The 43,870-nt window shown below is 65.7% G+C and carries 40 protein-coding genes, 2 tRNA genes and 1 pseudogene; 14 read left to right on the top strand and 29 right to left on the bottom strand.

Annotation, left to right across the window (positions count from 1 at the left end):
* Positions 1-125: 125 nt before the first annotated feature.
* Positions 126-917 carry an enoyl-ACP reductase FabI gene (gene fabI / locus ZRA01_RS13045; RefSeq protein WP_141352875.1) on the bottom strand — a complete coding sequence of 264 codons (792 nt, stop codon included), beginning with the start codon at positions 915-917 and terminating at the stop codon, positions 126-128.
* 283 nt (positions 918-1,200) lie between these two features.
* On the opposite strand from fabI, the gene ZRA01_RS13040 reads away from it, so the two are divergent.
* Positions 1,201-1,647 carry a ProQ/FINO family protein gene (locus ZRA01_RS13040; RefSeq protein ID WP_141352873.1) on the top strand — a complete coding sequence of 149 codons (447 nt, stop codon included), beginning with the start codon at positions 1,201-1,203 and terminating at the stop codon, positions 1,645-1,647.
* A 48-nt stretch (positions 1,648-1,695) separates the two neighbouring features.
* Here the strand turns inward: ZRA01_RS13040 and ZRA01_RS13035 are convergent, their stop codons facing one another.
* Entirely contained in the window at positions 1,696-2,760 is a 1,065-nt protein-coding gene (locus ZRA01_RS13035; RefSeq protein ID WP_170182977.1) for a DNA-binding protein, read from the bottom strand.
* A 231-nt stretch (positions 2,761-2,991) separates the two neighbouring features.
* On the opposite strand from ZRA01_RS13035, the gene ZRA01_RS13030 reads away from it, so the two are divergent.
* A complete protein-coding gene (locus tag ZRA01_RS13030; protein ID WP_141352869.1) occupies positions 2,992-4,347 on the top strand; it encodes a tyrosine-type recombinase/integrase in 1,356 nt (451 codons plus the stop codon).
* A 310-nt stretch (positions 4,348-4,657) separates the two neighbouring features.
* Here the strand turns inward: ZRA01_RS13030 and ZRA01_RS13025 are convergent, their stop codons facing one another.
* A complete protein-coding gene (locus ZRA01_RS13025; RefSeq protein WP_141352867.1) occupies positions 4,658-5,971 on the bottom strand; it encodes an enoyl ACP reductase FabMG family protein in 1,314 nt (437 codons plus the stop codon).
* A 133-nt stretch (positions 5,972-6,104) separates the two neighbouring features.
* Positions 6,105-6,902 (bottom strand): MOSC domain-containing protein, encoded by a 798-nt coding sequence (locus ZRA01_RS13020; RefSeq protein ID WP_141352865.1) that lies wholly within the window; start codon positions 6,900-6,902, stop codon positions 6,105-6,107.
* 107 nt (positions 6,903-7,009) lie between these two features.
* On the opposite strand from ZRA01_RS13020, the gene ZRA01_RS13015 reads away from it, so the two are divergent.
* From ZRA01_RS13015 to ZRA01_RS12995, 5 genes are all read left to right on the top strand, one after another.
* A complete protein-coding gene (locus ZRA01_RS13015) occupies positions 7,010-7,258 on the top strand; it encodes a hypothetical protein (protein ID WP_141352863.1) in 249 nt (82 codons plus the stop codon).
* A gap of 22 nt (positions 7,259-7,280) precedes the next feature.
* Positions 7,281-7,607 (top strand): hypothetical protein, encoded by a 327-nt coding sequence (locus ZRA01_RS13010; RefSeq protein WP_141352861.1) that lies wholly within the window; start codon positions 7,281-7,283, stop codon positions 7,605-7,607.
* Entirely contained in the window at positions 7,604-9,448 is a 1,845-nt protein-coding gene (locus ZRA01_RS13005) for a S8 family peptidase (protein ID WP_141352859.1), read from the top strand. Before ZRA01_RS13010 ends, ZRA01_RS13005 begins: the two co-directional genes overlap by 4 nt.
* Before the next feature lie 111 nt (positions 9,449-9,559).
* Positions 9,560-12,712, top strand: coding sequence for an error-prone DNA polymerase (locus ZRA01_RS13000; RefSeq protein ID WP_141352857.1), 3,153 nt, complete (start codon positions 9,560-9,562; stop codon positions 12,710-12,712).
* Positions 12,713-12,859: 147 nt separating this feature from the next.
* Positions 12,860-13,501 (top strand): DUF4136 domain-containing protein, encoded by a 642-nt coding sequence (locus ZRA01_RS12995; RefSeq protein WP_141352855.1) that lies wholly within the window; start codon positions 12,860-12,862, stop codon positions 13,499-13,501.
* Positions 13,502-13,562: 61 nt separating this feature from the next.
* Here ZRA01_RS12995 and ZRA01_RS12990 read toward each other — a convergent pair whose 3' ends face one another.
* The 3 genes from ZRA01_RS12990 to ZRA01_RS12980 all read right to left on the bottom strand — a co-directional run bounded on the left by ZRA01_RS12990 (position 13,563) and on the right by ZRA01_RS12980 (position 18,314).
* Positions 13,563-15,749 carry an ABC transporter substrate-binding protein gene (locus ZRA01_RS12990; protein ID WP_141352853.1) on the bottom strand — a complete coding sequence of 729 codons (2,187 nt, stop codon included), beginning with the start codon at positions 15,747-15,749 and terminating at the stop codon, positions 13,563-13,565.
* Between the two features lie 110 nt (positions 15,750-15,859).
* The gene (locus tag ZRA01_RS12985; RefSeq protein WP_170182976.1) at positions 15,860-16,903 is read right to left on the bottom strand and encodes a DNA-binding protein; all 1,044 of its coding nucleotides are present in this window, start codon (positions 16,901-16,903) and stop codon (positions 15,860-15,862) included.
* Positions 16,904-17,066: 163 nt separating this feature from the next.
* Positions 17,067-18,314 carry a tyrosine-type recombinase/integrase gene (locus ZRA01_RS12980; protein ID WP_141352849.1) on the bottom strand — a complete coding sequence of 416 codons (1,248 nt, stop codon included), beginning with the start codon at positions 18,312-18,314 and terminating at the stop codon, positions 17,067-17,069.
* Between the two features lie 186 nt (positions 18,315-18,500).
* On the opposite strand from ZRA01_RS12980, the gene ZRA01_RS12975 reads away from it, so the two are divergent.
* On the top strand, positions 18,501-18,707 hold the full coding sequence (locus ZRA01_RS12975; RefSeq protein ID WP_141352847.1) for a hypothetical protein: 207 nt from the start codon (positions 18,501-18,503) through the stop codon (positions 18,705-18,707).
* Between the two features lie 213 nt (positions 18,708-18,920).
* Here the strand turns inward: ZRA01_RS12975 and ZRA01_RS12970 are convergent, their stop codons facing one another.
* From ZRA01_RS12970 to mltG, 6 genes are read right to left on the bottom strand one after another with little or no spacing between them, the layout of a single operon-like run.
* The gene (locus tag ZRA01_RS12970) at positions 18,921-19,601 is read right to left on the bottom strand and encodes an ankyrin repeat domain-containing protein (RefSeq protein ID WP_246093667.1); all 681 of its coding nucleotides are present in this window, start codon (positions 19,599-19,601) and stop codon (positions 18,921-18,923) included.
* The gene (locus ZRA01_RS12965; RefSeq protein WP_141352845.1) at positions 19,601-20,371 is read right to left on the bottom strand and encodes a TatD family hydrolase; all 771 of its coding nucleotides are present in this window, start codon (positions 20,369-20,371) and stop codon (positions 19,601-19,603) included. The genes ZRA01_RS12970 and ZRA01_RS12965 overlap by 1 nt, the downstream gene beginning before the upstream one ends.
* 29 nt (positions 20,372-20,400) lie before the next feature.
* Positions 20,401-20,769: a PilZ domain-containing protein gene (locus ZRA01_RS12960; protein ID WP_141352843.1), complete on the bottom strand. Its 369-nt coding sequence runs from the start codon at positions 20,767-20,769 to the stop codon at positions 20,401-20,403.
* Positions 20,766-21,827, bottom strand: a complete 1,062-nt coding sequence (gene holB / locus ZRA01_RS12955) for a DNA polymerase III subunit delta' (protein ID WP_141352841.1) — start codon at positions 21,825-21,827, stop codon at positions 20,766-20,768. The genes ZRA01_RS12960 and holB overlap by 4 nt, the downstream gene beginning before the upstream one ends.
* Positions 21,824-22,441, bottom strand: a complete 618-nt coding sequence (gene tmk, locus ZRA01_RS12950; protein WP_141352839.1) for a dTMP kinase — start codon at positions 22,439-22,441, stop codon at positions 21,824-21,826. Before tmk ends, holB begins: the two co-directional genes overlap by 4 nt.
* Positions 22,438-23,439, bottom strand: a complete 1,002-nt coding sequence (gene mltG / locus ZRA01_RS12945; RefSeq protein ID WP_141352837.1) for an endolytic transglycosylase MltG — start codon at positions 23,437-23,439, stop codon at positions 22,438-22,440. The genes tmk and mltG overlap by 4 nt, the downstream gene beginning before the upstream one ends.
* Before the next feature lie 175 nt (positions 23,440-23,614).
* Between mltG and ygfZ the strand changes: the two genes are divergently transcribed.
* From ygfZ to mfd, 4 genes are all read left to right on the top strand, one after another.
* Positions 23,615-24,649, top strand: coding sequence for a CAF17-like 4Fe-4S cluster assembly/insertion protein YgfZ (gene ygfZ / locus ZRA01_RS12940; RefSeq protein ID WP_141352835.1), 1,035 nt, complete (start codon positions 23,615-23,617; stop codon positions 24,647-24,649).
* A 9-nt stretch (positions 24,650-24,658) separates the two neighbouring features.
* Positions 24,659-24,949, top strand: a complete 291-nt coding sequence (locus ZRA01_RS12935) for a DUF4936 family protein (protein ID WP_141352833.1) — start codon at positions 24,659-24,661, stop codon at positions 24,947-24,949.
* Positions 24,940-25,707: an NRDE family protein gene (locus tag ZRA01_RS12930; RefSeq protein WP_141352830.1), complete on the top strand. Its 768-nt coding sequence runs from the start codon at positions 24,940-24,942 to the stop codon at positions 25,705-25,707. The genes ZRA01_RS12935 and ZRA01_RS12930 overlap by 10 nt, the downstream gene beginning before the upstream one ends.
* Before the next feature lie 73 nt (positions 25,708-25,780).
* Positions 25,781-29,236: a transcription-repair coupling factor gene (mfd, locus tag ZRA01_RS12925; protein WP_141352828.1), complete on the top strand. Its 3,456-nt coding sequence runs from the start codon at positions 25,781-25,783 to the stop codon at positions 29,234-29,236.
* A 15-nt stretch (positions 29,237-29,251) separates the two neighbouring features.
* On the opposite strand, the gene ZRA01_RS21265 is transcribed toward mfd, so the two are convergent.
* Both ZRA01_RS21265 and ZRA01_RS12915 read right to left on the bottom strand, forming a co-directional pair.
* The gene (locus tag ZRA01_RS21265; protein ID WP_141352826.1) at positions 29,252-30,055 is read right to left on the bottom strand and encodes a response regulator; all 804 of its coding nucleotides are present in this window, start codon (positions 30,053-30,055) and stop codon (positions 29,252-29,254) included.
* 154 nt (positions 30,056-30,209) lie between these two features.
* Positions 30,210-32,114, bottom strand: coding sequence for a SurA N-terminal domain-containing protein (locus ZRA01_RS12915; protein WP_141352824.1), 1,905 nt, complete (start codon positions 32,112-32,114; stop codon positions 30,210-30,212).
* Between ZRA01_RS12915 and ZRA01_RS12910 the strand changes: the two genes are divergently transcribed.
* A complete protein-coding gene (locus tag ZRA01_RS12910) occupies positions 32,113-32,361 on the top strand; it encodes a hypothetical protein (RefSeq protein WP_141352822.1) in 249 nt (82 codons plus the stop codon). The two genes, ZRA01_RS12915 and ZRA01_RS12910, sit on opposite strands and share 2 nt — an antisense overlap.
* A gap of 88 nt (positions 32,362-32,449) precedes the next feature.
* Here ZRA01_RS12910 and ZRA01_RS12905 read toward each other — a convergent pair.
* The 13 genes and pseudogenes from ZRA01_RS12905 to argF form a co-directional block, all read right to left on the bottom strand.
* Positions 32,450-32,526, bottom strand: a tRNA-Asp gene (locus ZRA01_RS12905).
* 29 nt (positions 32,527-32,555) lie between these two features.
* Positions 32,556-32,631: transfer RNA gene (locus ZRA01_RS12900), tRNA-Val, on the bottom strand.
* A gap of 41 nt (positions 32,632-32,672) precedes the next feature.
* Positions 32,673-32,945 carry an HU family DNA-binding protein gene (locus tag ZRA01_RS12895; protein ID WP_141352820.1) on the bottom strand — a complete coding sequence of 91 codons (273 nt, stop codon included), beginning with the start codon at positions 32,943-32,945 and terminating at the stop codon, positions 32,673-32,675.
* 587 nt (positions 32,946-33,532) lie between these two features.
* Positions 33,533-34,724, bottom strand: a pseudogene (locus tag ZRA01_RS12885) (acetyl-CoA C-acyltransferase family protein).
* A gap of 25 nt (positions 34,725-34,749) precedes the next feature.
* Positions 34,750-35,679, bottom strand: a complete 930-nt coding sequence (locus tag ZRA01_RS12880; protein ID WP_141352818.1) for a CobD/CbiB family protein — start codon at positions 35,677-35,679, stop codon at positions 34,750-34,752.
* Between the two features lie 90 nt (positions 35,680-35,769).
* The gene (locus ZRA01_RS12875) at positions 35,770-36,375 is read right to left on the bottom strand and encodes a CoA pyrophosphatase (protein WP_141352816.1); all 606 of its coding nucleotides are present in this window, start codon (positions 36,373-36,375) and stop codon (positions 35,770-35,772) included.
* A 12-nt stretch (positions 36,376-36,387) separates the two neighbouring features.
* Positions 36,388-37,074, bottom strand: coding sequence for a retropepsin-like aspartic protease family protein (locus ZRA01_RS12870; RefSeq protein ID WP_246093666.1), 687 nt, complete (start codon positions 37,072-37,074; stop codon positions 36,388-36,390).
* Positions 37,075-37,179: 105 nt separating this feature from the next.
* Positions 37,180-37,368 (bottom strand): YjfB family protein, encoded by a 189-nt coding sequence (locus ZRA01_RS12865; protein WP_141352814.1) that lies wholly within the window; start codon positions 37,366-37,368, stop codon positions 37,180-37,182.
* Between the two features lie 9 nt (positions 37,369-37,377).
* Positions 37,378-37,863 carry a YajQ family cyclic di-GMP-binding protein gene (locus tag ZRA01_RS12860; RefSeq protein WP_141352812.1) on the bottom strand — a complete coding sequence of 162 codons (486 nt, stop codon included), beginning with the start codon at positions 37,861-37,863 and terminating at the stop codon, positions 37,378-37,380.
* 13 nt (positions 37,864-37,876) lie between these two features.
* Entirely contained in the window at positions 37,877-38,200 is a 324-nt protein-coding gene (gene ppnP / locus ZRA01_RS12855; RefSeq protein ID WP_141352810.1) for a pyrimidine/purine nucleoside phosphorylase, read from the bottom strand.
* 21 nt (positions 38,201-38,221) lie between these two features.
* A complete protein-coding gene (locus tag ZRA01_RS12850) occupies positions 38,222-38,455 on the bottom strand; it encodes a DUF2788 domain-containing protein (RefSeq protein ID WP_141352808.1) in 234 nt (77 codons plus the stop codon).
* 9 nt (positions 38,456-38,464) lie between these two features.
* Complete coding sequence (locus ZRA01_RS12845) at positions 38,465-39,694, bottom strand: argininosuccinate synthase (RefSeq protein WP_141352806.1); 1,230 nt, start codon at positions 39,692-39,694, stop codon at positions 38,465-38,467.
* Between the two features lie 51 nt (positions 39,695-39,745).
* On the bottom strand, positions 39,746-40,678 hold the full coding sequence (argF, locus tag ZRA01_RS12840) for an ornithine carbamoyltransferase (protein ID WP_141352804.1): 933 nt from the start codon (positions 40,676-40,678) through the stop codon (positions 39,746-39,748).
* Positions 40,679-41,299: 621 nt separating this feature from the next.
* Between argF and ZRA01_RS12835 the strand changes: the two genes are divergently transcribed.
* On the top strand, positions 41,300-43,108 hold the full coding sequence (locus ZRA01_RS12835; protein ID WP_141352802.1) for an asparagine synthetase B family protein: 1,809 nt from the start codon (positions 41,300-41,302) through the stop codon (positions 43,106-43,108).
* 14 nt (positions 43,109-43,122) lie between these two features.
* Here the strand turns inward: ZRA01_RS12835 and ZRA01_RS12830 are convergent.
* On the bottom strand, positions 43,123-43,870 hold a 748-nt coding region (locus ZRA01_RS12830), incomplete at its 5' end, for a hypothetical protein (RefSeq protein ID WP_218028720.1).

The following is a 43,870-nucleotide window of genomic DNA, read 5'->3' as shown; positions in this document are numbered from 1 at the left end:
GGCCGACGGGTGGATCTGCGTTGCTCCACCCGCGCTTGCGTGGTGGCAGTCGAAGTGGGCCCAAACGCACCACGCGCAACAAAAAGCCCTTGTTTCCAAGGGCTTTTTGCGAGGCGCGGAAAACTTCAGGCCTGGTCCGGGTTGCCCAGCGCCGTGATGTTGAAACCCGCATCCACGTACATGATCTCGCCGGTCACGCCGCTGGCGAGGTCGGAGCACAGAAAGGCCGCCGTGTTGCCAACCTCGTCGATCGTGACGTTGCGGCGGAGCGGGGCGTTGTGCTCGTTGAAAGCCAGCAGCTTGCCGAAGCTGCCGATGCCAGACGCCGCGAGGGTCTTGATCGGGCCGGCCGAAATGGCATTGACCCGGGTGCCCTCGGGCCCCAGGCTAACCGCCGCATAACGCACGGCGGCCTCCAGGCTGGCCTTGGCCATCCCCATGATGTTGTAGTTAGGCATCGTCCGCACTGCGCCCAGATAGGTCATGGTCAGCAGCGAGCCGTTGCGGCCCTTCATCATCGGGCGTGCAGCCCTGGCGAGGGCCACGAAGCTGTAGGCGCTGATGTCCTGCGACGTGCGGAAGGCCTCACGGGACGCCCCCTCGAGGAAATCCCCCTCAAGGGCTTCGCCGGGCGCAAAGGCGATGGAATGCACCAGCCCGTCCAGGCCGTCCCAGTGCTGGCCCAGCCTGTCGAACAGGGCGGTGATTTCCTCGTCGTGCTGCACATCGCAGGGGAAAACCAGTGAACTGCCGAACTCGGCGGCCATCTTGGTGACACGCTCTTCGAAGCGATCGTTCTGATAGGTGAAGGCCAGTTCCGCACCCTCGCGTTGCATCGCCTTGGCGACGCCGTAAGAGATCGAGCGGTTGGAGAGCAATCCGGTGATCAGGATGCGTTTGCCGGCGAGAAAGCCCATCAAGGTGCCTCCATTGAGATAGGCCGAGGATTATAGCGGATGGCTCGCCGCTTGCAGCTTCAGCGTGCCCCCGGAGCCGGGCTCCGCCCAGCCCGCCCCCCGTGGGGGTAAGGAAACTTGGGGCGGCCCTGCGTTTCCTTGAGAGCCGTTGCGACACACTGCCAGCAGCAGCACATGCAGATATTTCACGCATGCAAGCGCCTACATTGTGACATCCGCTTTACGACGAAGCCCGCTCGGAGTGCTAACATCCCAGCCCTCGCAAGCTTGAAGCAACTTACCGATGGACAACACCACCCCCAATCAGACCGCCCCTGCCGAGATCCGGAGCGCCAAAGAAATGCTCAAGGTCCTGCGCGCGGCTTTCCCGGTTTTCGCGGAGTTCAAGCCGCTGGCCATCGGTATCGACAAGCAGGTGATGGCGATCCACCCCGAGTTCGAAAAGAAACTGCTGCGGCCAGCCATGGGCTTCCACACCCGGTCGATCTCCTACCTCAAGGCCATGCAGAACGCCTCGAACCGTTTCAATCTCGACGGCACGCCCGCCGACCCGGTGACGGCCGAGCAGCGGGACCACGCCGCCCAGCAGCTGCGCGAACACTTCAAGGCCGGCGCCGAAAAGCGCCGGGCCGAAAAGGCGGCTGCCGAAGCCGCCGCGGCTGAAGCCGCCGCCGAAGCCGAGCGCACCCGCAAGCTCGAGGCCCTGGCCAGCAAGTTCGGCCGCAAGTAAGCGAAACTCCAGGCTTCCCGCAAAGGCCTGCAGCCCTCCCGCTGAAACTCACGCTCCACCCTCAGGAGCGTCGGGCCCCGCGGCCGCAGGCAGGGGGGAGGGGGCTGCGGGCGGTTTAAGCATGAGCGCCTGGAGGCGCTCTTCAGCGGCCACGGCCCGTTGTGACTCCCGGCCCAGCTGCTGCATGAGCATGGAGATCTGCGTCTCCTGCCCGCCAAGCCTGGCCGCATCCGCAACCTGCCGGGCCCGCAGCCGGGTCAGCTCGTCCTCCAGCCCAGCCGACCGACGCTCGGCCGCGGCCACTGTCTCCTCGAGTTGCTGCCGGCTCGCCGCGAGCGCTGAAGCGCGCTGCTCCGCCTCTTGGTTCTTTTGCCGTTGGCTCACCAGTACGCCATCCAGCTTCGCCACCCGCTGCCGCAACTCTTCCACCGCCGCCATGTGATCCTGGCGTAGGCTGTCGGTCTGGCGCATCAGAAGTTCGCGCTCACCGCCGGCTCTTTCCTGCTCCAGGCGGATCTCCTCCAGCAAGCGCTGACGCTCGGCCGCGGCCTCGTCGGCCAGTCGCGTGACTTGCTGCGCGTGCTCGGCCCGCAGGGCTTCCAGGCCCGCCGCCGCTTCGGCGAGGCGGGCTTCCTGCAGCGCACGCTGCCCGATCAGGTCGGAGATCATGTTCTGCCGGCCTTCCGCCGCTGCCTCGAGAGACCTGATCTCCGCCGCGAGACGTGCGCTTTCGGCTTGCTCGGTGCGCAGCTTGCCGAGGGCGTCATCTGCCACGCGGGCGGCCTCCTGCGCCTCTGCGGCAAGCACCCGCGCCCGCTCCTCGAAACTCGATCTCTGGCTCTCGGCCGAGGCGTTTGCGGCCTCGGCCGAGAGCGCCAGCAGGCCATCGAACAGGCTCCGGGCCTTCAGCTGCAAGGCCTCCGGCCATTCCCCAAAAAGCGGATCACGCTCCAGCGCCTGGCTGAGCACCTGGGCCTCCCGCCACTGCCGGATGTAGGCCGACACGATGCGCGTGGAGCCTTTGCCCAGACGCTGATGCACCTTCAGGTAGGTCGGGCTCTCGCCGCCGGCGGCCAGGTGATTGCAGACATCCTCGACCATCTCGTAAGTCACGGCACTCGCCATGGCCAGCCCTTTCCGTCGGTATTTTGCCCGATCCGCGACATGCGGAACTTTACGTTGCTATCGTTTCATATATTGCGCCATTGCGCAATTTTGTTGCGTTTTACTATTAATAATGGCGAGTTTGTTTGTTATCGTTACAATTAGCCATCTTGAGCTTTACTTCAGTTAAATCAGCTCAGTCACATGGAGGGCAGGGGCGCGATGAGCAAGGATTTACCCGTGAAAGCTTCATTCAGCAGTGCAGGCAATGCGCTGCCGCCTGTACCGGCGCACCTCCAGGGCGTGCCGGGCACGCAGCGGGCCGTGAGTTCAGCCAACGCCCTCGGCGTGGACAGCGACCACGAGGCGATCGTCGTCTGGCTGAACACCCGGGCCAAGAACGCCCACACCCGCAAGGCCTACCTGCAGGAGCTGCGGCGCTTCATGGCCTTCATGCTCTATCTCCGCGGCCGGCCGGTGTCGAGTGCCACGCTGGGCGATCTGGAGGCGTTCCGGGTGTGGCTCGCCGTGCCTTATCTGCCGGCGGAGGGCTGGCCGGCGGATTTCATGCCCTTCAAGCCGGACGGCGCTGCAGGCGACGGGCAGACGCCACGCTTGCGCGGGCTCTCGATCGGCAGCCGTCGCCGGGCCGACACGACGATCCGCAGCTTCTTCCGTTTTCTACACGAGGGCGGCTACCTGGCCGCCAACCCCTGCATGAAGCTCGGCAGGCTCACCGGCGAGGAGATCTCCCACGACGAGCTCGAAAAGCTGCAACTGAGCCCGGAGCGCTACGCGCGCCAGCGCCGCCAGGAGGCCATCGCCCTCGACAACCAGGACCAGGGCAAGGCGTTCTCGATCGCCCTGTGGCGCTGGCTCCGCGGCTTCCTCGATTCCGATGAAAACACCTGGCAGATTCCCGACTCACCGGGCCTGGCCAACGACCCAACAGAGCCGGGGCAGGCCCGCTGCTGGCCCCAGGAGCGTCGCGAGCGCCTGCGCTGCATCCTGCTGTTCGGCTACGCAGCGGCCAGCCGCCGGGCGGAGCTCACCGAGACGATGATGAACGCCATCGTCCGGAGCGGGCAGCGCTGGGTCTGGAAGGTGATCGGCAAGGGCAGGACGGCTACCGACGGCCCCGACCGTGTCACGCTAGACGATCAGGCGCTCGACGCGCTCATCCGCTATCGGCTCGCCCGCGGCCTGCCGGGCCATCCATCGCCCGACGAGGGCCAGACACCGCTGATCGCCAAGCTCACCCCCAAGCGCGTGCGCCCCAACCATGCGCTGAAAACCGGCCAAGGCGTGACGGCCGGCTACCTGAACACCGAACTGCAGCGTTTCTTCAGCTACGCCGCGCCGTTTGCCGCCAGGCAGAACCCCGACTGGGCGCCCATCCTGCGCCAGGCCGCGTCCCACTGGCTCAGGCACACGCGGGGCAGTCACTTCGCGCTAGGCCAGGTGTCACTGGCGATGACCGCCGAACATCTCCGCCACAAAGACCCGCGGACAACCAGCAAGTACTACGTGCACCTCGACGACGAGGCCCGTGGTGGAGCGATCGATTCGATCTCCAGGCTGCTCGACGAAAACTGAGAAACTGAGCCGGCCAGCCGGGCGACGGCGATTGAGTGAGTTTTGTGGCCGATGCAGTGGGGCGGCGCCTTTTTCCATGCCTCAATTTCTGAAAATAGTAATTTTCAGAACATACAAAAATGGACGCCGAAGGCCCGTTTGCACCCCTTCAAGCCCTCGGCGCCACTCATCGCGCCAGCTTGCCGCCCAGGGGTGCAGGCAGCGCCAAAACCCGGCTTTCGCTGGTCAGCGCTGCCAGACTGCCCGCGCTCCGGCGCCGCGGCAACGGACGAACCCCCGAAGGAGCGTCGCCCGCAGCGCCCGAGCGGGCTCAGGCGTGGAGCTGGTTGAGCTGCCGCGCGATGATGTCGTGGTTGAGCCACAGCACCGGGCCGGCCGGCGCCGACGATTCGCGCAGGATCAGCGGCCCGGTGGCTTCCAGCACCAGGGTGCTGAGCAGATCGGTGATCAGCGCCTTGCGGTCGGTGTGCATCTGGGCGATGTCGTCGGAGGTGCCGATGGTCAGCTCGGCCTGGGCCGGGCTGTTGGGCATCGGCCAGGCGGCGAAGTCGCGGTAGCCCTGCATCACCTCGCTGGCGTGGAAATCGGCGACCTTCTGCAGCACGTCTTCAAGGGTGTGGCCGTCGGCCAGCAGGTCGCGGCAGGCCTGCCACTGGGCATCGGCCCAGGCGCCGCCGCCCTCTTTTTTGAGGGCATGGAGCAGCGAGATCAGCGGCAGCTCGACGCCAGCGAACACGTCGGTGGAGTTGGTGCGGATCTCCGGGCAGTTGTACACCGTGGCCTTGATGCCCTGGGCCCAGGCGTCCTGGGCGATGCGCTCGAGGCGCATCTTGGCGTAGCCTTGGGTGTAGTTGGTGTAGGTCTGCCACTGGTAGGCGCCGCCCTGCAGGATCTCGGTGCCATGGTAGCCATAGGCCGAATAGCGCACCTGGCCGCCAGCGGCCTCGACGCGGGCGCGGATCGCCGCGCTGCCTTCGATGAGGTACTGAAAACTGTTGGCCGACACTTCGTCGAAGTTCTGCAGGATCAGCTTGCCCAGGTCGCTGTCGAGCAGGGTCTGGGACGACATGAAGCGGTCGCCGCGACCCTTGTAGATGCGGTTGGCGATCACCATGAAGACCTTGGCCTTGGGGATGCCGCCCGCCATCGTGTGGGCAAAGAAGACGTTGCGCCCCTCGCCGATCAGGCCGTCGAGCTCGGCCATCACCTGGGCCACGCCGCTCTTGAAGCGCTGGATGCCGACCTGGCGGCATTTCTCGATATGGGCCCAGTCGAGCTTGTCGGCCTCCCAGCTTTTCAGGGTCAGGCTGCCGAGGAGATCGGTGGGCGTGGGCTCGCCGGCCGGGGCGTCGAGATCGAAGCCGGCCATCAGCGGCACGTTGATGATCTTGCCACCCAGGTTGGCCTCGGCGGCGGCCAGCTCTTCGGCGTTCAGGGGGCGCAGCGCGTTGTTTTCGTCGCGGCGGCCAACGGTGATGCCGACGATCTCCATGCCGGCCTTCCGCGCTTCGCCGACGAGGCCGCTGGCGTAGCCGCGCCCGAAGAGCTCGCCGAACAGCACGAACACGTCGCCCTTGCGAAAGATGTTGGTTTGCGGAAGTTGATTCAGGGAGGTGATAGTCATGAGCTTCTTTGGCCTGGGTTGAACGGTAAAGTAGCCGCGATTCTATCCAGTTCGGCCCGCCCCGCCCAAATTTGGACGGCGGCGGCGCTGGATGTCGGGCGTGCGGCGTAGCCCTGCCGGTTCATTCAGGCGCTCAATCGAGCACTTCAACCGGCATTCCCACCACCAGCTCGGTCTCGCCCTCGGCGATCACGTTCTGCCCGAAGAGCACGCCATCCGGCGCCTTGCGGAACTTCGCCAGGGTGCGCAGCGGCTCCTGGTCGAGGGCCTTGTGGCCGGTGTCGGGGTCGACGGTGGTGAACACGCAGCGCTCGCAGGGCTTGGCAATGCGGAAGATGGCCCCACCGATGCGGATGCGCTTCCAGCTGTCCTCGGCGAAGGCCTCGGCACCGGAGACGACCAGATTGGGCCGAAAACGAGCCATCGCCAGCGGCCGGCCGAGGCGCGCCGACAGCGCGTCGAGCGAGGCCTGGCCGATCAGCAGCAGCGGATAGCCATCGGCAAAGGTAAGGGGGACGTCGCTGTCGGTTTTTACCCGGCGCGCGGTGGCTGCTCCGATCCACATGAAGCGCAGACGGCTGCCCAGGTAGGCTGAGACCCACGCATCAGCCGCCGCAGCGCCCCGCCAGGCCGGAAACTCGCTGCCCCAGACCGTCGTCGGCCAGGCCTCGGTGAAGGCACTGTTGGGCACGAACAGCTCGTCACGCCCGGGCGCACTGAGGGTGACACCCGCCGGCCCCGGCCGGGCGGACACCAGCACCAGCTCGGGATGCGTCCGCCCGGTCACGAAACGGCCACCTTCGTCGGCCACCATCCACATTCGATCGTAGGGCAAGCCGTGGGGCCCCACCGGGCTGGCATCGAGGGACTCGCCGCGCATGGACTTGACCGGATAACGGTAAAGGGCAGAAAGAACAGGAACAGCAGACATGGGGGCCTCGCAGGTCGAACTCGGTGGGATCACAGGGCGTGAAAGGGATTATCCTTCCACAATTGAACCCCGAGCAAACTCCCCTGCCCACCCAACCTGGACCGACGATGAATTACGAACAGCACCTGGACGAAGTCACCACCCTTATTTTCGAACGCTTCGGCCTGAGCGAAGACGCTTCGGTGAAGCTGGTGATGCGTGCCCAGGCCGACGGCTATTTCAGCGAACACGACGACGACCCCTCGCTCTGCACCCAGCTGCGCGCAGAGCAGGACGCCAAGCGTGTCTTCAAGCTCTATTCCAAGCCGGCCCCCGCCGCCGCCCCGAAGCCTGCCCGCCGCGGCCCGCCGCGCTGAGCGTCCGCCCCGAAGGCCCGGCGTGACGCCCACCGGCCGCCTCCTGCTGGTCGCCGCCAGCCTGGTGGGCGCCCAGGCCTGCGCCACGGCGCCCGCGCCCGCCGCTCCGGTGCAGGTCATCATCGGCTTCACCGAGCCCGTCGATGGCGCCGCGCCGGCCACCCTCGCCCGGCTTGCCGCGGCCAGTGGCGCAGAATTCGCCTTTGTGTCGTCCCTCTCGCCCCGCAGCCACGTTTACCGGCTGCGCTGCCCGGCAAGTGACCCCGGCTGCGGGCGCGCCCTCGCCGCACTCAAGGCCCAGCCTTCCGTCGACTACCTGAGCCCCGACACCCTGAAGGATTCGCGATGACCCACCGCTATGCCCTTTGCGCAGCCATTCTCGGCCTCGGCGCCCTGCTCTCCTCCCCTGCCCCCGCGGCCGATCTCGAAGCCCGGGTGATCGTCAAGCTCAAGGCCGCGTCGCCCCTCAAGCAGGCCCAGGCGGCCAGCCGGGTGCGGAGCCTTGGCGCACGCCTGGGCGTCAGCGCCAGAATGCTCGGCCAGCCGGCCCCCGACCTGCAGGTGATGCAGGCCAGCGGGATCAGCTCCGAAGCCCTCGCCGCCCGCCTTGCCCAGCAGGCCGACGTGGAATACGCGGTGCCCGACCGCATCAAGACCATCCGCGCTCTGCCCACCGACCCGCTGCTGGGCAACCAGTGGTATCTGCAGGCGCCCGGCATCACCCAACCGGCGGCCATCGACGCCGTCGGAGCCTGGAGCCTCACCGGCGGCAGCGCCAGCGTGGTGGTCGCCGTCGTGGACACCGGCGTGCGCTTCGACCATGAAGACCTCGCCGCACCCCTGCTCCCGGGCTACGACTTCATCGCGGACGGCCTCAACTCCGGCGACGGTGACAGCGACCGCGACGCCGACGCCTCTGACCCCGGCGACTACCTCTCCAGCGCCGATCTCGCCAACGCGACCCTGCGCAGCATGTGCGGCACCTCGGACACCCATGCCAGCTCATGGCACGGCACCCAGGTAGCCGGGATCGTCGCGGCCCAGGCCAACAACGGGCTGGGCATCGCCGGCGTCGGCGGCGCCACCCGCGTGCTGCCGGTGCGTGTGCTGGGCAAATGCGGCGGCTTCGACTCCGACATCATCGCCGGCATGCGCTGGGCCGCCGGGCTCACGGTGCCCGGCGTGCCCGCCAACCCCAACCCGGCCCGGGTCATCAACCTGAGCCTGGCCGGCGGTAGCGGCTGCAGCAGCGCCTACGCAAGCGCCATCGCCGAGATCCGCCAGGCAGGCGCACTGATCGTGGCCGCCGCCGGCAACGAGACCAGCCCGGTCGAAGAGCCCGCCAGCTGTGCCGGCGTGCTGGCCGTCGCCGGCATCCGCCACACGGGCACCAAGGTGGGCTACTCGAGCTACGGGCCGGAAGTCGGCATCAGCGCGCCGGCGGGCAACTGCGTGAATATCCTCAGCGGCCAGCCCTGCCTGTTCCCCTTCGTCAATGCCATCAACTTCGGCTCGACCACACCGGGCAGCAACGGCTACACGGGCATCAACGACATCACCATCGGCACCAGCTTCGCGGTGCCCCTGGTAGCGGGCACAGCCGCGCTGATGATCGCGGCCAACCCCGGGCTCGATGAAGCCGAGATCGCCAGCCGCATCAAGCGCAGTGCCCGCACTTTCCCGGTCGACAGCAACCTGCCGATCTGCCCGGCTATCGACGGCGATGGCCAGTGCAATTGCACCACCATCACCTGCGGCGCCGGGATGCTCAACGCCAGCGCCGCAGTGGCCGCAGCCATCGATGCCGGGGCGCAGAATCCATCCGTCGTCATCAGCGTGCCCGCATCACCGCGGGCCGGCACCGCCTTCACCCTGGGTTCCGAACAAAGCCAGGCGGCCCCCGGCGCCGGGCTGAGCACCTGGGAGTGGTCCCAGTTGAGCGGCCCCGCCGGCACGCTGGGCTCCAACACCCCCAGCACCACCTTCACGGCACCGGCAGCCGGCACCTACATTCTGCGGCTCACGGTAACGGACAGCGCCGGCCGAGCCGGTGTGCAGGATGTTTCCATCGTCGTCCAGGCCGCCCCCAGCAGCTCGGGCGGCGGTGGCGGCGGTGCAACCGACCTCGCCAGCCTGGCCACCCTGCTCGCCCTGGCCCTGCTGGCTGCCGGTCGCCGCCTGCTGCGTTAGCAGGCCTGCGGGGGCCTCACCGGGACGAGGCCCCCACCGTACTGCGGGTGTCCCGGGCATCCCGAGCAGGCCGCGCTTGATTTGGTGACTGTTTATTTATACAGTCAACCCATGCCCAATGCCGGTTCGCCCCCCCCTCCGCCGCCCTTTGCCGAGCTCTACTGCCGCTCCTGCTTCAGCTTCCTCACCGGCGCCTCACACCCGGATGAGCTGCTCACCCAGGCGGCCAGCCTCGGCTACACCGCGCTGGCCATCACCGACGAATGTTCGCTGGCCGGCATGGTGCGGGCCTACGCGGCGTGGCAACAACAGCAGGGTGCGATTCAGCTGATCGTCGGCACCCACCTCCAGCTGGCAGACGGCCCCTGGCTGGTGCTGCTGGCCACCGATCGCAGCTCTTACGGCCGCCTCTCCAGCCTCATCACCCGCGGCCGCCGGGCCGCCGAAAAAGGCAGCTACCACCTCACCCGCGCCGACCTCGACGCCGGCCTGCCCGGCTGCCTGGCCCTGCTGCTGCCCCCGGGCGACGTGGCCTGCAATCCGCAGCAACTGGCCGACGACGCCGACTGGCTGGCCCGGCGCTTCCCCGGCGCCGCCTGGCTGGCCGCCCCGCTCCTGCTCGGCCCCGACGACACCACCCGCCGCCGGCACATCGCCGCGGCCGCCGCCGGTGCCGGCATCCCGGTGGTCGCCACCGGTGCGCCGCTGATGCACGACGCCTCCCGCCGCCGCCTGGCCGACGTGCTCACCGCCCTGCGCCACCGGGTCAGCCTCGACGAAGCCGGCACCCTCCTCGCCGCCAACGCCGAGCAGCGCCTGCAGCCGCGCAGCGTGCTGGCCCGCCGCCATCCGCCCGAATGGCTGGCCGAGAGCCTGGCCATCGCCGCCCGCTGCCACTTCTCGCCCGGCGAGCTGCGCTACGAATACCCCGAAGAGATCGTCCCGCCGGGCCTCACCCCCAGCGCCCACCTGCGCGCCCTGGTCGGCCAGGGCCTGCGTCGGCGCTACCCGCCGGGGGCCGACGGCAGCGGGCGGATTCCCACCGCAGTCCGTGAGCAGGCCCTCAAGGAACTCGCCCTGATCGCCGAGCTGCGCTACGAGGCCTTCTTCCTCACCGTCGAAGACATCGTCCGCTTCGCCCGCAGCCGCGGCATCCTGTGCCAGGGCCGGGGCTCGGCTGCCAACTCAGTGGTGTGCTACGCGCTGGGGATCACCGAGGTCGACCCGGGTGAGGCCCGCCTGCTCTTCGAGCGCTTCATCTCCCGGGAGCGCAACGAGCCCCCCGACATCGACGTCGATTTCGAGCACGACCGGCGCGAGGAAGTCATCCAGTACATCTACACCAAATACGGCCGCAGCCGGGCCGCCCTGGCCGCCACCGTGATCCGCTACCGCCCCCGTAGCGCGCTGCGCGACGTGGGCCGGGCGCTGGGCTTCGACCCCGGCCAGCTCGACCACCTCTCCCGCCGGCTGGCCTGGTGGGACGGGCTCCAGGTGGCTGCCGAGCGGGTGCGCGAAGCCGGCCTCGACCCGGACAGCCCGCGGGTGCGGATGCTCCTCGAGCTCGCCAACCAGCTGGTCGGCTTTCCCCGCCATTTGTCCCAGCACGTGGGCGGCTTCATCATCTCCCGCGGGCCGCTGGCCGAGCTCGTGCCCGTCGAAAACGCCGCGATGGCCGAGCGCACCGTCATCCAGTGGGACAAGGACGATCTTGAAACCCTCGGCCTGCTCAAGGTCGACGTGCTGGCCCTGGGCATGTTGTCGGCGATCCGCCGCAGCCTGGCCCTGGTGTCCCAGCAGCGCGGCCAGCCCTTCACGATGGCCGACATCCCCCGCGAACACCCCGCGGTTTACGCCATGCTGTGCCAGGCCGACGCAATGGGCGTGTTCCAGGTCGAATCCCGCGCCCAGATGAGCATGCTGCCGCGCCTCCGGCCACGCTGCTACTACGACCTGGTGGTGGAAGTGGCCATCGTACGGCCCGGGCCGATCCAGGGCGGCATGGTCCATCCCTACCTGCAGGCGCGGGAAAAGCTCACCCGCCACGAGCCCATCCGCTACCCCCGGCCCGAGATCGAGCCCGTGCTCAGCCGCACCCACGGCGTGCCGATTTTCCAGGAGCAGGTGATGCAGCTGGCCGTGGTCGCCGCCGGCTTCACCCCCGGCGAGGCCGACCAGCTGCGCCGCAGCATGGGCGCCTGGAGCCGCAAGGGCGACCTGCAGCGCTACCAGAACCAACTGATGGCCGGCATGCTGGCCCGCGGCTACGCCCGGGAGTTCGCCGAAGCCCTGTGCCAGCAGATCCAGGGTTTCGGCAGCTACGGCTTTCCGGAATCCCACGCCGCCAGCTTCGCGCTGCTGGTGTATGTGTCGGCCTGGCTCAAGCGCTTCGAGCCGGCGGCCTTTTTATGCGGCCTCCTCAACAGCCAGCCGATGGGCTTCTACGGCCCGTCCCAGCTGATCCAGGACGCCCGCCGCCATCAGGTCGAAGTCCTGCCCGCCGATGCCGCCGCCAGCGACTGGGAATGCAGCCTCGAAGCCCGCCCCGGCGAGCGCCCGCCCGCCGCGCGCCTTGGCCTGCGCCTCGTCAAGGGCTTCAATGCCGCCGCCGCCGAGCGCATCAGCCGGGCCCGCCAACGCGCGCCCTTCGGCTCGGTGGACGACCTCGCCCGCCGCGCCGGCCTGTCGACTGCCGAGCTGCGTACCCTCGCCTCGGCCGGCGCGCTGGCCAGCCTGGCCGGCCACCGGCGCCAGGCCTTATGGGCCGCCGCCGGCAGCCAGGCGCCCCCCGGCATGCTCCACGACGCCCCGGTCGCCGACCCGCCCCCGCCCCTGCCGCCCCCCGGCGAAACCCACGACCTCGTCGCCGATTACGCCCGCCTGGGTTTCAGCCTCGGCCGCCATCCGCTGGTGTTTTTACGCGCCCAGCTGGGTGCCGAGCGCTTCCTGAGCGCCGCCGACATCGCTGCGGCCGACGACCGCAAGCTGGCCCGCGCCGCCGGCATCGTCACCTGCCGGCAGCGGCCCGGCACCGCCAGGGGTACCATGTTTGTCACCCTCGAAGACGAGACCGGCTGGGTGAACGTGGTGGTGCGGCCGGAGCTCCTCGAGGCCGAGCGGCACATCCTGCTCGGCGCCCGCCTGCTGGGCGTCTATGGGCAGATCACCCGCCAGGGGAGTGTCGTGCATCTGCACGCCAAACGGGTCGTCGACCGCAGCCCCCTGCTCGGCCAGCTGGCCACCCACAGCCGGGATTTCCACTGAGTGCCCCCAAACAGGGCTTCGCTCGGCCCGCCCCACCATGGCAGTCAAAGAAAACCTGGGGCGGCCCTGCGTTTAGTTGGGACGGCGGGAATCCCGGGCCGGCCGCAAGGTCTGACCAGACAAGCCGTCCCCGCCAAGGAGCACACCATGCCACACCGCCTGATCCTCACGCTGCTCGCCGCACTCTTCCTCCTCGCCGGCTGCGGCGGCATGTCGACCATCAAGACCAGCTGGCGTGACGGCGCCGACACCGCCGGCCCTCCGCGCAAGCTCGCCGTCTTCGTCGCCGTGAAGGACGACAACCTGCGCCGGATGGCCGAGAACCGGGTGGCTCAGAGCCTGCAGCCGAGCCTCGCGGCCCAGGCGGCCCACCAGCTGGGCCTTGAGGCGCAGCTCGACACCCCCGAGGTGCGCACCCGCCTCACCGAGGCCGGCTTCGACGCCGCCCTGCTCGCCCGCCTGGTGTCGGTGGACAAGACCCAGAGCCTCGTCCCGCCCCAGCCCCCGTTCCTGCCCGAGCCTTTCCTGTGGCGCCGGGGGCCTTACCCGTACTTCAGCCCCTTCTACCCGTTTCACCCCTTCTATCCGTATGCCTACACGACGCCCCAGGTGATCGAGGACACCCGGGTGATTGTCGAAACCCTGCTCTACCGCCTGCCCGAAGGCAAACCGGTGTGGTCGGCCGTGAGCGAATCCTTCAACCCCGCCTCATCCAGCGAGGTGGTCGAAGACCTGATCCAGTTGATCGGCAAACGCCTGCGCGACGAAGGCCTGCTGCCCGGGCGTTGAGACTGACGCTCACGCTGGGCAACAGGCCTTCAGGGATTCATTCGCCGGGTGCTGGAGCGGCTCAGCCGCCGTCCCCCCCGGCCTGCTCCCGGCGCCGGTAGTGCATTACCGCCGGCGCCACCACCAAGGCGCCGAGCAGCCCGACAAGCACGAGCGGCCACAGGATGGGCCGGTTCCATTCGGCCCGCAGGCGCTCCCGTTGGGCCAGGTCGATGCGCTGATATTTGAGGGTGTTGCGGACGATCTTGCCCGGCTTGCGGTTGTACAGCCAGCCGTGCTGGAGCGTGTAGGCTTTTTCGTAGAAGCCCCACACCCACGGCGCGTCGTGCTGAAGGATGGCCAGCATGCGCTCGGTGATGGCCTGCCGCGCGGGGCTGTCGGGCATCGCCTTCATCTGCTCGAAGAGCCGGTCGTATTCGGCGTTCTGGTAGTTGGCGGCGTTTTCGCCCTGGCTCTTCACCTTGCCCTGGGCGCCGTAGAGCAGGAACAGGAAGTTCTCCGGGTCGGGGTAGTCGGCGTTCCAGCCCCAATAAAAGAGCTGGGCGTTGCCCTTGCGGATCTTGTCCTGGAAGCGGTTGTAGTCGGTGGCGCGCACGACCAGCTGCACATCGAGCTTGCGGAACTGCTTGGCGAGCCAGTCGACGGTGGATTTGTCCCCCATGCCCGAGCCGGTGGTATCGAGATACACCACCAGCGGCTCGCCGCTCTTCGCGTCGCGCCCGCCGGGGTAGCCCGCCTCGGCGAGCAAGCGGCGGGCTTCGTCCACGGGCTTGCGCTGGGGCTTGCCGTCGGCCCAGTCGTAAACAAAAGGGTTGATCCCCGCCTCGCCGGCCCGGTAGCCGGCGATGCCCGGCGGGATCGGGTGCATGGCCGGCACGCCGCGACCGTTCTGGAACACCGAGATGAACTCTTCCTGGTCGATGGCGATCGAGATCGCCAGCCGAAGCTTGCGGGCCCGCTCGCTCGCGCCGCCCACCACCGGGTCGAGCATGTTGAAGCCCATGTACATCACCGTCGGCGCCACCGAGGTGTTGAGCCGGATGCCCTTGGCGGCCATCTCGTCGCTCAGGCTCACGTCGCCCTGCCCGCCCATCTGCACCGCCTGGTCGAAGTTGTCGGACGACACGCCAGAGGCGTCGTAGTAACCCTGCAGAAACTTGTTCCAGGCCGGGATGCTCTCCTTCTCGCGGCTGAACACCACCTTGTCGATGAAGGGGATCGGCTTGCCGCAGTCGGCCAGCAGGCCCGCCGCCTGGTCGTCGGGCTCGCCCTCGCAGGGGTAGCGCTCGCCCCGGAAATTGGGGTTGCGGGCCAGCACCATGCGGGCGTTGGGGTTGTTCTCGACGAGCATGTAGGGGCCGGTGCCGATGGGCCACCAGTCTAGGCTCAAGTTGCGCTCGGCCATCCCCGGCTGGGCGAAGAAGCGCTCGGCCTCGACGGGCATCGGCGCGAAAAAGGGCATCGCCAGCCAGTAGGGAAACTGCGGGTAGGTGCCCTTGATGTGCACCCGGTAGGTGTAGCGATCGACCAGCTCGACCCCCGCCATCGGGTAGTTGCGCAGGTCGATCCAGCCGCCGCCCTCGCCCTTCGCGCTGCGCGTCTTCTCGTCGGCCAGCAGGCGGGCGTGCAGGTCTTTCAGGCCGACGATGTAGTCGCCCATCAGCTCGAGCACCGGGGAATGCAGGCGCGGGTGCGCCAGGCGCTTGATCTGGTAGACGTAGTCCTCGGCGGTGAGCTCCCGGGTGCCGGTGTGGGGGAAGTCGGCGAGGCTGCGCTTGGTTGCGACCACCTCGAGCGGCAGGTCGAGGTACACCGGCTTGCCCGCAGCATCCAGGGCGAAGGCCGGGTGGGGCTGGTAACGGATGCCGGGCCGGATGCGGATCTCGTACTCGCTGCGGGCGATCGTCGCCGGGTCGGCCCCGGCGGGCAGCAGCTTGCCGGCGGCGTCGAACTGGCGCAGCGTGGGCATCTCTGCCGCGGCGGCCACCTGGAGCTGGAAGGGGCGCTTCAGGTAGTGGTACTGCAGCGGCGGCTCGTAGATCTGGTACAGGAAGGTCGCCTCGTCCTCGCTGTAGGACTGCACCGGGTCGAGGTGCTTGGGGCGCTGGCTGAAAGCGGTGTACAGGATGTTGCCGCCCCGCTCTGCCGCGGGGTACGGGTCGTTCCACACCTGGCCGCAGCCGCTGAGCAAGGCCGCCGCCAGGAGAGCCGCCAGGCGTTGGATCGTCGGAGAAGTGATTGCGCGCATGGCGCCCAGTCTACCGGATAGATCTGCTGCTGAAGGCGTTTCGGGCTGGGGTTCGAGGCGCGAGTTTGGGCCGCCAAGCCACCGGGCGGCCAGCGGGCGCCGCGTCGCCGTCAGGCGCTCTGCTTGCGGCGGGCTGCCTGCTCGGCCTGCATCTCGGCCACCAGGGCCTCGGCCCGCTGGGCCCTTACTGTTTCGGCGAGGCGAAGCTCTTCGATGGCCCGGGCGCGGGCCTCGGCGGCGGCCACCGCCGACTCCTTGCCGTGGGCTGCGTCGCTGGCAATCTTGAGCTGGGCCTGCAGGCGTTCGATGCGCCCCTCAGCAGCAGCCAGGGATGTCTCGATCTGGCGCGCTTTGGAGACCGCCTCCCGCAGCGCGGCGCGGGCATCCTCGGTCTGCTCGCGCTGACGGGCCTCGCGCTCTTCCCGGTTGGAGACCTGCTGGCGCAGCGCGAGCATCTCGGCCACCTTGTCCTGGCGGGCCTGCTCGATCTGCTTGAGCAGGGTCTCCCGCTCACTGGCGCTGCGCTCCTGCTCTTCCTTGAGGGCGGCGGTGTAGCGGTCGCGATCGTTTTGCAAGAGCCGGGTGAGGCGTTCGGATTCGGCCACGAACTTCTGCTCGCGCCCCTCGGCGGCATCCTCCAGCAACTTCACACGGCTCTCGAGGGCGTCGCGCTGGCGCTGGGTTTCCTGGATCTGGATGCGCAGCTCGGCAATCGTGCCGTCGCGGCTCTGGACGGCCTCTTCGAGGCTCGCGATGTTTTGCAGCGTGTCACTGGATGCGGCTTCGAGCTGCTGGATGCGGTCGTGGGCCGCCTGCAGGCGCACATGCACGGCCTCACGCTCGGCTTCGAGCTCCTGGCGCTGGCTGGCCAGCACCCGGTCGGCCTGTTGCAACGACAACGACCAGACGTTGGCCATGAAGGCGTCCGCCGCCGAGACGAGCTCGTCGGGCATGCCCGGAATGCTGCGCTGGCGAAAGAACGCCGCCCCCGTCTCACGACGCCATTGGTCGATGTAACGCTGCACGACTTCGCTCGAGCCCTTGTTGCCCAGCTCGGCATAGACGAGGTTGAAAGAGGGGTTCTCGCCCTGGGAGAGCAGCTGAAAACAGATCTGCTCGACCGACTCGAAATTGACACTGCTGCTACGCGCCATGGACATCTCCCCTGCCTCACCAAGAATGCAAAAAACTGCTACACAGGACACCATAGCATACGAATAAGGCCGGATAACGTAATACTCATGACGAAACGCCAATTCAACACACTTTAACGGCGACGCGCCGGCCCACGGCGCCCAAACCTGCTCAGCCCCCCGCTCAGCCCCCCGTTTTGAGCCCTGTCCACGGCAGGCGCTGCTTCTGCGCCTCGTCGTGCCAGCGCTCCTCTTCTTCGTGGATGTAGCGCTGGGTGGTGCGTGCGTCGGTGTGCCGGGCGTCCTTCTGCACAAAGCGTTCGTCGATGCCGCTGTCGAGCTTGGCGGTGATGCCGGTATGGCGGCCCCAGTGGGCCGAGGCGGCGCGCAGCTTCTCTTTCTTGTGCTCGGCATCGGCAGGCAGCAGGTCGGCGGCGGCCGAGAAGATCTTCTTGAGAATCTGGTTGAGCCGCCGGGCGGTGATCGGGCTGCCGTCCTTGACCGACACCAGCAGCGGCGTCGTGTCGTCCCGCCGGGGCACGGCGGACAGGCCCAGGTGCTTGCGGTAGCGGATCAGGGCCTGCAGCATGTCGTCGGCCACCGGCACCTTGGCCTTCTTGCCGCCCTTGCCCACCACGTGCCACCACCACAGGCCACGCTCCTCGCGGAAGCTGTTCATGCGGTGGTTCTCGAGCTCGCCGGCCCGGGGGGCCAGCATGTAGAGCGTCGCCGCGATGAAGCGCGCCCGCTCGTATTCGTCGCGCCCCCGCTCGGCGTCGCGGGGCATCGCCTCGATGGCCGTGGTGACGGCCTGCCACATCTGCTCGTCGAGAAAACGCTCGATCTTGTCGACCTCTTCGGTGCTGGCCACCGCCCGCAGCGGGCCGCCCGCCTCGGCGGCCATCTTGCGCCGACGCTGCCGGATCAGGCCCAGCGGGTTACCCAGCAGGTAGCCGGCATCCACCAGGTAGCGCATCAGCGAATTGATCGCCGCCATGGTGGTGAGCACGGCGCTTTCACTGAGCGGGCCGACGAAGGGCCGCCACTTCTCGGATGCCCGCTCGGCCTTCGGGCCGCACCACCGGGCCGCGGGCTGAGGGTCGAGAAGAAAGTTGAGGTAGCCCTCGAAATCCTGCCGATTGAGGCTGGACAAGGGCTTCCGGCGCTCGACCAGCGACCACAGCAACAGGCGCTCGCACTCCCGCTGGTAGATACGCAGCGTGCCCGGGGAGCGGTCGTACTCGACGAGAAAACAACGTATCGCGTCGGCGTCACAGGCGGCATCGATCTGCAGGCGGGCTGGATCGGCCCGGTTTTCCCCGGTGCTTCCGTCAAGTTCGGGCGGAATCTGGAGCACATCGAGGGGGCGCAAGGGAATCAGGCCGGATGAGGAGGTCTCGGCCACGGATGGGGCAGTCAGTTTCGTGTCCATGGCCTGAGTTTACCCCGGCGGAACGGCGTGCACGGGCACCAATCCCTGGGCCGGGCTTGCAATACCTCGGATGCTGTATATAATTACAGCTATCGATAAAGAAAAGCGGTGGTGCAAAAAACACCCTTCGCTTCGTAAAGCCCGGAACCCTGCGCGGCCTCAATCCACCTTTCAAAGGAGTCGATGATGGAAACCCTGATTTGCCGGATCTTGATGTTGAGCGGCCTCATGGCAGGCGTCTTGCTGGCCGGCGGGAGCAGCAGCGCCCTGGTGCCGGCGATCCTGGCCATCGTTTGCGCCGGGCTCCTGCGCCGCATCGCCCCCGCGCTTCCGTGGCGCTTCAAGCGGGCCCGCTACCGCAGCGCCCCAGCGCCCATTCCCGGCTGGCGCTGAGATTCAAGGTGGCGGTACGCCTGGGCCTGAGCCCATCCGCCGGGCAGGCCACAAAAAAATCGCCGGCCACTCGGGCAAAGCCAAGTGCCGGCGAAATCATCAGTGCATGAAGCGCCGTGTGTGAAGCACCTCAAGTCTTGAACCAAAGCAGCCTTCAGCCAGAGGGCCAAAAGGCTTGCCTGCGGCCTTCGACACGCCAGCCAGCGCGGCAGCTTACTTGCTGCGGGCCGTGCGAGCCTTGCGTTCTGCGCCGATCAATTCGGAAATGTCGGTATTGCGATACTTGAGCGCCCAGCTTTCGGCAGTCTCGCCTTGATCATTCTTCAGATCGAGATTGGCACCGGCCTTGAGCAAGCGGGTGACGACCTCTTCGTGGCCGTTGCGGGCAGCGAACATGAGCGCAGAACTGCCGTTGGGCGCCAGCGCATCGGGGCTGGCGCCCTTGGCCAGCAGCAGATCGACGATGGCGCTGCGCCCCTCGAAGGCAGCGTAAAGCATGGGGTTCCAGCCCCCGTGCTCGAAGGGTGCGCCGGCCTTGAGCAGCTGTTCGGCGATACCGGTGTAGCCGCGCAGCGCAGCCAGCATCAGCGCGCTGTCGCCTGCCGCATTGCGTGCGTCTAGCCTGATGCCGCGCTGCTTGATGAGCTCGGCCACCACGGCGGGTTGCTCCTCCCGGGCCGCCAATATCAACAGGGTGTTGCCGCTCGGGTCGGACGAATTCGGGTCCATGCCCCGGGCCACGAGCTCGGCCACCTCGCGGGCATCACCCAGCTTGGCGGCATTGAGCAGGTCGTCGAGGGACGCCGCCGACGCCGGCAGCGCAAGCTGCATGCAGAGGAGCAGCGCCGCAAGCCCGGCCGGCCGGGGGGCTGCGATGCGGAAACGGGGTTTCATCACGGTCTGGCGTCCTTGAAGAGTCGGAAGAAGTTTTGTGTGGTGGCCTCGGCCACCGCCTCCAGGGTTTCACCCCGGGCCGCAGCCACCGCCTCGGCCACATGGCGGACATAGGCCGGTTGGTTGGTCTTGCCCCGGAAAGGCTCCGGCGCGAGGTAAGGCGCATCGGTCTCGACGAGCAGGCGGTCGGCTGGCACATAGCGCGCCACCTCGCGCAGGGATTCGGCGGTCTTGAAGCTGACAATGCCCGAGAACGAGATGTAGAAGCCGAGCTCGAGGGCACCCCTGGCCACCTCGAGGGTCTCGGTAAAACAATGCATCACGCCACCCGCCTCACCGGCGCCCTCCTCCTGCATCAGCCGGAGCGTGTCGGCGGCCGAGTCGCGGGTGTGGATGATCAGCGGCTTGGCGCAGCGGCGCGCGGCGCGGATATGGGTGCGAAAACGCGCCCGCTGCCATTCGGGCGCGTCCTTGTGCCAGTAGTAATCGAGGCCGGTCTCGCCGATCGCCACCACCTTGGGATGGGCCGCGAGCTCGAGCAACCGGGCTTCGTCGGGCTCCTCGCAATCTGCGTTGTCGGGGTGCACACCCACCGAGGCGAACACGTTGGGGTGGCGCTCGGCTGCGCCGATGACGCCCGCCAGGGTTTCCAGCTTCACAGCCACGCACAGCGCGTGGGTGACGCCGTTGTCGGCCATGCGGGCCAGCATGTCGGCTTCGTTCTGGATGAGGTCGGGAAAATCCAGGTGGCAGTGGGAATCAACGAGCATCGGTACGCTTCAAGCTTGAATCAATGGGGTCAGATCGTGTGGGTCGGGCGGGACGAACCCAGGTGGCCGGCCAGGATCTGCTCGATCCGGTTGCGCAGGATCTGCCCGGCTTCGTCACCGGCAAACTTGACCCCGATCCCCTGGGTTTTGTTCCCCTGGGCGCCCGGCGGCGTGACCCAGGCGATGTTGCCCGCCACCGGGTGCTTGGTCGGGTCGTCCATCAACTGCAGCAGCATGAAGATCTCGTCACCCAGCTTGTACTCGCGGGTGGACGGCACGAAGATCCCGCCGTTCTTGATGAACGGCATGTAGGCCGCGTAGAGGGCCGACTTGGACGTGATGTTCAGCGACAGGACACTCGGCCGCGACTGGGCCGGGCGCTTGAGGGAATCGTTCATTTGCGCACCGCTGGGGCAGCCGACCGGGCAAAGCCGCGGGCGTACCGCAAAAGCATGTCTTCCAGGAAGAGCCGGGCGTTGAGCGGATGCTGGGCTACCCGACGGGTCTGATTGATTTCATTGTAGCAGCCCAGCGCGCTGTCAATCGTCATGCGACCGGCCAGCCCGTGAAGGATATCGTGCTCGGCAGGAAAGAATCGCACCGGCCCGCCCAGGCGCAGGCTCACGACGTCGGCCACCCAGCGCTGCATCCAGCCCACCAGCGTGTTCATGTCGAAACCCGCCGCGAGGGAATCCTTGCTCTTCAGCCAACTCTCCCACTCGCCCGCGAGGCGCAGCGGCGCCTTGCCCGGAATGCTCGCGATGTCGCTCACGAAGCGCTTGCGGCCCGCGGCGCCGCCCCCTTCGGCGAGCGCTGCGGCGGCGAGGGGCATGCCGCCGGAAAAAGCCAGCAGCGAGACCGCGTCGGGGGTTTTGCGCTCGAGCAGCCAGCGCGCCGCCAGCTCGCCCGCCGGACGCGGGAAGGCCCAGGTCTGGCAGCGGCTGCGGATGGTCGGCAAGAGCCGCTTCGGCGACGACGAGATCAGGATGAACTGCACGTTGGTGGTGGGCTCTTCGAGCAGCTTGAGCAGCGCATTGGCGGTGTAGAGGTTCATCGCCTCGGCCGGGTCGACGATCGCCACCCGCTGGCTGCCCCGGTGGCCGCCGGTGGTGAGCGCCTGCTGCAGCTCGCGGATCTGCTCGATGACGATCTGGCGGCTGGCGGCCTTGCCGCCCTCGGGCTTCTCGGGGGCATCGTCCCGCGGCTCGCGGTCGGCCTCGGGGATCACCCGCAGCAGGTCGGGATGGTTGCCGGCCAGGCGCCACAGGCAATCTTCGCAAACACCGCAGGCATGGCCGTCGGCGCCGGGCCGGGCGCACAGCACCCGCGCGGCCAGGGCTTCGGCGAAATGCCGCTTGCCACCACCCGCCGGGCCCGCGAAGAGCAGCGCGTGGGGCATCCGGCCGCTGCTCTCGAGCACCCGTCGCCAGAGGCCGGCCTGCCATTCGAAAATCATTGGAAGCACGCCCCGAGGATGATCGCCTCGACCTCGGCGCGGATCTCATCGGGCTTGCGGCTCGCGTCGATCAGCCTCACGCGCTGGGGCGCGGCCGCGGCCCGGCGCAGGTAGGCCGCCCGGACGCGCTGGAAGAAGTCGGCCTTCTCGCGCTCGAAACGGTCGGGAGCCTGGCCGGTACCAGCGAGGCGGCGGGCGGCGACAGCCGGGTCGAGATCGAAGATCAGCGTTAGGTCGGGCTGAAAATCGGGATGCACCCAGCGCTCGAGGGCTACGAAGCGCGCCTCGTCGAGCCCGCGCCCGCCCACCTGGTAGGCGTAGGTGGCGTCGGTGAAACGGTCGGACACCACCCACTTGCCCGCCGCCAATGCCGGTTCGATGAGCGCCGCCAGATGCTCGCGGCGAGCGGCGAACATCAGCATGGCCTCGGTTTCGAGGTGCATCGGCTCGTGGAGGAGGATCTCCCGCAGCTTCTCGCCCAGGGGCGTGCCGCCCGGCTCGCGGGTCTGCACGACCTGGATGCCGCGGGATTCGATGAGGGCCACGGCGGCGGCGATCTGGCTGCTCTTGCCGGCGCCGTCTATGCCTTCGAAGGTGATGAAGCGGGATTTCACGGGTTGCGTTTCCGGATGTACTGGGCGACCGCCCGGTTGTGCTCGTCGAGGGTGCGGGAAAACTCGCTGGAGCCATCGCCGCGGGCGACGAAATAAAGGTAGTCGGTGGCCGGCGGGTGGAGCGCCGCGCGCAGGGCCGCCACGCCGGGCAGCGCGATCGGGGTAGGCGGCAGGCCGGGGCGGGTGTAGGTGTTGTAGACCGTATCGGCCAGCAGGTCGCGCTTGCGCAGGTTGCCGTCGAAGGCTTCGCCGAGCCCGTAGATCACCGTCGGGTCGGTCTGCAGCAGCATGCCGCTGTTCAAGCGGTTGACGAACACCGACGCCACCATCGGGCGGTCGGCGGCCTGGCCGGTCTCCTTCTCGACGATCGAGGCCATGGTCAGCGCCTGGTAGGGGGTCTTGTAGGGCAGCCCGCCGGCGCGCCGGGCCCACTCCCGATCGAGCACCTCGAGCATGTGGCGATGGGCGCGGCGCAGCACGTCGAGGTCGCTGCTGCGGCGGGAGAACAGATAGGTGTCGGGGAAGAACAGGCCTTCGGGGTGGCTCGCGGTGCTGCCGATGCGCGCCAGCAGCTCGGCGTCGCTGAGGCCGGCGCTGTCGTGGCGCAGATCCGGGTGACGGTCGAGGGCGGCGCGCAGCTGGCGGAAGTTCCAGCCCTCGATGATCGCCAGCTCCGCCTGGCTGACGTCGCCGCGGGTGAGCTTGGCGAGCAGCGCGAGCGGCGTGAGCCCGGCTTCCACCTCGTAGCTGCCGGCCTTGATGGCGTTGGCCCGGCGGGTGACCCGGGCCAGCATCTCAAGGGCCGCCGGCTGCACGTCGATGCCGGCATCCACCAGTTGGCGCGCAACCTGGCGCATCGACGAGCCAGGCTCGATGGTGAAGTCCAGCGGGCTCGCCGCCAGCGCGATCGGGCGATGGGCGAACCACGCCAGCGCCCCCGCGAAACAGGCGGCCATGGCCAGCACTGCGGCCAGCAATCGAAACAACACAGACTTCATCAGGGAACCAGGCGCGTCGAAAACGAACGAAGGGAGTGAGAACAGGGAAAGACGGCGCAGCCCTGGATTTACGCTGCAGCCGGCCGCATATAATAACGCAAAGCTCTTTGAGGCTCCCTCCGCAGGGACGTGGGGCCGTTTACCGATTCGTATCGCAACAGGACACCGAACACTGATGAACGCAAGCTGGCAAACCCATCTCGCCGCCCAAGGCGCAAGCTTTCCGGACGAATTTTCGGTCCGCTTCGGCGAGGACGAACGGCAGGGCGCAAGCCTGGTCGCCCAGGGCACCGTTGTCGTGCCCCTCGAACACCTGCGGGTGATCCGCGCCACCGGCGAGGACGCCGGCGCCTTCCTGCACAACCTCTTCTCCAACGACGTCAAGAAGCTGGGCGCCAACGAGGCCCAGCTCAACAGCTTCAACAGCCCCAAGGGCCGCATGCTGGCGAGCATGCTGGTGTGGCGCCAGGGCAGCGACTACCTGCTGGCGATGTCCGCCGACATCCACGCCGCGATGCTCAAGAAGCTCTCGATGTACGTGCTGCGCTCCAAGGTGCGCCTGCTGGACGACGGCTCCGACAGCGTGCTGATCGGCCTGGCGGGCTCCCAGGCCGGCGCCGCCCTCGAAGCCGCCGGCCTCGGGATCCCCGGCGCGCCGCGGGCCACCGCCTCCGGCATCGCCAGCGTGGTGCGCCTCGACGGCGCCCGCTTCGTGGTGTCGACGCCCATCTCCGAGGCCGCCGCGCTGTGGAACAAGTTTGTCGCGTCCGGCGCCGTGCCGGCCGGCACCCAGGCCTGGCAATGGCTGGACATCCGTGAAGGCCTGCCCACCGTCACCCAGCCGGTGCAAGAAGAATTCGTCGCCCAGATGCTCAACTTCGACCTCATCGGTGGCGTCAGCTTCAACAAGGGCTGCTACCCCGGCCAGGAGATCGTTGCCCGCACCCACTACCTGGGCAAGCTCAAGAAACGCATGTACCGGGTGCACGCCCCCGTCGGCGCCCTGCCCGCGGTGGGCACCGACATATACGCCCCCGATTTCGGCGATCAGTCCGCCGGCAAGGTGGTGAGCGCAGCCCCGGCCCCGGAGGGTGGCTACGACGCCCTGGTGGTGCTGCAGAGCTCGAGCGCCGACGCTGGCCAGGCCCACCTGGGCGCCCCCGACGGCCCGGCCCTCGCCTTCCTGCCCTTGCCTTACGCCCTGGGCTGAGGAAACGGCTTGAACCTCTCCCACTACTACATCTACTACCCGGTCCGGATCGGCCTGGAGGCCGATCTGGCGCGGGCGCTCTACAACGCCCTGGCCGAGCTGCAGGCCCAGACCGGCATCGCCGGCCGCGTCCTGCGCAAGGCCGACGACCCCTGGACCTGGATGGAGATCTACGAGAACGTCACCGACGTGCCCGCCTTCGACGCGGCCCTCGAGCAGGCCATCGAGCACCACGGCCTGCTGCGCTTCGTCGATGAGGGCGGCCGGCGCCATACCGAACGCTTCGTCCCATGTGCCTGATCCTCGTCGCCTGGCAGGCACACCCCGACTACCCGCTGGTGGTCGCCGCCAACCGGGATGAGTTCTTCGCCCGGCCGGCGGCCCCGGCGGGCTGGTGGCAGGATGCGCCCGATGTCTTCGCCGGCCGTGACCTTGAAGCCGGCGGCACCTGGCTGGGGCTCACCCGCGCAGGCCGCTTCGCCGGCCTCACCAACTTCCGCGACCCCGGGCGCAACCGGGTGGGCACGCCCTCCCGCGGGGCCCTGGTGGCGGATTTCCTCGGCAGCACCGAAAGCTCCGCCGAGGCCCTTGCCCGGCTGCAGCGCGAAGGCCCCCGCTACAACGCCTTCAACCTCTTCGTCTCCGACGGCGACACGCTGGGCATCTACGAGAGCGAAAGCGGCGCCGCCCGGCTGCTCGAGCCCGGCGTGCACGCGCTCTCCAACCACCTCCTCGACACGCCGTGGCCCAAGGTGCGGGCCGGCAAGGCGCGCCTGTTCCGGGCGCTCCAGGCCCTGCCCGACGACACGCCGCTCGTCGAGCTTTTGCGGGACGACCGCCCGGCGCCCGACGCCGAACTCCCCCGCACCGGCGTCAGCCTGGCCTGGGAGCGGATGCTGTCGAGCGCCTTCATCCGCGCCCCCGGCTACGGCACCCGCTGCTCCACCGTGATCCGCCGCGACCGCCACGGCTGGACCCACATCCAGGAATCCACCTGGAACGAGGTCGGCCGAGAAACCGACCGGGTGGTCGAGAGCTTCCAGCGCACTCGGGCCTGAGCACCGCGAAGCCCCCGGGCAGACACCTATAATTCAAGACTTGGTTGTTTCCACCTTCACGCAGCAAATCCGCATGACCGCCCCAGCCAGCTCCTCCGCATCCCTGCTCCCGTCCCTCGTCTCCTTCGCCCAGGCCCGGCCCGGCCAGCGCCTCGACCTGCCCGCCCTCGCCGGCTCGGCCGACGCGCTGGCGATCGCCCAGCTGGCACGCCAGGCCGGCAGTGGGCGCATGCTGGTCGTCATCACCGCCAACCCGCTCGATGCCCAGCGCCTATCCGACGAGATCGCCTGGTTGGCCCCGGGGCTCTCCACCCACCTGCTGCCCGACTGGGAGACCCTGCCCTACGACAGCTTCTCGCCCCACCAGGACCTGATCTCCGAGCGTCTCTCGTCGCTCTACGCGATCAGCCGCGGCGAGGCCGACATCGCCCTGGTGCCGGCCTCCACGGCCCTCTACCGGCTGGCGCCACCGGCCTTCCTGGCGGCCTACACCTTCTTCCTCAAGCAGGGCAGCAAGCTCGACGTGGACGGCCTGCGCCGCCAGATGACCGTGGCCGGCTACGCCCACGTCACCCAGGTGATGTCGCCGGGCGAATACAGCGTGCGCGGCGGGCTGGTGGACCTCTTCCCGATGGGCGCCGCCCTACCCTACCGCATCGACCTCTTCGACGACGAGATCGAGAGCATCAAGACCTTCGACCCGGACACCCAGCGCACGGTGTTTCCGGTGCGCGACGTGCGCCTGCTGCCGGCCCGCGAGTTCCCGATGGACGAAACCGGCCGCACCCGCTTCCGCGGCCGCTTCCGCGAGACCTTCGAAGGCGACCCGTCCCGCTGCACGGTGTACAAGGACGTCTCCAACGGCATCGCCCCGGCGGGCATCGAGTACTACCTGCCGCTGTTCTTCGACGAAACCGCCACGCTCTTCGACTACCTGCCCGACAGCAGCGCGATCCTGCTGCACCGGGACGTACCGGCCGCCATCGAAGCCTTCTGGAAGGACGCCCGCAGCCGCCACCAGCTGCTGGGTGGCGACAAGACCCGGCCGATCATGGCGCCGGATCAGCTCTTCCTGTCGGAAGAGGCCTTCTTCGTCGCCCTCAAGGAGCGCCTCCGCCTGGCCCTGCCGGCCGGCGCCACCGGCGGGCCCGCCGAGGCGCTGCCCGACGTGTCCGTCGACCGCAAGGCCAGCGACCCGCTCCACCGCTTCAAGGCCTTCTGCGCGGGCTTCCCGGGCCGCGTGCTGGTGCTCGCCGAATCCGCAGGTCGCCAGCAGACCATCGCCGAATACTTCGCCGAGTACGGCCTAAAGCCCGCCGCCAGCGCCGACTTCGACGCCTTCGTGGCGGGTGATACCCGGCTCGCCCTCGGCACAGGCCCCCTCGCCGCCGGCTTCGTGCTGCCCGAGGCCGGCCTCGCTGTCGTTACCGAATCCGAGCTCTACGCCGCCACCGCCCGCAGCCGCACCCGCCGCGACAGCCGCAAGGCCGCCACCATGGAAGGCTGGCTGCGCGACCTCTCCGAGCTCAAGCCCGGTGACCCGGTGGTGCACTCCAGCCACGGCATCGGCCGCTACATGGGCCTCGTGCACATGGACCTGGGCGAAGGCCAGACCGAGTTCCTGCACCTCGAATACGCCAACGGCGACAAGCTCTACGTGCCGGTGTCGCAGCTCCACGTGATCACGCGCTACGCCGGCGCCGACCCGGAGGCGGTGCATCTGCACACCCTGGGCTCCGGCCAATGGGAAAAGGCCAAGAAGAAAGCCGCCCAGCAGGTGCGCGACACCGCCGCCGAGCTGCTGGCGCTCTACGCCCAGCGCGCGGCCCGCAAGGGCCATCAGTTCGACTTCAAGCAGCACGACCTGGAAGCCTTCGCCGACGGCTTCGGCTTCGAGGAAACCCCCGACCAGATGGCCGCCATCGAGGCCGTCGTTGCCGACATGAAATCCGGCCGGCCGATGGACCGCCTGGTGTGCGGCGACGTGGGCTTCGGCAAGACCGAAGTGGCCCTGCGCGCCGCCTTCATCGCGGTGGCCGACGGCAAGCAGGTGGTCGTGTTGTGCCCCACCACGCTGCTCGCCGAACAGCACTACCAAACGTTTGCCGACCGCTTCGCCGACTGGCCCATCAAGGTGGCCGAGCTGTCCCGCTTCAAGAACGCAAAGGAGCAGGCCGAGGCCATCAAGCAGCTGGGCGAAGGCAAGGTGGACATCCTCATCGGCACCCACCGGCTGCTGCAGAAGGACGTCACCTTCAAGCGCCTGGGCCTCGTCATCATCGACGAAGAGCACCGGTTTGGGGTGCGCCAGAAGGAAGCGCTCAAGGCGCTGCGCAGCGAGGTGGACATCCTCACCCTCACCGCCACGCCGATCCCGCGCACGCTGGGGCTGGCGCTGGAAGGCCTGCGCGAGTTCTCAGTGATCGCCACCGCGCCGCAGAAGCGGCTCGCCATCAAGACCTTCGTGCAGCGCCACAGCAAGGGCGTCATCCGCGAGGCGGTGATCCGCGAGTTCAAGCGTGGTGGGCAGGTGTACTTTTTGCACAACGAAGTCGAGACCATCGAGAACATGCGCGAGGCGCTTGAAGAGCTGCTGCCCGAAGCGCGCATCGTGATCGGCCACGGCCAGCTGCCGGAGCGCGAACTCGAGCGCGTGATGCGCGACTTCACCACGCAAAAAGCCAACCTGCTGCTGTGCACCACCATCATCGAGACCGGCATCAACATCCCGACCGCCAACACCATCATCATCAACCGGGCCGACCGCTTCGGCCTGGCCCAACTGCACCAGCTGCGCGGCCGCGTCGGCCGCTCCCACCACCAGGCCTACGCCTACCTCCTCACCGACGCCCACGCCAAACCCACCGCCCAGGCCCAGAAGCGCCTGGAGGCGATCACGATGATGGAAGAGCTGGGTTCGGGCTTCTACCTGGCGATGCAGGACCTTGAAATCCGCGGCGCCGGCGAAGTGCTGGGCGAAAACCAGTCGGGCGAGATCCAGCAGGTCGGGGTCAGCCTGTACACCGAGATGCTCAAGCGCGCCGTGCGCGACCTGCAGCGCGGCAAGGAGCCCGACCTCAGCCAGCCGCTCGAGGTGGTCTCGGAGATCAAGCTCCACGCCCCGGCCCTGCTCCCCAACGATTACTGCAGCGACGTGCAGGAACGCCTCACGCTCTACAAGCGCCTCGCCAACTGCGAGAGCGAGGACGAGCTCCAGGCCCTGCAGGAAGAACTCATCGACCGCTTCGGCGAAATGCCGCAGCAAACCCGCACGCTTCTCGAAACCCACCGCCTGCGCATGTTGGTCAAGCCCTATGGCGTCGCCAAGATGGAAGCGTCGGAGAACCAGATCAGCGTGCAGTTCGACGCCAGCGCGCCGATCGACCCGATGAAGATCATCACGCTGATCCAGAAGGACAGGCAGACCAAGATGTCCGGCCCGGACAAGCTGATCCGCAAGGTCGCCACCCCCGACCTGAAGGCCCGGGTTGCCGCAGTAAAAGCGCTGCTCGACGCGGTGAAGGCCTGAGCCGCCGGGCGCTGGCTAGCCGGCCGCACCCTGGCTCAACATCCTCGCGAGCAGGCGCCGCACCACCGCCGGCTCGAAGGGTTTGTCGCAAATGCCCGACACACCAGCCTCTTCCACCGCGGCCAGCCGCCCCTGATCGGTCTCGCTGGTGACCATCAGAATCGGCACGCTGCTCTGCCAGCTACGCCCCCGCACGTATTCAACAAACTCGCGGCCATCCATCTCGGGCATGTTGTAGTCGGTGACGATGAGATCCACCATCGTCTCCTCCATCAGCGCCACCGCCTCCTTGCCGTCGGCGGCCTCGATGATGTGGCGGATGCCCAGGTTTTCCAGCACCCGTCGCATGAAGTGTCGGGCGTTGGCGCTGTCGTCCACCAGCAGCACCCGGATGACCTCCAGGTCGAACTGATTGTCAAAGCTGTAATCGGGCGACAGGTAATCCAGGGTGGAATTGATCGCCAGCGCCAGTTGCCTGGGCGCGAAGGGTTTGGGCAGGATGCCGCATGCGCCGGCCTGGCGTATCGGGTCGAGGGCCTGGGGGCGGGTCTCGCTGGACACCAGAATGAACGGAAGGCCCGCCAGAGCCGGATCAGCACGCATGGCCCCGACCAGCCCGGTACCGGAGCCGTCGGGCAGATAGAGGGCCGACAGCACAACGTCGGGCCGCCGCTGGGCCATCGCCTCCAGGGCCTCGTGCGCCGTTCCGATCACATCCACCTGCCCCACTCCGATCTCGTCACAGGCCTTGCGGATGATCTTTGCCTGCAGCGCGGAAGGCTCCACGAGCAGGAGGCGAAGCCGGCCAAAATCTGACATGAAACCGCCTCTTATCAAATGGTTGATAAGCGGTTAGCGAACCAGATCGACAAAGCTTGAGGGCAGTTTTAGTGGTGTGGATGCAATCAGGGCCCGACGATGACTCGCCAGGCCCTGAAAATACCTGCGGCCCCCCTGGAGCCGGCCCCAACGCTTACTTGTCTTTCTGCTCGTCCAGCAGCGCGTAGTTAACCTTGACGTCGTGACGCTTGCGCAGCGCGGCGATGTAAGCGCCGAAATCCTGTTCGGCAAGCACGCGGGCGTACTGCTGCTTGATGGCCGCCCGGCGCGGGTCGTCGGCCTTGGCCACAGGGCGATTCACCTTCTCGATGCGATACAGCGCATAACCCGCGCCCGGCACCTTCACGCCCGCGTAGGCAGGCAGCTTCTCGGTGGAGGCCCGGAAGATCGCCCGCAACACCTCCGGCGGCAGGCCCTGCTCGCTACGGGCAATCGCCCGGGCCGGGCTCCACGCCAGATCGACGGCTTCACCCTTGGCGAGCTTGGCGAGCTTGCCTTCGCCGTCCTGCTCGGCCAGCTTCACGGCCTCCTCGTTGCCGAGAGCCTTCTCGATAACGGGCTTGACCTCTTCGAAGGGCCGCAGGGCTGCAGGCTTGTGTTCGAGCACCCGCGCGGCAACCAGCGTGCCGTTGCCGACATCCACCGCACTGGTGTTGCGCTTGTTCTTGAGGGCCTCGTCGGAGAACAGCTCACCGATGAGCTTCTCGTTGTTGAAGGGCGCCGGCGCCTTGCCGTCCCCGGCAATCCAGTCGGTGGCCTGAACGGCGAGCTTGAACTTCTCGGCGGCCGGCTTCAGGCTGTCGGCCTGCTCATAGACCGTGTTGGTGAAGCTCTCGACGAGTTCGGCAAACTTCTTGGCAGCCTCGTTGCGCTTGAGCTCTGCCGCAATCTCGCCCTTCACTTCGTCGAAGGGGCGCGACTTGCTGGCCTTCACGCCGGTCAAGCGGATGATGTGAAAGCCGAAATCCGACTGCACCACGCCGGAGGTTTCGCCCTCGTTCTTCAGGCCAAAGGCTGCTTCCTCGAACTCCTTGACCATCGCGCCACGGGCGAAGAAACCCAGATCGCCCCCCTTCTCGGCGGAGCCGGGGTCCTGGGAGTTCTCCCGGGCAAGGCGGGCAAAGTCATCCGGCTTGGCGGTGAGCTGCTTGAGCAGCGCCTCGGCCTTTTCCCGGGCAGCTTTGAGCGCAGCATCGCCGGCGCCCTTGTCGGCCTGGATCAGGATGTGGCTGGCGCGCCGCTCCTCGCCCTGGCTGAAACGCTCAGGGTGGGCGTCGTACTCCTTGCGGACATCGGCATCGGCCACACTCAGCTGATTGGCGACGGCATCCTTGCTCAGCACGACGTACTCGGCCTTCAGTTGGGCCGGCATCTCGAAGCGCTTGCGCTCGGTATCGTAGAATTTGCGTGCGGCATCCTCCGCAAGCTTCACCCCGGCGGCGAACTGGGCTGCCGGAAGGCGGACTTCACTGACGGTACGCTCCTCGAGCTGAACCGAATACACCTGATCCACCGAGCTCTGGGGGACCAGAACGCCCTCGGCAACGGCACCAAGCACCTGCTGCAGAGCCAGGTCATGGCGCAAGCGCCCCTCAAAAACGGCCTGCGTCATACCCTGTGCCTTCAGCACCGCCTCGTAACGCGGCAACGAGAAATGCCCGTTCTCCTGAAAAGCAGGGATCGCGGCAATCGTGTCCCGCAGGCTGGCATCGGAAACGCTGAGCCGCATCTTCTGGGCATCCAGCGCGAGAAGACGCTGATTGACCAGATTTTCGAGCACTGCACGGCGCGTCTCGGGTGTATCCATCATGGCGGGGTTGAAGCTGGCCCCCAAGGCACCGCGCATGCGCTCCTGCTGCTCGCGCAGGGCCTGCTGGAACTCTCCCATCTGAATGGCCGTGCCACCGACGGTGGCCACACCATCGCTGTTGCCGGCGTTCTTGACGTAGGACTCGACGCCAAAGAAGGCGAACGGCAGCGTGATCATCACCAGGAATACCTGGACGACCTTCTTGTTGTTGCGTACGGCGTCAAACATGCTGACTCCCAAGAAACTGATGACGGCGGTGAACCGCTTCTTTGAAAAACAAAAAGGCGAACTCTCGTTCGCCTCTCGAAATTTCGGCTGGGGCGCTGAAGCAGCCCTCTGCGTACGCGGCAGACAACCCCACGCGGCGGCAGCCAAGGCCCGGATGACATCAACGCCCGCGAGCAGCGCGGCTGATGGACGCGTCGGAGTCTACCCGGGCGAGTCTCACCAAACAAGCCCTTATGAAGGCGTTTGAATACATTGCAGGCGGCTGCAACAAAAAGGGCCGCAAAGCGGCCCTTTTGGGAGTAGCTACACCGAACCTGCCTGGTCAGCCAGTGTGTTGGCGGAGTGGACGGGACTCGAACCCGCGACCCCCGGCGTGACAGGCCGGTATTCTAACCAACTGAACTACCACTCCTTGATGCGACCCTCACACCACGGTGAGAGTGGTGGGTGCTGACGGGGTCGAACCGCCGACATTCGCCTTGTAAGGGCGACGCTCTACCGACTGAGCTAAGCACCCATTTGCTGGGAGGCTTTAATATCCACCACAACAATAGCCCATTAGTTTAACGCATCTTTCAATGCCTTGCCAGGCCTGAATTTCGGAATTTTTGCCGACTGTATCTTGATCGCAGCTCCGGTTCTTGGATTTCGGCCTGTTCTCGCGGCACGTTTCCCCACGTTGAAAGTTCCAAACCCAACCAGGGTGACGCTATCCCCTTTCTTCAGCGCCTGCTTGACGGCCGAGATGGCCGCATCGAGCGCTCGTCCGGCAGCAGCTTTGGAAATCTCTGCGTCAAGCGCAATCTGATCAATCAATTCGGATTTGTTCACGCCAGCCCCCTCGTCATCGAATTTAACAAACAGGAAACCACCCCTACAAATGCTGAACCGACACGCCCTGGAAACCACTGCGTCCCATATATAACGCCGTGAAAAACACGATGTCAAGAGACTACACAGCAGCGCGCCAGGCAAATTCTCTCGCAAGGGATCACTCGCCCCGTGCAACTTCCCGGCGCCTCTGGCAGCTGAATTGGGATATAGGGCAGCTCTGACGCCGGTAGCTGGCATCCAGCAAGGACGCGCGAATCCGGGGCCAGTGCGTTCTCTGGTAGCCCGCCGTCTCGGCGATCGACGATCCATCCACCCCGGCACTGCCACACGACTGAATTTGACACGTTTCCATGCCGCTCGCTTCGAGCTCGGTTTCATCTCGCCTTCCCGCGTTCCGCCCCGGCCTACCAGGCATCTGATGCACTGCACGTCCGAGCGACATGGCCTTCGGCCCTCAACCCGCAGGAGTGCCCCCATGCTGGGCATGCACGTAAAAAACCCCACCCGGCATTCACGCCGGACGGGGTCTTTTCAGACATGATAATGACGCGGCCCAAGAAACCGGGCCACGGATCAGTTCATGATCAGATACGCTCGAACACCGTGGCAATACCCTGGCCGCCACCAATGCACATCGTGACCAGGGCGTAACGGCCACCGGTACGCTGCAGTTCATAGAGAGCCTTGGTGGCGATGAAGGCGCCGGAGCAGCCAACCGGGTGGCCCAGAGCAATGGCACCGCCGTTCGGGTTGGTCTTGGCAGGGTCCAGGCCCAGCACCTTGGCAACCGACAAAGCCTGAGCAGCAAAGGCCTCGTTGGACTCGATGACGTCCATCTGGTCGAGGGTCAGACCAGCCTTCTTCAGCGCGATGCGCGAAGCCGGGATCGGGCCTTCGCCCATGATGTCGTTCGGAACACCGGCGATGGCGTAGGAAACCAGGCGGGCCATGGGCTTGTAACCGGCATTGACGGCGGTGGTGCCGTCAGCCAGGACGAAGAATGCAGCGCCGTCGTTGATGCCCGATGCGTTACCGGCAGTGACGGTACCGTCTTTCTTGAAGGCGGGCTTCATCTTGCCCAGCGACTCCATGGTCGTGCCGCGCTTCAGGTGCTCGTCGGTGTCAAACACAACGTCGCCCTTGCGGGTCTGCTTGACGATCGGGAAGATCTGGGACTTGAAGTAGCCGGCATCGATGGCCGCCGCGGCACGGCGCTGGGATTCAACGGCGAAGGCATCCTGCTCCTCGCGGGTGATCCCGTGCTTGGCAGCAAGGTTCTCGGCGGTGATGCCCATGTGGCCCACGCCGAACGGATCGGTGAGCACGGCAACCATGGAATCGATGGCCTTGGTGTCACCCATGCGGGCGCCGCTGCGCAGAGCTGGCATCAGGTAAGCAGCCTTGGACATGACTTCGACGCCGCCGCCGATACCGTATACCGTAGTCGGCGTCGCCGAGCAGGATGTTCTGCGCGGTCGTCACGATACCCTGGAGGCCGGACGCGCAAAGACGGGAAACCTGCATGGCGACGGATTCCATCGACAGACCGGCCTGGATGGAAGCAACACGGGAAACGTAGGCGTAGCGGGAGTCGGTCGGCATGGTGTTGCCAACGGTGACGTAGTTGATCAGCTGCGGATCGACGGTGGAGCGGGCAATCGCCTCCTTCATGACGAGACCGGCCAACTCACTCGAATCGAAATCGGCCAGGGAACCGCCGAAAGCACCGATCGGGGAACGGACTGCACTCAAAACGACAACATCACGACTAGCCATCTTACTTCCTCCTCAATTGCTATGATTAATTACCGACCCAGCCTGCAACACCAAGCAACGCCAGCACCAGGAACACCAGCACCAAAGTGCGCCATACCAAGCCGATAGTACTCTGCATGAACTCTGCATCGGCGTCGTCTCCGACACCCATTTCCGGACGTTCAAGCACCTCACCGGATTCGTGAATCGGCATGCCGAGGCGGACACCGAGGGCGCCACCACCGCTTGCCAACAGTATACCGGAAGCCTTGCTCTTCCATTGATTGGCCTGAGTTCGCCAGCAATGGATGCCATCCTCGAAATCACCGACGATGGAAAATGCGGCGGCCGTCAGCCGTACAGGAACCCAATCCAGCGCCCCGAAAGCCTTGCGCGCAAAATCACCGAAATCGCCGAACTGCTGCTCGTCACGACGCTGGCCCCAGGCCTCATCGAAAAACGCCGCCATGCGGTACAAGACCGCACCGATCGGCCCCGGCAACAGCACGAACCAGACGACCACACCAAACACGTTTCGATGCGACGCCAGTAAGGCCTCCTCGATCGCCAGCCGGGCCACCTCGCTGGAGCCGGATTGATCATGGGACGCGCCGCGCCATTCGCCGATCAGTTGCCGCGCGCGTGGGAGCTCACCCATCCGCAGCGCAAGCTGGATGTCGGTGAAGAAATGGCTGACCTGGCGAAAGCCCATGGTCAGATAGAGAACCAAGACGTTGAAGACGACGCCGAGGAGCGGATGAAGGCTCAACAGGAGAAAGTAGATCAGCGCCGTGACGAGACAGGCGGAGAGAATCGCAACCCACCAGGCCACGGCTCCATGCCTCGCATCGCCGTCGTTGAAGCGATCTTCGAGAAAGCGGGCGAACATCTTCAGCGGTGCCTGGACGACACGCGCAGCAGGGAGGGGACGCAATTGCTCGATGAGCAGGGCTATGATCAGGGAGAACAGGGTCATGCGGCAGGGGCCCGGAGAGCCCAATATATCCAAGCCATTTGGGGGTGCTTCAAGATACCATCAAACGGACCCAACACAAACGCCCCGGGCTCAGCGGCACACGAAACGCTGCAGGCTCACGAGCATCCCGGCGGTCGCGCCCCAGATGAAATACTCGCCATAAGGCATTGCGTAGTATTCACGCCGCGCTCCGCGAATCATCGCCGAATGGCGCTGATGATTGGATTCATCGAGCAGAAAGGACAGCGGTACCTCGAAGGCCTCCGCGACCTCAAAGGGGTCGAGCTGCAGCTCGAAAGGTGGCGTCACGAGCCCGACCACAGGCGTTATGTCGAAGCCCGTACCGGTCTGATATTGGGGCAGGCAGCCCAGCAGCTCCACATGGGCCCGGTGAAGGCTTATCTCTTCCTCGGTCTCCCTGAGGGCGGTCTCGATCGGCGAGGTGTCCTCATCCTCCACACGCCCCCCCGGAAAACTCACCTGCCCCGGGTGATGATGCAGATGATCGGTGCGACGGGTCAGAAGAACAGTCGGCTCAGGCTCCCGCAGCACGATGGGTACGAGCACCGCGGCTGGGCGCAATGGGCCGGGCGGAACGCCATCTTCGAGAGGGCCCGTGTCGGGCAAGCCCGCAAGAAACCGGCTTCGCAGCCATTCCGCACTGGGGGTGAAGGGTTTCGAAAATCGCATCTTCATGACACGGCACAGTCAAAAACGCTGCCGCAGCTGCATTGTCGAGCCTTCACGACGCATCTCCATACGGTTGAGAAAACTCATTCCAAGCAGCGCGACCGGCAGATCCGCAGCATGCACGACCCCTTCCACGTTCCGCAGCGTGACGCCGCCGACGCTGACCGAGTCGAGGGGCAGCTTCCAGCCGCGGGCAACACCGTTCGCCGTCTGCAGCGTGATGGGTTCTGCCCGAGTGAGATCCAGCCCCGCCCGCTGGGCATCGCCACAACCAAGAGCCACGAAAGTTGCCCCCGTATCGACCACAAACTGCATCGCCACGCCGTTGACCTTGCCCCCGCTCCGGAACATGCCCCGCCCATCCGCATCGATCGTCACTTGAGGTGAGCCACCCTTGTCTCGACCTATGCTCACCGTTTGCTGGCCGACAAACAGGCGGTGGCGCTGTCCGTCGAAGTCGGCGACAGCACTTTCAGCGTCCACCGAAACAACGCGCACGCCCTCTGGCGTGGCACTCCCGGCGGCCACCGCGCGCGGGGCGCCGCCATTGATGACCAGCAAGGCCTTACCTGGAAACACGCCGGCGAGCGCCACCTCGGTTGCATGCAGCGGTGTCGAGAGGCCGGCGAGTACACAAGCTGTCACGGCAAACCGGCAAAGCCGTCTAGAGAAATTTTCCAAAGGAACACCCTCATGCATGGTCATATGATGCCACACACGCCCACCAGCCAACCCTGGCGATGCAACAAGCGGAGACCAGCCACAAAAAAACCAGCCCTCAAGCTGGTTTTTTTGTGCGCTGAACGGTGGCTAGGCGTACGTATCGACGCTTCGACCAAGCGTCGCATCCTGCTCAGGCGGCTGTGGTGCCACCGGCAGGCTGGCGATCAACTGCGCGGCATTGCTCTGCTGCATGTCCAGAACCTTGCGCAACATCAGGATGGAGACGGCGTCGCCGGCCTGCACCTGAGGGATGGATGCTGCTGGCGCGAGGTTCATGGCCGCGGCTCAATCACGGAAGTTGCCGTATTGCAGCGGAAAATCGGTAATCTCCTTGCGCACCAGGGCGATGCAGTCCTGCAGGAGGTCGCGCTTGGCGCCGCTGACGCGCACCGCCTCGCCCTGGATCGAAGCCTGTACCTTGAGCTTGCTGTCCTTGATGAGCTTGACGATCCTCTTGGACTGCTCCTGCTCGATCCCCACCCTCACCGTCAGCTCCTGCTTGACCTTGTTGCCGCTGACCTTCTGGATGTCACCATGCTTGAGACAACGCACGTCGATCTTCTTGGCGGTCATCTCGGGCAGCAAGAGGGTCTGGATCTGCTCAAGCTGAAACTCGCTGTCACCATAGAGGGTAAGCAGCTTGTCGGCCTGCTCGACCCGGGCATCCGTGCCTTTGAAGTCGTAACGCCCGGTGATCTTGCGATTCGCACCTTCGACGGCATTACGCAGCGCGACCATATCGACTTCGGAGGTGATGTCGAACGACGGCATCGTATGCGTCCTCTCAGGCGAAATGGCAGACGTAGTGATAGGCCTCGTCGGCCACTTCGATGTCGAAACTGGAGTTGCCCGGCACCTGGAACGACTCACCCGCGCCGTAGTTCTTCCACTCCGTTTCACCCTTCAGGCGAACCCGGCAGCTCCCTGCGACGCCTTCCATGATCTCGGGGACACCGGTGTTGAAGGTCAGGGTGGACGGCAGGATCACCCCAACGGACTTCTTGGTGCCGTCGGCGAGGACGATGGAGTGGCTCACACACTTGCCATCGAAGTAAACGTTGGCTTTCTTGACGACGGAAACGCCGTCGAACTGGGCAGTCTGGGTCATGTCTTTTAAACGGGTCGGGAGTTATTCAATGCCTAGCAGTCTCTGGATGATGCCCTTGGCCATGAAGCCGATGAAGCCGACTCCAAGGCCGACAAACATCCAGAGTGCGCCGTACTTGCCTGCCTTGGACTCCCAGGCGAGTTGGCCGATGATGAAGACCATGTAGGCGATCAGGCCGCCCACGCAGACTGTGAGGGAGATGTCCTCAAACTCTGCGATGGTCAGACCGAACATGAACGGCGCGTTGGGATCCATGCCTGGCTATCAGTCTCGCTTGGCCTTCGCGTTGGCGGCGATCCGCATGCGCAGCGCGTTGAGGCGGATGAAACCGTGGGCGTCCTTCTGGTTGTAGGCGCCTTGGTCGTCCTCGAAGGTGGCGATGGTAGGATCGAACAGGGAGTCGGTTTTGGAATCCCGGGACACGACGATCACGTTACCCTTGTAGAGCTTGATGCGGACCCAGCCATTGACCGTCTGCTGGGTGTTGTCGATCAGGGCCTGCAAGGCGAGCCGCTCGGGGGACCACCAGTAACCCGTGTAGATCATGCTGGCGTAACGCGGCATGAGGTCGTCCTTGAGGTGGGCGACTTCACGGTCGAGAGTGATCGACTCGATGGCCCGGTGAGCACGCAGCAGGATGGTACCGCCCGGGGTCTCGTAGCAGCCGCGGGACTTCATACCCACATAGCGATTTTCGACGAGGTCGAGGCGGCCGATGCCGTGCTTGCCGCCGAGCTCGTTGAGCTTGGCGAGCAGCTCATGGGCCTTCATGCGGGTGCCGTTGATGGCAACCAGGTCGCCCTTCTCGAACTCCAGGTCAATGTACTCGGCGGCATCGGGAGCGGCCTCGGGGGAAACCGTCCAGCGCCACATGGACTCCTCGGCCTCGGCGGCCGGGTTCTCAAGGTGACGGCCCTCGAAGGAGATGTGCAGGAGGTTGGCGTCCATCGAATACGGGGAGCCGCCCTGCTTGTGCTTCATCTCGATGGGAATGCCATTCTTCTCGGCGTAGGCAAGCAGCTTCTCGCGAGACAGCAGATCCCACTCACGCCACGGGGCGATGACCTTCACGTTGGGCATCAGCGCGTAGTAACCGAGTTCGAAACGCACCTGATCGTTGCCCTTGCCGGTGGCACCGTGGGACACCGCATCGGCGCCGGTGGCGCGGGCAATCTCGATCTGGCGCTTGGCGATCAACGGGCGGGCGATGGAAGTGCCCAGCAGGTATTCGCCCTCGTAGATGGTGTTGGCGCGGAACATCGGGAACACGAAGTCGCGCACGAACTCTTCGCGCAGATCGTCGATGAAGATGTTCTCCGGCTTGATGCCGAACTGCAGGGCCTTTGCCCGCGCCGGCTCGAGCTCTTCGCCCTGCCCGAGGTCGGCCGTGAAGGTCACCACTTCGCATTGATAGGTGTCCTGCAACCACTTGAGGATCACCGAGGTATCCAGGCCGCCCGAATAGGCAAGTACAGCTTTCTTTACGTCGCTCATGTGCCGCTTTCAACGATTGAGTAGATGAGTCTTGATTCTTCCAGACCGCGCTCAGGCGCAGTCACCTTCAACCTTGCCGATCAGAAGGAACTCCATCAGGGCCTTCTGCACGTGGAGCCGGTTCTCCGCCTCCTCCCAAACCACCGACTGCGGGCCGTCGATCACCTCGGCGGAAACTTCCTCGCCCCGGTGTGCCGGCAGACAGTGCATGAACACCGCGCCGGGGTTCGCCACCTGCATCATGTCCGCGTCCACCTGCCAATCGGCGAAATCGCGCATGCGCTCTTCGTTCTCGGCTTCGAAGCCCATGCTGGTCCAGACGTCGGTGGTGACGAGATCGGCACCGCGGCAAGCCTCCATGGGGTCATCGAAACGGACGAAGTGATCCGTTCGGGTGCAACCCGCTTGCTCGGGCTCGACCTCATAGCCTGGCGGGGTTGATACATGCACCTTGAAATCAAGCAATTCAGCCGCCTGAAGCCAGGTGTTGCACATGTTGTTCGCGTCCCCCACCCACGCAACCGTCTTGCCCTGGATGGGGCCGCGATGCTCGATGAAGGTGAAGATGTCGGCGAGAATCTGGCAGGGGTGGTATTCGTTGGTCAGCCCGTTGATGACCGGCACCCGGGAGTACTCGGCGAAGCGCTCGATGATCGTCTGCTCGAAGGTGCGGATCATCACGATATCGCTCATCCGGGAGATAACCTGTGCCGCATCCTCGACCGGTTCCCCGCGCCCCAGCTGCGAGTCGCGGGTATTCAGGTAGATCGCCGAGCCGCCCAGCTGCTGCATGCCCGCCTCGAAGGACAGGCGCGTGCGCGTACTGGCTTTCTCGAAGATCATGACCAGTGTTCGATCGAACAACGGATGATGCGGCTCGTAGCGCTTGAACCTATCCTTGATCCAGTGCGTTCGATCGAAGAGATAGTCGTACTCGGCGCGAGAAAAGTCTTTGAACTGTAAGTAGTGTCTCGGTGCGTTCATGGCACTCGTTCTTGGTTGTGGCGCGGGAACATCGACCCGCACCGGCTTTCGGCCCGATGATGGCGCCCTTTCCCGAAAGCAACAGGCTGGACCTGGGCGAATCCTCGTACCGATCGGGCCTGGAACCGCCAGTGGCGGAAACTCCAATCGGCAGAAAGGCGAAACGGCGACTTACGCCGCCGTTTTATGTCCAGTAATAGGCTTACAATCCTAATTCAAAACGGCCTCGTTGTGTACACTGCTGAAGGGCGTGAGCTGGCGTCAGCCTGCAACCAGTGGTGCACCGGCATGAGCCCTCCCGAGCGCAGTCGGGCCTCCGGCTCTTCCGCCGATGCACTACGTCACAATTCTCGTTACGTGATCGTGCCATCATCATGATCATTTGCTACCCTTCGCTACCATTGAAACAACACCCGGCCAGCAGACAGATCGTACGCCGCACAGCGCGATCCGCTGATCTGAATCCTGAAGGCCAGGATGATCCAAACGAACACTTCAGACACCGGCCTCGCTCCTGAACGCTTCAGGCGCTGAACTCCGAACACATCCCTGACCCAAGGTTGCGACGAACCAGCCTGGGTCGATCGCCCCGCTCACTCACCTCCGAGGCGCTGCACACTCATGATCCGCGGCTTTATCGACTTCAACACCCTCGACAGCAAGCAGTCTTTCACCAGCACTACCCTTGAAAGCGGCGTCACACTCCCAGGCCTCCGGCTGGAAATCGACGCTGACAAGGTACGCTCGTTCGCACGCGGACAGCAGGCGGTCATAATAATTGGCGACCCACGGGTCCGCGACGCGAGCCTTGCACAGCGAATCAAACAGGATGGCTGGATCGCAGCGCTCCCATCGCTGTGCGACGCTCCAGACACATTTCTCAAGCAGGTCTCCGGTCGATTCGCCTTCCTCTGGATGGACCTTGCCAAGGGCAGGCTGGGTCTCGCATCTGACCGCTTCAACACCAATGGCTTCTGCTACGCACAAGAGGGGTCTCGCCTGAGTTTTGCAGACCGGGCCAACGCGGTACCTGCGCTCAACCGCGAGCTAGACAAGCAGGCGATCTTTGACTACCTGTACTTCCATGTAATTCCAGCCCCCGGCACGATCTTCGAGAATATCCTGAGGCTTGAGCCAGGCTCGCGCCTCGTCGCAGATCGCCGTCACGTCGACGCCAGCCCCTGGTGGCGGGCGCACTTCGAAGAGCCTGCCGACGCAGACTTCGAAGCTTGCGCGAGTAACTTCAGGCAACTCATCAAGAATGCCGTCGAACGTGATCTGGATGGTTCCCGCGTCGGAGCATTTCTGTCTGGCGGCACCGATAGCTCGACCGTAGTTGGCATGCTGAGCCAGAGCGGCAGCCCCGTCACAGCCTATTCGATAGGCTTTGAAGCAGAGGGCTATGACGAGATGGAGTTTGCACGCATCGCCGCAAAGCATTTTGGCGTAAAGCATCAGCCCTACTACATCACCTCTGATGATCTGGCCAACCACATCCCGGCCGTCGCCGCCTCCTACGATCAACCTTTCGGCAACTCATCGGTCCTTCCTGCATACATGTGTGCGAAGCTCGCCCACGATGACGGACTCACCCGAATGTTTGCCGGAGATGGAGGAGACGAACTGTTCGGTGGCAATTCCCGCTATGCGAAGCAACGCATCTTCGGCCTTTACGAGAAAGTCCCAGGCCTCATCAAGGGAGCGCTACTCGAACCCGCCCTGATGCAGACACCGCTCGGGAAACTGCCGCTGATGCGCAAGGCTGCCAGCTATATCGAACAGGCACGCACGCCCCTTCCCGATCGTACGGCAAAATATAATCTCATCTATCACCTTGGAATAGACAACGTCTTTCCGAGCTCATTCCTTTCAGGTATCGATCCCGAGGCCCCGCTCAAACTCCAGCGCCGCGTCTGGCAAGACGTCAATGCTCACGCGCTCGTCAACAGAATGCTCGGCTTCGATTGGCGCTTCACCCTTGCAGACAACGACCTCCCAAAAGTGATCGGAGCTACCCGGCTAGCCGGTGTCGATGCTGTATTCCCACTTCTCGACGACGATCTGCTCGATTTCTCACTCAAGCTTCCTCCAGAGTACAAGCTCAAGGGAATGCAGTTACGTTGGTTTTTCAAGGAAGCTCTCCATGGTTTTCTACCGCAGGAGATCATTACCAAGAAAAAACAAGGGTTCGGACTACCGTTCGGGCACTGGGTTCTCAAGCATCAAGGCTTGTTGAAACTCGCCCGTGAGTCCCTGGCGGTCCTTACCGAGAAAAATATCCTCCGGAAAGATTTCGTCGATGAGCTGTTCACGACTCATCTGCCCGCTTTCCCCGGCTACTACGGCGAAATGGTCTGGATATCGATGATGTTTGGACAATGGCTGCACGCCTGTCAGCCTTCGTCCACCCCCAGTCAGAATCAAATCTGAGCCAAGTGGGGGATTCACTCCAGCGCAGCCATGCCAAAATGAACCGGCAAGCGCACGGAAGCATCCCCCACATCTCCGGCGATTGAAACGGGTACGAGATTGGCTGCTCTCCTGAATACAACCAAGATTTCGCGGTCGAGCCGATCCGAACCCACAGTCTCCTCCAGGCTAACCAGAGGAGCGGCATCGAGTCCGCGGAATTGCACCAGCACAACAAGTTTTCCTTGAAAATCCGGCGCCACCAGCCCCTCCACGGAAGCACGCATACGAATAACCTCCGCGGCTACTGCAAGGCGATATCTTGATAGCGATGGGCCGAGATCTTCTTTTGAAACAGCTGCGCTAAGATCCCTGGCCTCTTCAAGCTGACTCGTCTTCGATTCAGCCCCAATCGGCTCCTTGTCGGATTCAAGCGGGGACGGCATCGTTGGTTTCACCTCAGCCAGCCTGTTGGACGCTCTCTTGGGATGAGATTTTGTGGCTTGACGTACAGCCTGATCAGCGTCTTCGAACCCAGGATCACGGTCTTCAACAAAAACCGGCTCGACCTCAGGTGTAACGTTTGATTGAACCTCAGGCAGGGAAACGATCAACGGACTAACGCGCCCTCCTCCATCGGAGGGCGCTGGCAATGGCCAAAATATTACAACATGCAGCAAAACCGAAAAGGCAACAAGCCCCGCCCACTCGCGCAAACGCATCGCAGCCCCTTCGAATGTCAATTGACTTTTAACTATATGCGAACATTTCCGTTTTTCCAAA

Source organism: Zoogloea ramigera (genome assembly GCF_006539865.1).
Taxonomy (GTDB): Bacteria; Pseudomonadota; Gammaproteobacteria; order Burkholderiales; family Rhodocyclaceae; genus Zoogloea; species Zoogloea ramigera.
Note: the sequence above shows the minus strand (reverse complement) of the source record. Positions and strands in the feature narration are given on the sequence as shown.

Coding starts and splice junctions, on each gene's coding strand:
- ZRA01_RS12995 (WP_141352855.1), top strand. CDS start 12,860: ATGCCACACCGCCTGATCCTCACGCTGCTCGCCGCACTCTTCCTCCTC.
- ZRA01_RS12910 (WP_141352822.1), top strand. CDS start 32,113: ATGCTGACTCCCAAGAAACTGATGACGGCGGTGAACCGCTTCTTTGAA.
- ZRA01_RS12875 (WP_141352816.1), bottom strand. CDS start 36,375: ATGAAGATGCGATTTTCGAAACCCTTCACCCCCAGTGCGGAATGGCTG.
- ZRA01_RS12960 (WP_141352843.1), bottom strand. CDS start 20,769: ATGAACGATTCCCTCAAGCGCCCGGCCCAGTCGCGGCCGAGTGTCCTG.
- ZRA01_RS12980 (WP_141352849.1), bottom strand. CDS start 18,314: ATGGACACGAAACTGACTGCCCCATCCGTGGCCGAGACCTCCTCATCC.
- mfd (WP_141352828.1), top strand. CDS start 25,781: ATGACCGCCCCAGCCAGCTCCTCCGCATCCCTGCTCCCGTCCCTCGTC.
- ZRA01_RS12870 (WP_246093666.1), bottom strand. CDS start 37,074: ATGACCATGCATGAGGGTGTTCCTTTGGAAAATTTCTCTAGACGGCTT.
- ZRA01_RS13000 (WP_141352857.1), top strand. CDS start 9,560: ATGCCCAATGCCGGTTCGCCCCCCCCTCCGCCGCCCTTTGCCGAGCTC.
- ZRA01_RS12835 (WP_141352802.1), top strand. CDS start 41,300: ATGATCCGCGGCTTTATCGACTTCAACACCCTCGACAGCAAGCAGTCT.
- holB (WP_141352841.1), bottom strand. CDS start 21,827: ATGATTTTCGAATGGCAGGCCGGCCTCTGGCGACGGGTGCTCGAGAGC.
- ygfZ (WP_141352835.1), top strand. CDS start 23,615: ATGAACGCAAGCTGGCAAACCCATCTCGCCGCCCAAGGCGCAAGCTTT.
- ZRA01_RS13040 (WP_141352873.1), top strand. CDS start 1,201: ATGGACAACACCACCCCCAATCAGACCGCCCCTGCCGAGATCCGGAGC.
- ZRA01_RS12850 (WP_141352808.1), bottom strand. CDS start 38,455: ATGGATCCCAACGCGCCGTTCATGTTCGGTCTGACCATCGCAGAGTTT.
- fabI (WP_141352875.1), bottom strand. CDS start 917: ATGGGCTTTCTCGCCGGCAAACGCATCCTGATCACCGGATTGCTCTCC.
- ZRA01_RS12965 (WP_141352845.1), bottom strand. CDS start 20,371: ATGCTCGTTGATTCCCACTGCCACCTGGATTTTCCCGACCTCATCCAG.
- ZRA01_RS13005 (WP_141352859.1), top strand. CDS start 7,604: ATGACCCACCGCTATGCCCTTTGCGCAGCCATTCTCGGCCTCGGCGCC.
- ppnP (WP_141352810.1), bottom strand. CDS start 38,200: ATGACCCAGACTGCCCAGTTCGACGGCGTTTCCGTCGTCAAGAAAGCC.
- ZRA01_RS12880 (WP_141352818.1), bottom strand. CDS start 35,679: ATGACCCTGTTCTCCCTGATCATAGCCCTGCTCATCGAGCAATTGCGT.
- ZRA01_RS21265 (WP_141352826.1), bottom strand. CDS start 30,055: ATGTCAGATTTTGGCCGGCTTCGCCTCCTGCTCGTGGAGCCTTCCGCG.
- ZRA01_RS12975 (WP_141352847.1), top strand. CDS start 18,501: ATGGAAACCCTGATTTGCCGGATCTTGATGTTGAGCGGCCTCATGGCA.
- ZRA01_RS12930 (WP_141352830.1), top strand. CDS start 24,940: ATGTGCCTGATCCTCGTCGCCTGGCAGGCACACCCCGACTACCCGCTG.
- ZRA01_RS13025 (WP_141352867.1), bottom strand. CDS start 5,971: ATGACTATCACCTCCCTGAATCAACTTCCGCAAACCAACATCTTTCGC.
- ZRA01_RS13015 (WP_141352863.1), top strand. CDS start 7,010: ATGAATTACGAACAGCACCTGGACGAAGTCACCACCCTTATTTTCGAA.
- ZRA01_RS12865 (WP_141352814.1), bottom strand. CDS start 37,368: ATGAACCTCGCGCCAGCAGCATCCATCCCTCAGGTGCAGGCCGGCGAC.
- ZRA01_RS12985 (WP_170182976.1), bottom strand. CDS start 16,903: ATGGCGCGTAGCAGCAGTGTCAATTTCGAGTCGGTCGAGCAGATCTGT.
- ZRA01_RS12990 (WP_141352853.1), bottom strand. CDS start 15,749: ATGCGCGCAATCACTTCTCCGACGATCCAACGCCTGGCGGCTCTCCTG.
- ZRA01_RS12860 (WP_141352812.1), bottom strand. CDS start 37,863: ATGCCGTCGTTCGACATCACCTCCGAAGTCGATATGGTCGCGCTGCGT.
- ZRA01_RS12970 (WP_246093667.1), bottom strand. CDS start 19,601: ATGAAACCCCGTTTCCGCATCGCAGCCCCCCGGCCGGCCGGGCTTGCG.
- ZRA01_RS13020 (WP_141352865.1), bottom strand. CDS start 6,902: ATGTCTGCTGTTCCTGTTCTTTCTGCCCTTTACCGTTATCCGGTCAAG.
- ZRA01_RS12915 (WP_141352824.1), bottom strand. CDS start 32,114: ATGTTTGACGCCGTACGCAACAACAAGAAGGTCGTCCAGGTATTCCTG.
- argF (WP_141352804.1), bottom strand. CDS start 40,678: ATGAACGCACCGAGACACTACTTACAGTTCAAAGACTTTTCTCGCGCC.
- ZRA01_RS12845 (WP_141352806.1), bottom strand. CDS start 39,694: ATGAGCGACGTAAAGAAAGCTGTACTTGCCTATTCGGGCGGCCTGGAT.
- mltG (WP_141352837.1), bottom strand. CDS start 23,439: ATGAAGTCTGTGTTGTTTCGATTGCTGGCCGCAGTGCTGGCCATGGCC.